Origin of the sequence: Massilibacterium senegalense (genome assembly GCF_001375675.1) — a bacterium.
In the GTDB taxonomy this organism is placed as follows: Bacteria; Bacillota; Bacilli; order Bacillales; family Massilibacteriaceae; genus Massilibacterium; species Massilibacterium senegalense.
Genome location: NZ_LN831779.1, coordinates 57,672 through 110,845 on the forward strand (window position 1 = coordinate 57,672; position 53,174 = coordinate 110,845).

General features: G+C 39.0%; 65 protein-coding genes, 2 rRNA genes and 2 other annotated features. All 67 genes read right to left on the bottom strand.

Annotated features, from left to right (window positions below):
- Nucleotides 1-99 precede the first annotated feature (99 nt).
- On the bottom strand, nucleotides 100-837 hold the full coding sequence (truA, locus tag BN1372_RS00305; RefSeq protein WP_062196920.1) for a tRNA pseudouridine(38-40) synthase TruA: 738 nt from the start codon (nucleotides 835-837) through the stop codon (nucleotides 100-102).
- A gap of 13 nt (nucleotides 838-850) precedes the next feature.
- Nucleotides 851-1,642: an energy-coupling factor transporter transmembrane component T family protein gene (locus BN1372_RS00310; RefSeq protein ID WP_062196921.1), complete on the bottom strand. Its 792-nt coding sequence runs from the start codon at nucleotides 1,640-1,642 to the stop codon at nucleotides 851-853.
- On the bottom strand, nucleotides 1,627-2,511 hold the full coding sequence (locus BN1372_RS00315) for an energy-coupling factor ABC transporter ATP-binding protein (RefSeq protein WP_062196922.1): 885 nt from the start codon (nucleotides 2,509-2,511) through the stop codon (nucleotides 1,627-1,629). Before BN1372_RS00315 ends, BN1372_RS00310 begins: the two co-directional genes overlap by 16 nt.
- A complete protein-coding gene (locus BN1372_RS00320; RefSeq protein ID WP_062196984.1) occupies nucleotides 2,487-3,326 on the bottom strand; it encodes an energy-coupling factor ABC transporter ATP-binding protein in 840 nt (279 codons plus the stop codon). Before BN1372_RS00320 ends, BN1372_RS00315 begins: the two co-directional genes overlap by 25 nt.
- 285 nt (nucleotides 3,327-3,611) lie before the next feature.
- Nucleotides 3,612-3,983 (bottom strand): 50S ribosomal protein L17, encoded by a 372-nt coding sequence (gene rplQ / locus BN1372_RS00325; protein WP_062196923.1) that lies wholly within the window; start codon nucleotides 3,981-3,983, stop codon nucleotides 3,612-3,614.
- 20 nt (nucleotides 3,984-4,003) lie between these two features.
- The gene (locus tag BN1372_RS00330) at nucleotides 4,004-4,948 is read right to left on the bottom strand and encodes a DNA-directed RNA polymerase subunit alpha (protein ID WP_062196924.1); all 945 of its coding nucleotides are present in this window, start codon (nucleotides 4,946-4,948) and stop codon (nucleotides 4,004-4,006) included.
- 166 nt (nucleotides 4,949-5,114) lie between these two features.
- Nucleotides 5,115-5,507, bottom strand: a complete 393-nt coding sequence (gene rpsK, locus BN1372_RS00335) for a 30S ribosomal protein S11 (protein ID WP_062196925.1) — start codon at nucleotides 5,505-5,507, stop codon at nucleotides 5,115-5,117.
- A gap of 24 nt (nucleotides 5,508-5,531) precedes the next feature.
- Entirely contained in the window at nucleotides 5,532-5,897 is a 366-nt protein-coding gene (gene rpsM, locus BN1372_RS00340; RefSeq protein ID WP_062196926.1) for a 30S ribosomal protein S13, read from the bottom strand.
- Between the two features lie 22 nt (nucleotides 5,898-5,919).
- Nucleotides 5,920-6,033 carry a 50S ribosomal protein L36 gene (rpmJ, locus tag BN1372_RS00345; protein WP_062196927.1) on the bottom strand — a complete coding sequence of 38 codons (114 nt, stop codon included), beginning with the start codon at nucleotides 6,031-6,033 and terminating at the stop codon, nucleotides 5,920-5,922.
- Nucleotides 6,034-6,069: 36 nt separating this feature from the next.
- On the bottom strand, nucleotides 6,070-6,288 hold the full coding sequence (gene infA, locus BN1372_RS00350; protein WP_062196928.1) for a translation initiation factor IF-1: 219 nt from the start codon (nucleotides 6,286-6,288) through the stop codon (nucleotides 6,070-6,072).
- A gap of 360 nt (nucleotides 6,289-6,648) precedes the next feature.
- Nucleotides 6,649-7,293: an adenylate kinase gene (locus tag BN1372_RS00355; RefSeq protein WP_062196929.1), complete on the bottom strand. Its 645-nt coding sequence runs from the start codon at nucleotides 7,291-7,293 to the stop codon at nucleotides 6,649-6,651.
- An 84-nt stretch (nucleotides 7,294-7,377) separates the two neighbouring features.
- Nucleotides 7,378-8,667 carry a preprotein translocase subunit SecY gene (secY, locus tag BN1372_RS00360; protein ID WP_062196930.1) on the bottom strand — a complete coding sequence of 430 codons (1,290 nt, stop codon included), beginning with the start codon at nucleotides 8,665-8,667 and terminating at the stop codon, nucleotides 7,378-7,380.
- Nucleotides 8,667-9,107 (bottom strand): 50S ribosomal protein L15, encoded by a 441-nt coding sequence (rplO, locus tag BN1372_RS00365; RefSeq protein ID WP_062196931.1) that lies wholly within the window; start codon nucleotides 9,105-9,107, stop codon nucleotides 8,667-8,669. Before rplO ends, secY begins: the two co-directional genes overlap by 1 nt.
- 32 nt (nucleotides 9,108-9,139) lie before the next feature.
- A complete protein-coding gene (gene rpmD, locus BN1372_RS00370; protein WP_062196932.1) occupies nucleotides 9,140-9,328 on the bottom strand; it encodes a 50S ribosomal protein L30 in 189 nt (62 codons plus the stop codon).
- 13 nt (nucleotides 9,329-9,341) lie between these two features.
- Nucleotides 9,342-9,842, bottom strand: coding sequence for a 30S ribosomal protein S5 (gene rpsE, locus BN1372_RS00375; protein WP_062196933.1), 501 nt, complete (start codon nucleotides 9,840-9,842; stop codon nucleotides 9,342-9,344).
- A gap of 21 nt (nucleotides 9,843-9,863) precedes the next feature.
- Nucleotides 9,864-10,226 carry a 50S ribosomal protein L18 gene (gene rplR / locus BN1372_RS00380; protein ID WP_062196934.1) on the bottom strand — a complete coding sequence of 121 codons (363 nt, stop codon included), beginning with the start codon at nucleotides 10,224-10,226 and terminating at the stop codon, nucleotides 9,864-9,866.
- Between the two features lie 32 nt (nucleotides 10,227-10,258).
- The gene (gene rplF / locus BN1372_RS00385) at nucleotides 10,259-10,795 is read right to left on the bottom strand and encodes a 50S ribosomal protein L6 (protein ID WP_062196935.1); all 537 of its coding nucleotides are present in this window, start codon (nucleotides 10,793-10,795) and stop codon (nucleotides 10,259-10,261) included.
- A 31-nt stretch (nucleotides 10,796-10,826) separates the two neighbouring features.
- Nucleotides 10,827-11,225 carry a 30S ribosomal protein S8 gene (gene rpsH, locus BN1372_RS00390; RefSeq protein WP_062196936.1) on the bottom strand — a complete coding sequence of 133 codons (399 nt, stop codon included), beginning with the start codon at nucleotides 11,223-11,225 and terminating at the stop codon, nucleotides 10,827-10,829.
- Nucleotides 11,226-11,257: 32 nt separating this feature from the next.
- Complete coding sequence (rpsN, locus tag BN1372_RS00395; RefSeq protein WP_062196937.1) at nucleotides 11,258-11,443, bottom strand: 30S ribosomal protein S14; 186 nt, start codon at nucleotides 11,441-11,443, stop codon at nucleotides 11,258-11,260.
- A gap of 30 nt (nucleotides 11,444-11,473) precedes the next feature.
- On the bottom strand, nucleotides 11,474-12,013 hold the full coding sequence (gene rplE / locus BN1372_RS00400; protein ID WP_062196938.1) for a 50S ribosomal protein L5: 540 nt from the start codon (nucleotides 12,011-12,013) through the stop codon (nucleotides 11,474-11,476).
- Between the two features lie 28 nt (nucleotides 12,014-12,041).
- Nucleotides 12,042-12,353: a 50S ribosomal protein L24 gene (rplX, locus tag BN1372_RS00405; protein ID WP_062196939.1), complete on the bottom strand. Its 312-nt coding sequence runs from the start codon at nucleotides 12,351-12,353 to the stop codon at nucleotides 12,042-12,044.
- Between the two features lie 43 nt (nucleotides 12,354-12,396).
- On the bottom strand, nucleotides 12,397-12,765 hold the full coding sequence (rplN, locus tag BN1372_RS00410) for a 50S ribosomal protein L14 (RefSeq protein WP_062196940.1): 369 nt from the start codon (nucleotides 12,763-12,765) through the stop codon (nucleotides 12,397-12,399).
- A 45-nt stretch (nucleotides 12,766-12,810) separates the two neighbouring features.
- Complete coding sequence (gene rpsQ, locus BN1372_RS00415; RefSeq protein WP_062196941.1) at nucleotides 12,811-13,074, bottom strand: 30S ribosomal protein S17; 264 nt, start codon at nucleotides 13,072-13,074, stop codon at nucleotides 12,811-12,813.
- A 22-nt stretch (nucleotides 13,075-13,096) separates the two neighbouring features.
- Nucleotides 13,097-13,297 carry a 50S ribosomal protein L29 gene (rpmC, locus tag BN1372_RS00420; protein ID WP_062196942.1) on the bottom strand — a complete coding sequence of 67 codons (201 nt, stop codon included), beginning with the start codon at nucleotides 13,295-13,297 and terminating at the stop codon, nucleotides 13,097-13,099.
- Complete coding sequence (gene rplP / locus BN1372_RS00425) at nucleotides 13,287-13,721, bottom strand: 50S ribosomal protein L16 (RefSeq protein WP_062196943.1); 435 nt, start codon at nucleotides 13,719-13,721, stop codon at nucleotides 13,287-13,289. The genes rpmC and rplP overlap by 11 nt, the downstream gene beginning before the upstream one ends.
- 2 nt (nucleotides 13,722-13,723) lie before the next feature.
- Nucleotides 13,724-14,383 (bottom strand): 30S ribosomal protein S3, encoded by a 660-nt coding sequence (gene rpsC / locus BN1372_RS00430; protein WP_062196944.1) that lies wholly within the window; start codon nucleotides 14,381-14,383, stop codon nucleotides 13,724-13,726.
- 3 nt (nucleotides 14,384-14,386) lie between these two features.
- Nucleotides 14,387-14,728: a 50S ribosomal protein L22 gene (rplV, locus tag BN1372_RS00435; protein WP_062196945.1), complete on the bottom strand. Its 342-nt coding sequence runs from the start codon at nucleotides 14,726-14,728 to the stop codon at nucleotides 14,387-14,389.
- 19 nt (nucleotides 14,729-14,747) lie between these two features.
- The gene (gene rpsS / locus BN1372_RS00440) at nucleotides 14,748-15,026 is read right to left on the bottom strand and encodes a 30S ribosomal protein S19 (protein WP_062196946.1); all 279 of its coding nucleotides are present in this window, start codon (nucleotides 15,024-15,026) and stop codon (nucleotides 14,748-14,750) included.
- Nucleotides 15,027-15,083: 57 nt separating this feature from the next.
- A complete protein-coding gene (gene rplB, locus BN1372_RS00445) occupies nucleotides 15,084-15,914 on the bottom strand; it encodes a 50S ribosomal protein L2 (protein WP_062196947.1) in 831 nt (276 codons plus the stop codon).
- A gap of 25 nt (nucleotides 15,915-15,939) precedes the next feature.
- Nucleotides 15,940-16,227: a 50S ribosomal protein L23 gene (gene rplW / locus BN1372_RS00450; RefSeq protein ID WP_062196948.1), complete on the bottom strand. Its 288-nt coding sequence runs from the start codon at nucleotides 16,225-16,227 to the stop codon at nucleotides 15,940-15,942.
- Nucleotides 16,227-16,850 carry a 50S ribosomal protein L4 gene (rplD, locus tag BN1372_RS00455; protein WP_062196949.1) on the bottom strand — a complete coding sequence of 208 codons (624 nt, stop codon included), beginning with the start codon at nucleotides 16,848-16,850 and terminating at the stop codon, nucleotides 16,227-16,229. Before rplD ends, rplW begins: the two co-directional genes overlap by 1 nt.
- Before the next feature lie 26 nt (nucleotides 16,851-16,876).
- On the bottom strand, nucleotides 16,877-17,506 hold the full coding sequence (gene rplC, locus BN1372_RS00460) for a 50S ribosomal protein L3 (protein WP_062196950.1): 630 nt from the start codon (nucleotides 17,504-17,506) through the stop codon (nucleotides 16,877-16,879).
- Between the two features lie 32 nt (nucleotides 17,507-17,538).
- Entirely contained in the window at nucleotides 17,539-17,847 is a 309-nt protein-coding gene (rpsJ, locus tag BN1372_RS00465) for a 30S ribosomal protein S10 (protein ID WP_062196951.1), read from the bottom strand.
- A gap of 383 nt (nucleotides 17,848-18,230) precedes the next feature.
- Nucleotides 18,231-18,800, bottom strand: a complete 570-nt coding sequence (locus BN1372_RS00470; RefSeq protein ID WP_062196952.1) for a DUF6434 domain-containing protein — start codon at nucleotides 18,798-18,800, stop codon at nucleotides 18,231-18,233.
- Between the two features lie 365 nt (nucleotides 18,801-19,165).
- Entirely contained in the window at nucleotides 19,166-20,353 is a 1,188-nt protein-coding gene (tuf, locus tag BN1372_RS00475; RefSeq protein WP_062196953.1) for an elongation factor Tu, read from the bottom strand.
- A gap of 131 nt (nucleotides 20,354-20,484) precedes the next feature.
- Nucleotides 20,485-22,563 (bottom strand): elongation factor G, encoded by a 2,079-nt coding sequence (fusA, locus tag BN1372_RS00480; protein WP_062196954.1) that lies wholly within the window; start codon nucleotides 22,561-22,563, stop codon nucleotides 20,485-20,487.
- Nucleotides 22,564-22,601: 38 nt separating this feature from the next.
- Nucleotides 22,602-23,072 (bottom strand): 30S ribosomal protein S7, encoded by a 471-nt coding sequence (gene rpsG / locus BN1372_RS00485; protein ID WP_062196955.1) that lies wholly within the window; start codon nucleotides 23,070-23,072, stop codon nucleotides 22,602-22,604.
- 41 nt (nucleotides 23,073-23,113) lie between these two features.
- Complete coding sequence (rpsL, locus tag BN1372_RS00490; protein ID WP_062196956.1) at nucleotides 23,114-23,524, bottom strand: 30S ribosomal protein S12; 411 nt, start codon at nucleotides 23,522-23,524, stop codon at nucleotides 23,114-23,116.
- A gap of 111 nt (nucleotides 23,525-23,635) precedes the next feature.
- On the bottom strand, nucleotides 23,636-23,893 hold the full coding sequence (locus BN1372_RS00495; protein WP_062196957.1) for a 50S ribosomal protein L7ae-like protein: 258 nt from the start codon (nucleotides 23,891-23,893) through the stop codon (nucleotides 23,636-23,638).
- A 122-nt stretch (nucleotides 23,894-24,015) separates the two neighbouring features.
- Nucleotides 24,016-27,624, bottom strand: a complete 3,609-nt coding sequence (rpoC, locus tag BN1372_RS00500) for a DNA-directed RNA polymerase subunit beta' (protein ID WP_062196958.1) — start codon at nucleotides 27,622-27,624, stop codon at nucleotides 24,016-24,018.
- Between the two features lie 38 nt (nucleotides 27,625-27,662).
- Nucleotides 27,663-31,208 (bottom strand): DNA-directed RNA polymerase subunit beta, encoded by a 3,546-nt coding sequence (gene rpoB / locus BN1372_RS00505; RefSeq protein WP_062196959.1) that lies wholly within the window; start codon nucleotides 31,206-31,208, stop codon nucleotides 27,663-27,665.
- A gap of 231 nt (nucleotides 31,209-31,439) precedes the next feature.
- A complete protein-coding gene (locus BN1372_RS00510; protein WP_062196960.1) occupies nucleotides 31,440-32,039 on the bottom strand; it encodes a class I SAM-dependent methyltransferase in 600 nt (199 codons plus the stop codon).
- Nucleotides 32,040-32,235: 196 nt separating this feature from the next.
- Nucleotides 32,236-32,601, bottom strand: coding sequence for a 50S ribosomal protein L7/L12 (rplL, locus tag BN1372_RS00515; protein WP_062196961.1), 366 nt, complete (start codon nucleotides 32,599-32,601; stop codon nucleotides 32,236-32,238).
- A 55-nt stretch (nucleotides 32,602-32,656) separates the two neighbouring features.
- Complete coding sequence (gene rplJ, locus BN1372_RS00520; protein ID WP_062196962.1) at nucleotides 32,657-33,157, bottom strand: 50S ribosomal protein L10; 501 nt, start codon at nucleotides 33,155-33,157, stop codon at nucleotides 32,657-32,659.
- A gap of 27 nt (nucleotides 33,158-33,184) precedes the next feature.
- Nucleotides 33,185-33,320: a sequence feature (ribosomal protein L10 leader region), on the bottom strand.
- Nucleotides 33,321-33,363: 43 nt separating this feature from the next.
- Nucleotides 33,364-34,110 carry a 50S ribosomal protein L1 gene (gene rplA / locus BN1372_RS00525; protein ID WP_325062673.1) on the bottom strand — a complete coding sequence of 249 codons (747 nt, stop codon included), beginning with the start codon at nucleotides 34,108-34,110 and terminating at the stop codon, nucleotides 33,364-33,366.
- A 59-nt stretch (nucleotides 34,111-34,169) separates the two neighbouring features.
- Nucleotides 34,170-34,595 carry a 50S ribosomal protein L11 gene (gene rplK, locus BN1372_RS00530; RefSeq protein WP_062196964.1) on the bottom strand — a complete coding sequence of 142 codons (426 nt, stop codon included), beginning with the start codon at nucleotides 34,593-34,595 and terminating at the stop codon, nucleotides 34,170-34,172.
- Between the two features lie 158 nt (nucleotides 34,596-34,753).
- Nucleotides 34,754-35,284 (bottom strand): transcription termination/antitermination protein NusG, encoded by a 531-nt coding sequence (nusG, locus tag BN1372_RS00535; protein ID WP_062196985.1) that lies wholly within the window; start codon nucleotides 35,282-35,284, stop codon nucleotides 34,754-34,756.
- A gap of 575 nt (nucleotides 35,285-35,859) precedes the next feature.
- Entirely contained in the window at nucleotides 35,860-36,051 is a 192-nt protein-coding gene (gene secE, locus BN1372_RS00540) for a preprotein translocase subunit SecE (RefSeq protein ID WP_062196965.1), read from the bottom strand.
- 24 nt (nucleotides 36,052-36,075) lie between these two features.
- Nucleotides 36,076-36,225, bottom strand: coding sequence for a 50S ribosomal protein L33 (gene rpmG / locus BN1372_RS14415; protein ID WP_074018089.1), 150 nt, complete (start codon nucleotides 36,223-36,225; stop codon nucleotides 36,076-36,078).
- 114 nt (nucleotides 36,226-36,339) lie between these two features.
- Entirely contained in the window at nucleotides 36,340-36,993 is a 654-nt protein-coding gene (gene sigH, locus BN1372_RS00545; RefSeq protein WP_062196966.1) for an RNA polymerase sporulation sigma factor SigH, read from the bottom strand.
- A gap of 25 nt (nucleotides 36,994-37,018) precedes the next feature.
- The gene (locus tag BN1372_RS00550; protein ID WP_062196967.1) at nucleotides 37,019-37,543 is read right to left on the bottom strand and encodes an NYN domain-containing protein; all 525 of its coding nucleotides are present in this window, start codon (nucleotides 37,541-37,543) and stop codon (nucleotides 37,019-37,021) included.
- A gap of 2 nt (nucleotides 37,544-37,545) precedes the next feature.
- Nucleotides 37,546-38,319 (bottom strand): 23S rRNA (guanosine(2251)-2'-O)-methyltransferase RlmB, encoded by a 774-nt coding sequence (rlmB, locus tag BN1372_RS00555; protein ID WP_062196968.1) that lies wholly within the window; start codon nucleotides 38,317-38,319, stop codon nucleotides 37,546-37,548.
- Nucleotides 38,300-38,719, bottom strand: a complete 420-nt coding sequence (locus tag BN1372_RS00560) for a Mini-ribonuclease 3 (RefSeq protein ID WP_062196969.1) — start codon at nucleotides 38,717-38,719, stop codon at nucleotides 38,300-38,302. Before BN1372_RS00560 ends, rlmB begins: the two co-directional genes overlap by 20 nt.
- On the bottom strand, nucleotides 38,719-40,119 hold the full coding sequence (gene cysS / locus BN1372_RS00565) for a cysteine--tRNA ligase (RefSeq protein WP_062196970.1): 1,401 nt from the start codon (nucleotides 40,117-40,119) through the stop codon (nucleotides 38,719-38,721). The genes BN1372_RS00560 and cysS overlap by 1 nt, the downstream gene beginning before the upstream one ends.
- Entirely contained in the window at nucleotides 40,100-40,768 is a 669-nt protein-coding gene (cysE, locus tag BN1372_RS00570; RefSeq protein WP_062196971.1) for a serine O-acetyltransferase, read from the bottom strand. The genes cysS and cysE overlap by 20 nt, the downstream gene beginning before the upstream one ends.
- A 428-nt stretch (nucleotides 40,769-41,196) precedes the next feature.
- Nucleotides 41,197-41,411: a binding site (T-box leader), on the bottom strand.
- A 66-nt stretch (nucleotides 41,412-41,477) separates the two neighbouring features.
- The gene (gltX, locus tag BN1372_RS00575) at nucleotides 41,478-42,938 is read right to left on the bottom strand and encodes a glutamate--tRNA ligase (RefSeq protein ID WP_062196972.1); all 1,461 of its coding nucleotides are present in this window, start codon (nucleotides 42,936-42,938) and stop codon (nucleotides 41,478-41,480) included.
- An 87-nt stretch (nucleotides 42,939-43,025) separates the two neighbouring features.
- Nucleotides 43,026-43,511: a 2-C-methyl-D-erythritol 2,4-cyclodiphosphate synthase gene (gene ispF, locus BN1372_RS00580; protein ID WP_062196973.1), complete on the bottom strand. Its 486-nt coding sequence runs from the start codon at nucleotides 43,509-43,511 to the stop codon at nucleotides 43,026-43,028.
- Nucleotides 43,512-44,210, bottom strand: a complete 699-nt coding sequence (ispD, locus tag BN1372_RS00585) for a 2-C-methyl-D-erythritol 4-phosphate cytidylyltransferase (protein ID WP_062196974.1) — start codon at nucleotides 44,208-44,210, stop codon at nucleotides 43,512-43,514.
- Between the two features lie 15 nt (nucleotides 44,211-44,225).
- Nucleotides 44,226-45,314 (bottom strand): PIN/TRAM domain-containing protein, encoded by a 1,089-nt coding sequence (locus tag BN1372_RS00590; protein WP_062196986.1) that lies wholly within the window; start codon nucleotides 45,312-45,314, stop codon nucleotides 44,226-44,228.
- Between the two features lie 153 nt (nucleotides 45,315-45,467).
- Nucleotides 45,468-46,541, bottom strand: coding sequence for a DNA integrity scanning diadenylate cyclase DisA (gene disA / locus BN1372_RS00595; RefSeq protein ID WP_062196975.1), 1,074 nt, complete (start codon nucleotides 46,539-46,541; stop codon nucleotides 45,468-45,470).
- A 3-nt stretch (nucleotides 46,542-46,544) separates the two neighbouring features.
- A complete protein-coding gene (gene radA / locus BN1372_RS00600) occupies nucleotides 46,545-47,921 on the bottom strand; it encodes a DNA repair protein RadA (protein ID WP_062196976.1) in 1,377 nt (458 codons plus the stop codon).
- A gap of 100 nt (nucleotides 47,922-48,021) precedes the next feature.
- Complete coding sequence (clpC, locus tag BN1372_RS00605) at nucleotides 48,022-50,445, bottom strand: ATP-dependent protease ATP-binding subunit ClpC (protein WP_062196977.1); 2,424 nt, start codon at nucleotides 50,443-50,445, stop codon at nucleotides 48,022-48,024.
- A 16-nt stretch (nucleotides 50,446-50,461) separates the two neighbouring features.
- On the bottom strand, nucleotides 50,462-51,526 hold the full coding sequence (locus tag BN1372_RS00610; protein ID WP_062196978.1) for a protein-arginine kinase McsB: 1,065 nt from the start codon (nucleotides 51,524-51,526) through the stop codon (nucleotides 50,462-50,464).
- A complete protein-coding gene (locus BN1372_RS00615; protein WP_062196979.1) occupies nucleotides 51,523-52,059 on the bottom strand; it encodes a protein-arginine kinase activator protein McsA in 537 nt (178 codons plus the stop codon). The genes BN1372_RS00610 and BN1372_RS00615 overlap by 4 nt, the downstream gene beginning before the upstream one ends.
- Before the next feature lie 39 nt (nucleotides 52,060-52,098).
- Nucleotides 52,099-52,563 carry a CtsR family transcriptional regulator gene (locus tag BN1372_RS00620; RefSeq protein ID WP_062196980.1) on the bottom strand — a complete coding sequence of 155 codons (465 nt, stop codon included), beginning with the start codon at nucleotides 52,561-52,563 and terminating at the stop codon, nucleotides 52,099-52,101.
- A 309-nt stretch (nucleotides 52,564-52,872) separates the two neighbouring features.
- Nucleotides 52,873-52,988: ribosomal RNA gene (gene rrf / locus BN1372_RS00625) — 5S ribosomal RNA — on the bottom strand.
- 52 nt (nucleotides 52,989-53,040) lie between these two features.
- A 23S ribosomal RNA gene (locus tag BN1372_RS00630) occupies nucleotides 53,041-53,174 on the bottom strand; the annotation flags it as partial.

Sequence of the window (53,174 nt, forward strand, 5' to 3'; positions counted from 1 at the left end):
GGCTTAGTGGTTTAAAGAATACCACTACATATAATATAACAGTCAAAATCCAATGTCAAGAAAATGTTACACACGGTTGAGTTGTTTTACATTATTTTTTTACTTATACATTACTTCTTCTAAGTAAAGCCCGTGACTAGGGGATGTTACGCCTGCAAGGCGTCGATCACCTGATGAAAGAGCCTTCTCTACTTCTGCTAGTCCCCGTTTGTTTGCGCCTACTTCTAATAACGTTCCCACTAAAATACGAACCATATTATATAAAAATCCATTTCCAGTAAAGCGAAAGACGAGTTCATCCCGCTCTTCCATTATATCAATCGTATAAATCGTCCGTACTTTATCAGTGACTGTCGTATTGGCAGCACAAAAAGCAGAAAAGTCGTGTGTCCCGACTAATTGTTTTGCCGCTTCTTTCATCTGTTCTATCGCTAGTGGATACGGATAGTAATACGCATAATACCTGCGAAACACATCTGGATATGCTCGCATGATACGATATTGATACGCCTTTTTCACAACATCAAAACGCGCGTGAAAGTCGTTCGGCACTTGTTCTACTTGACGAATGTATATATCATCATCTGTTAACGCATTGAGTGCTTTTTGCCATTTTTCAGGTGCAATGGCTAAAGGGGAATCAAAATGAAACACTTGTCCGATAGCATGCACCCCTTGATCGGTTCTTCCAGAAGCGACGATGAGCGGCATCGATTGCTTGTGCATTTTATCGATGGCAGCTTGAATCACACCTTGTACAGTTCGTCCTTCAGGTTGTATTTGATATCCGTGAAAATACGTTCCGTCATAACTTACGATACACTTATATCGATTCATCTTCATCGCCTCACTACGACCGTACGAAGTAAAGAGCGACCGATAAAAGAAGAATGACGACGAGTGACATCGTTTCTTTCCCTTTCCACGATAATTCTCTTAACTTTGTCCGTCCTTCTCCACCACGATATCCTCTTGCTTCCATCGCAAACGCTAAATCTTCTGCACGTTTAAATGCATTGATGAATAACGGAATGAGCAATGGTACGATGGACTGTAATCGTTCTTTTATCGTTCCATTTGTAAATTTAGCTCCCCGGGCACTTTGCGCTTTAATAATTTTTTCTGTCTCTTGCATTAACGTTGGAATAAACCGTAATGAAATAGACATCATTAACGCAAGTTCATGAACTGGTAACGATAATTTTTTTAATGGACCTAATAAACTTTCCATCCCGTCGGTAATTTCAATTGGTGTGGTCGTCAAGGTTAACAACGTCGTAACGACAATTAAAAAGAAAAAGCGACAGGCGATAAAAATCCCTTGGGTTACCCCGCCTTTATGGATGTCTAACGGTCCAATAGAAACTAAAACAGGACCTGTTTTTGTCATAAAAATATGCAATAAAAACGTAAATAAAATAATCCATAATACCGGTTTTAAGCCACGATAAATAAAACTAAATGGCACTTTCGATAAAATAATTGTGAGCGCAGTAAACGCACCGAGAATCGTATATCCTATCCAGTTATTCGCTAAAAAAACGACCATGACAAATAAAAAAACAGCCATTAGTTTTGCACGTGAATCCAATCGATGAATGACGGAATTCCCTGGAACGTATTGACCTAATATGATTTGCATGAGGCACCTTGTCCTTTCTGCCAAATCGAATAAACAGCTTCAGTTAACTCTTCTAACGTCAACGGCCATTTTGTCACTGGAACGTTGTACTTTTCACACAATTGCTTAAAAATGCGAATCGTTGCTGGAACAGCGATACCTGCTTCTTGTAGCTTTTCACTTTGTTGAAAAATTTCTTTTGGTGTCCCTTCAATATGTACAGAACCTTGATGCATGACAATAATCCGTTCTGCATATCGAGCAGCATCTGCCATATTGTGCGTGACTAACACAGTCGTTAATCCACGTTCTTTATGAAGTTCATAAAACATGTCCATCATTTCTTGCTGTCCTTTCGGATCGAGCCCGGCAGTCGGTTCATCGAGCACAATGACATTTGGTTCCATTGCGAGCACCCCAGCAATGGCAACCCGGCGCATTTGCCCACCACTTAATTCAAATGGCGAACGCTGTAAAAAACTATTGTTTAACCCGACTTGTTTTAAAATAGTCGGAAGCTTTTCTTTTACTGCTTCTACTGACGCACCAAAATTGACTGGACCGTAACAAATATCTTTTTCAATCGTTTCTTCAAACAACTGATGTTCTGGATATTGAAAAACCATCCCGACGTTTTTCCGCACATCGTATAACTCTTTCGATTTCGTTTTAGCCGTAATTGTTTTTTCTCCCATTTGAATCGATCCAGACGTCGGTTTTAATAACCCATTGAGATGTTGGATTAACGTGGACTTTCCAGAGCCTGTATGCCCGATAATTGCGACATATTCTCCAGATGCAATCGACAAATTGACATTTTGCAATGCAACGCGTTCAAATGGTGAGTTCGGCTGATAAATATGATTTAATTGCTCGATTTTAATGTCCATATCGCGTTCACCAACTCTTCTTCTGTCACATATTTTTCAGGCAATGGCATGCCTTTTTCTTGTAGCTGTTCGCTTAACAACACCGAAAAAGGTAAAGCTAGTCCGATGGACGGTAAATTTAGTGGCCGTTCAAAAATTTCTCTCGGTGTTCCTTCTGCAAGTTTTTTTCCTTTATTCATCACAATCATCCGGTCCGCATGGATGACTTCTTCTAAGTCATGTGTGATCGAAATAACAGAAATGTTTTCTTGCTTTTGAAGGAGTCGAACGGTTTCCATTACTTCTTTCCGTCCGATAGGGTCTAACATCGATGTCGATTCATCTAAAATAATGACAGATGGTTTCATTGCTAAAATACCAGCAATCGCTACCCGTTGTTTTTGTCCCCCTGAGAGACGATGTGGCTCTTGATCTAAAAATGCGGACATTTTCACTTTTTCAAGACTATCTGCTATCCGTCGTTTCATTTCTTCTCGTTCGATGCCGATATTTTCTAAACCAAAAGCAACATCATCCCGCACCGTCGTTCCAACGAATTGGTTATCTGGATTTTGAAATACCATCCCGACACGTCGACGAATTTCCCAAATTTCTTCTTCTTTATTCGTTTCGAATCCTTCGACACGAATCACACCTGAGGAAGGCAACAATAACCCATTTAATAATTTCGCCAGTGTTGATTTCCCGGAACCATTATGCCCGACAATAGCTAGCCATTCTCCTTTTTTGACAGAAAAGTTCACATCTTGTAATGCATACGGTCCCTCTTCCCCATATCGAAACGATACGCGTTCTACTTGGATGATTTTTTTCATTTCCCATCCCCCTCGCCTTTGTTCTTCTATGATTGCGCAACCATTCATTCCATTCGCACGCTGTTTTCTTTGAAGTAAAGCATTATTTTGTTGAAAAAGCGAGAGGTACGACTCCATCTCACCACTATCTATTTCTCTTTCTCGACAGTTTATTTCCAAGGAAATAAAAGATTGTCGAATTGCCAATCCGTCTGCTAGTTGCTCAGATTGATTTTGTAGAAAATAAAAAAAGGGCACAGAACTGCATCCTAAATGCTGTCCCGCCCCTTTTACGTTGCTTGAAGATTATACTAATTCAATGATTACCATAGGTGCACCATCACCGCGGCGAGGACCTAATTTTAGAATACGAGTATATCCGCCTTGACGCTCGTCATAACGAGGTGCAATGTCACTGAATAGTTTTTGGATTGCATCTTGTGTTTTACCTTCGTCGTTAACATTAGCTACTTCTTTACGAACAAAAGAAGCCACTTGACGGCGAGCATGTAAATCACCACGTTTACCTAAAGTGATCATTTTATCCATTACACGACGTAATTCCTTCGCTTTCGCTTCGGTTGTTTCGATACGTTCGTTAATGATTAAATCTGTCACAAGGTCACGTAGTAACGCTTTACGTTGTGAACTTGTTCTGCCTAATTTTGCGTATGCCATAAGGATTCCCTCCTTTTGTATTAGTCTTCTTCACGTAATCCTAGACCAAGTTCATTTAATTTAAAACGAACTTCATCCATTGATTTTTTCCCTAGATTACGCACTTTCATCATATCGTCTTCCGACTTTTGGGTTAATTCTTGAACAGTATTAATCCCAGCACGTTTTAAACAGTTGTAAGAACGAACAGAAAGATCAAGTTCTTCAATTGTCATTTCAAGAACTTTTTCTTTTTGGTCTTCTTCTTTTTCAACCATGATGGTTGTTGTTTTCGCTTCTTCAGTTAAGTTAACGAAAATGTTAAGGTGTTCTGTTAGAATTTTAGCTGCTAGTGAAACTGCTTCATCTGGACGAATGCTACCATTAGTCCAAACATCAAGCGTTAACTTATCAAAGTTTGTGTTTTGACCAACACGTGTGTTTTCCACTTGGTATGTCACACGAGAAATAGGTGTGTAAATAGAGTCAATTGGAATTACACCAATTGGTTGCTCATCACTTTTATTTCCTTCTGCTGGTACATAACCGCGCCCACGTTTAGCAGTCAATTTCATGTGCAGGTGAGCACCTTTTGCTAACGTTGCAATATGAAGATCTGGGTTTAAAATTTCAACATCGCTATCATGTGTAATATCCGCTGCTGTTACTACCCCTTCATCAGACACATCAATCTCTAATGTTTTTTCTTCATCTGAGTAGATTTTCATTGCTAACTTTTTCAAGTTTAAAATGATCATCGTTACATCTTCTACAACGCCTTCAATTGTAGAAAATTCGTGCAATACACCATCAATGTGCACTGATGTCACTGCAGCACCTGGGAGAGATGATAGAAGGATACGACGTAAGGAGTTCCCTAGTGTAGTACCATATCCCCGTTCCAGTGGTTCTACAACAAACTTCCCATAAGTGGCATCATTACTTAACTCAACCGTTTCAATTCTTGGTTTTTCGATCTCAATCATTAAAATTAAACCCTCCTTCAAAACGTCGAAACCCCGGTTAGGCTTCTTTGGAAGTCTAACCGAAATTCCCGATAAGACAGTTGTCGGGCCATGCCTGCTTTATAGAAAAGCAGTGTTACTTTTCCATTATAGACAGAAACCTTATTAGTATACAGTCAAACCGTAATTATACACGACGACGTTTTGGTGGACGGCAACCGTTATGTGGAACAGGAGTTACGTCACGAATCGCTGTTACTTCAAGACCAGTTGCTTGAAGTGCACGAATCGCAGCCTCACGACCTCCACCAGGACCTTTAACTGTTACTTCTACAGTTTTCATTCCGTTTTCCATTGCTGTTTTTGCAGTTGTTTCTGCAGCCATTTGTGCAGCGAATGGAGTAGCTTTACGAGAACCTTTGAAGCCTAGTGCACCAGCACTTGACCAAGAAATAACGTTACCATGTACGTCTGAAATTGTTACAATCGTGTTGTTAAATGTTGAACGAATATGGGCAATACCAGATTCGATATTTTTTTTCACGCGACGTTTACGTGAAACTGTTTTACGCTTTGCCATAGTTTAAAGAACCTCCTTCTTTCATTATTTTTTCTTGTTCGCAATAGTACGACGAGGACCTTTACGTGTGCGAGCATTGTTTTTCGTATTTTGACCACGAACTGGTAAACCACGACGGTGGCGGATACCACGGTAACTTCCAATTTCCATTAAACGTTTGACGTTTAAAGAAATTTCACGACGTAAGTCACCTTCTACTTTGTATGCGTCAATAATTTCACGAATTTTGTTTAATTCTTCTTCTGTTAAGTCACGAACGCGAGTGTCCTCAGAAACGCCAGCTTTCGCTAAAATTTCTTGTGAAGTCGGACGTCCGATTCCATAAATGTATGTTAAAGAAATCACTACACGTTTATCACGTGGAATGTCTACACCTGCAATACGAGCCATAAGTAGTGCACCTCCTTATTTCTTAGCCTTGTCTTTGTTTATGCTTAGGATTTTCGCAAATGATCATTACTTTTCCTTTACGACGAATTACTTTACATTTTTCACAAATCGGTTTAACCGATGGTTTAACCTTCATTTTTCCTAACCTCCTTAAAATGTACGGAGTATTGTTTTATTTATAGCGATACGTAATACGACCGCGTGATAAGTCATACGGAGACAATTCTACAGTTACTTTATCGCCAGGTAAAATGCGAATAAAGTGCATGCGAATTTTACCTGATACATGAGCTAAAACGACGTGGCCATTTTCTAGCTCTACTTTAAACATTGCATTTGGTAAAGTGTCAATGACGGTGCCCTCTAGTTCAATTACATCTTCTTTCGCCAAAGATTTGCTCTCCCTTCTTACATTCATTTAAAATCTGACGCTTATCATTACCCTATTACAGCCGCTTGTAACCACCCGAAGGTGAGTTTTATGCAACGCGAGCTGGGAGCTGTATTCCTAAAACATCTGATAACCCGATCATGAATTAGGGACACTAACATATAAGCGCCATTTCCTGCAAATCGTTACTGCCTTTGTTCTACATTGTAGCCGAATTTTCCTTGACAAAAACACGATTGTTCTCAAAAAAACATTATATCTTTTTCGGCATAAAATTACACCTTTTTTCTTTTGTTTTTTTGGGCAGGTCATTTGCTTTGAATGGATTTTGTCATTCTTTTCATTCAAAAACCAACTTGATTATTCGCCAAGTAGACGATAAACATCTTCTGTTACAGTTTGAATGTCTTGGTTCCCATTAATGGCACGAAGGTATCCTTTTTCTTGATAAAAATCAAGTAAAGGTTGTTGTTGAGAAGCATTCACTTCTAACCGTTTCGCTACTGTTTCAGGTTTATCATCATCACGTTGGATCAGCGCTGCTTGGTCTTTATCACAGACGCCTTCTTCTTTTGGTGGATTAAACATAACATGGTATGTTGCACCGCAAACTGGACATACACGACGACCTGTTAAACGTTCCATTAAATCGTTCGTATCAACATCGATATTAATCACATGATTAATTGTACGATTTAAATCATTCATAATGGTTTCTAACGCTTCTGCTTGAGCAACTGTACGAGGAAACCCATCCAATAAAAAGCCATTTTGACAATCATCTTTAGCTAATCGCTCGCGTACAATACCGATTGTTACTTCATCGGGAACAAGTTCACCAGCATCCATAAATGATTTTGCTTTTTCACCAAGTGGTGTACCTTCTTTCATTGCTGCTCGAAACATATCGCCAGTTGAAATATGAGGGATGCCATATTTTTCAACAATTTTTTCGGCTTGTGTACCTTTACCGGCACCAGGAAGCCCCATTAATACTAGATTCATCGAATCCCCCCTGAATTCATAAACAGATTGGAAAAAAGAACGGTGGAAAGGAAACATCCAACCCACTTTTCTCTTTTCTACTACTTACTTAATAAAACCACGATAATGACGTTTTACAAGTTGGCTTTCAATTGTTTTCATCGTTTCAAGTGCTACGCCGATGACAATTAGCAAACTCGTACCACCAATTTGAATGGAGGTAGGAAGCTTTGCAATCGCTGAAAAGAAGACAGGTATAATCGCAACTACGGCTAAGAAGATTGAGCCCACAGGCGTTAACCGAAGTAATACTTTTGTTACATAATTTTGTGTCTCTTTACCTGGACGATATCCCGGTATATAGCCACCTTGTTTTTTCAAGTTATCTGCCATTTGCTCTGGATTCACTTGAACAAACGTATAGAAATATGTGAACAAAATAATTAACGTCACATAAATCACCATTCCGACTGGTTTTGTATAATCAAATGTTTCAATAATCCATGTTGTTACATTGTTCTGTCCAAAAAACTGAGCAATCGTTGGTGGAGTTACTAAGAAACTAATTGCAAAGATTACTGGAATAACCCCTGCAGCGTTTACTTTTAACGGTAAGAATGTTGATTGTCCACCGTATGTTTTTTCACCGACAACGCGCTTTGCATATTGAACTGGAATTTTCCGTAATCCTTGTTGGATAAAAATAACCCCAACAATGATCGCTAAAATAGCTAAGAAAATTAATAACACGGTAACAATTTGAACAAAAAGCTGATCGTGATTTCCATCAAAGTACTTAGCGTATATTTGAACAAGACCATTTGGAATTGCAGCTACAATCCCTGCAAAAATGATAATCGAAATACCGTTTCCGACACCATGTGCAGTAATTTGTTCTCCAAGCCACATTAAAAACGCTGTACCTGCCGTTAAGATTAATCCAATGTATAGATAGGTCATAACAGAGTCATTTTCAATTAGACCTGGATACATATTGTTGAAGCCAAAGCTCATTCCAATTGCTTGAATAAATCCTAAAATAATTGTGAAGTAGCGTGTTGTCTGATTTAATTTTCGACGCCCTACTTCCCCTTGTTTTGCCCATTCACTAAACTTAGGCACTACATCCATTTGCAATAATTGCATGATAATGGATGCGGTGATGTAAGGCATAATGCCCATTGCAAAAATCGAGAAGTTCGCTAGTGCACCCCCACCAAATGTATTGAGGACTCCAAAAACTCCGAGTTCATCCTGAATTTTTAAAAGATCTCGATTTACATTTGGTACAGGAATATGAACTCCAATTCGAAAGACAATGAGCATTAATAGTGTAAAGAGCACTTTCCGGCGAATATCACTTGCGCGCATGATATTGGAGATGGTTTGAAACATTAGATCACCTCAGCTGTTCCGCCAGCTGCTTCGATAGCTTCTTTTGCAGACGCTGAAAACTTATTTGCTTTCACCGCTAATTTTACTTCTAATTTTCCGTTACCTAAGATTTTCACACCGTCTTTTTCGTTACTTACTACACCATTTTCAATTAATAAAGCAGGTGTAACTTCCGTACCTTCTGCGAAACAGTTTAATTGTTCCACATTAACAACGGCATATTCTTTACGGAATGGATTATAGAATCCACGTTTTGGTAAACGACGGTATAAAGGAGTTTGACCCCCTTCAAAACCTGGACGAACGCCACCGCCTGAACGCGATTTTTGACCTTTTTGTCCACGACCGCTTGTTTTACCGTTTCCAGTTGCGATTCCACGACCTACACGATTACGAGTATGACGAGCACCTTCTGTAGCTTTTAATTCGTGAAGTTTCATGTTGGCACCTCCCTGTTTATAAACTTTTTTGATTAAGCGTCAATTTCTTTAACTGTTACTAAGTGAGATACTTTATTCACCATTCCACGCATTGCTGCGTTGTCTTCTTTCACGACTGTTTGATGTAATTTACGTAACCCTAGTGCTTCAACAGTTTGACGTTGATCTCCCGGACGACCAATTAAACTGCGTGTGAGGGTAATTTCTAATTTTTTAGCCATTGTATGTCCCTCCTTATCCTAACAGTTCTTCTACAGTCTTACCGCGAAGTTTCGCAACCTCTTCGATTGTTTGTAATGATTGTAAACCAGTGAGAGTTGCACGGATCATGTTGATTGGTGTGTTAGAACCGTATGATTTAGATAAAATATCACCGATACCAGCAAGTTCTAATACCGCACGTACAGGACCACCAGCGATAACTCCAGTACCTTCGATAGCTGGTTTTAAAAGAACTTCTCCAGCTCCGAATTCACCAACGGTTTCATGAGGAATTGTAGTTCCTACCATTGGTACTTCAATTAAGTTTTTCTTCGCATCTTCAATTGCTTTACGAATAGCTTCTGGTACTTCTTGTGCTTTACCTGTACCGAAACCAACGTGACCGTTTTTATCACCGACAACAACTAATGCAGCAAAGCGGAAACGACGACCACCTTTTACTACTTTTGCTACGCGGTTAACCGTAACAACACGTTCTTCTAATTCTAACTTATTAGAATCAATACGACGCATTCAGTGTCCCTCCTTTTTTAATTAGAATTTTAAGCCAGCTTCACGAGCAGCTTCTGCTAATGCTTTTACACGGCCATGATATAAGTATCCACCGCGGTCAAATACTACTGATTCTACACCTTTTTCCATTGCACGTTTTGCAACTAATTCGCCAACTTTTGTAGCAGCTTCGATGTTTCCACCGTTTTGAAGTGCAAGATCTTTATCTAAAGTTGAAGCACTTGCTAACGTTACGCCGTTTTCATCATCAATGACTTGAACGGAAATATGTTGGTTTGAACGGAAAACGTTTAAACGTGGACGTTCAGCAGTACCAGATAATTTACCACGAACACGAGCATGTCTTTTCTTACGTACCACATTTTTATCTGGTTTCGTAATCATAACACGTCACTCCTTTCCTTTAACTACCGGCCTTATTTACCAGTTTTACCTTCTTTACGACGTACATATTCACCTTCATAACGAATACCTTTACCTTTGTAAGGCTCTGGTGGGCGAACGGCACGAATGTTTGCAGCAAGCGCACCTACACGCTCTTTGCTAATTCCTTTTACAATTACTTTTGTATTTTCAGGAACTTCGATTTCGATACCTTTTTCTGGTTCGAACTCAACTGGGTGAGAGTAACCAACGTTAAGTACTAATTTCGTACCTTGTTTTTGTGCACGGTAACCAACACCTGTGATTTCTAATGCTTTCGCAAATCCAGCAGAAACACCTTCTACCATGTTTGAGATTAAGCTACGTGTTGTTCCGTGTAATGAACGATGCTCTTTGCTGTCTGTTGGACGAGCAACAAGAATTTCTTTTTCATTAATTGTAATTTCCATATCGGGATGGAAAGAACGAGTTAATTCACCTTTAGGTCCTTTAACAGTGATTTCTGTACTGTTCTTTGTCACTGTTACACCGTTTGGGATTTCAATTGGTTTTAAACCGATACGAGACATTATTGTGCACCTCCGTTCTCTTTTAAATAAATTACCATACGTATGCTAAAATTTCGCCGCCAACTTGTTTTTGACGTGCTTCACGATCTGTCATGATACCTTGAGAAGTAGAAACGATCGCAATACCGATACCGTTTAACACGCGTGGAACTTCGTTTGCTTTTGCGTAAACACGAAGACCTGGTTTAGAAATACGTTTTAAACCTGTGATTACACGCTCGTTATTTTGACCATATTTTAAGAAGATTCGGATGATACCTTGCTTGTTATCTTCCACGAATTCTACATCGCGTACGAAACCTTCTTGTTTTAAAATGTTAGCAACCTCTTTTTTAATATTAGATGCAGGAACTTCTAATTTCTCATGGCGAACCATATTCGCGTTACGAATACGAGTAAGCATGTCTGCAATAGGGTCTGTCATCACCATAAGGGAATACCTCCTTCCTTAGTTGAACTGTATTACCAGCTTGCTTTTTTCACGCCAGGAATTTGTCCTTTGTAAGCAAGTTCACGGAAACAAATACGGCATAATTTAAATTTACGTATAACTGAATGTGGGCGTCCACAACGTTCGCAACGTGTATATTCCCGCACTTTAAACTTTTGGGTGCGTTGTTGTTTGGCGATCATCGATTTCTTTGCCACGACTGTCCCTCCTTTATGCCTTTATTCACATTATTTTTTAAATGGCATTCCGATTAACGTTAATAATTCACGAGCTTCTTCATCTGTGTTAGCAGTTGTAACTACAACGATATCCATACCACGAACTTTTGTTACTTTATCGTAATCAATTTCAGGGAAAATTAATTGTTCACGAATCCCTAAAGTGTAGTTTCCACGTCCGTCAAATGCCTTTTTAGAAACACCGCGGAAGTCACGTACACGTGGAAGAGATACAGAAATTAATTTATCTAAGAATTCATACATACGATCTGCACGAAGTGTTACTTTCGCACCGATAGGCATACCTTCACGTAATTTGAATCCTGCGATTGATTTTTTCGCACGAGTAATTAATGGTTTTTGACCAGTAATTAATGCAAGCTCTTCTACTGCTGCATCAAGTGCTTTAGAGTTTGTAACCGCGTCACCGATACCCATGTTGACAACGATTTTTTCGATTTTAGGTACTTCCATGATTGAGCTATAGTTGAATTTTTCCATGAGTGCTGGAATAATTTCTTTTTGATAACGATTTTTAAGACGATTCATCAGTGGACCTCCTTTCACCAAATACTAATTACTTATCTAACGTTTCGCCAGATTTCTTCGCTACACGAACTTTTTTATCGTCCACTACTTGGTAACCAACGCGTGTTGGCTCTCCAGTTTTCGGATCGATTGGCATAACATTCGAAACGTGAATTGCAGCTTCTGTTTCGATAATGCCACCTTGTGGGTTAACTTGAGAAGGTTTCGCGTGTTTTTTCACGATGTTTACACCTTCAACGACTACACGATCTTTTTTAGGAAATGCTTCTAGAATAATACCTTGTTTTCCTTTATCTTTCCCAGAAATAACCATGACTTTATCGCCTTTTTTTACATGCATCTGTCTTTGGCACCTCCTTGAAAAGGCTACTTTTTATTTTCTATTAAAGAACTTCAGGAGCTAATGAAATAATTTTCATGAAGTCTTTATCACGAAGCTCACGAGCAACAGGTCCGAAAATACGTGTACCACGTGGGCTTTTGTCATCACGAATGATTACAGCAGCGTTTTCATCGAATTTAATATAAGAACCGTCCGCACGACGTACTCCACTTTTAGTACGAACAACTACCGCTTTAACAACGTCACCTTTTTTGACAACGCCTCCTGGTGTTGCTTGTTTTACCGTACACACGATAATATCACCGATGTTCGCTGTTTTACGACCAGAACCGCCAAGCACTTTAATTGTTAATACTTCACGAGCTCCAGAGTTGTCAGCAACTTTTAAACGAGTTTCTTGTTGGATCATTGAAAGAAACCTCCTTTCAAATTCACATCAAAATGACGTATTTGGTTAAATGATAACTGCTTCTTCAACAATTTCCACTAAACGGAAACGTTTGTCTTTTGAAAGCGGGCGAGTTTCCATAATACGAACGATATCGCCGATTTTCGCTTGATTTTGCTCATCATGAGCTTTATATTTTTTTGAAACCTTTACACGTTTACCGTATAAAGAATGTTTTTTGTAAGTCTCAACAACGACTGTAATGGTTTTATCCATTTTGTCTGAAACAACACGGCCAGTTAAAACTTTACGTTGGTTGCGTTCGCTCATTCGCACGAAACCTCCTTTTTAATTATTTCGAAACATTAATTTCTCTTTCACGTAAGATCGTTTTCATACGAGCAATACCTTTACGAACTTCACGAATTCGAGCTGGGTTTTCTAATTGACCAGTTGCCAATTGAAAACGAAGGTTAAATAACTCTTCTTTCAAAGATTTTACTTTTTGCTCGATTTCGCCAGTGGTTAAGTCACGAATTTCATTAGCCTTCATTTGATTCACCACCAACTTCTTCACGTTTTACGAACTTAGTTTTAATTGGAAGCTTGTGAGCTGCAAGACGTAACGCTTCGCGAGCTACCTCTTCTGGCACACCAGCAATTTCAAACATGATTTTACCAGGTTTTACTACAGCTACCCATCCTTCAGGAGCCCCTTTACCAGAACCCATGCGGACTTCTAGAGGTTTTGCTGTGTAAGGTTTATGTGGGAAAATTTTAATCCAAACTTTACCGCCACGTTTCATATAACGAGTCATTGCAATACGAGAAGCTTCGATTTGACGGCTTGTAATCCAAGAAGATTCTACTGCTTGTAGTCCGTATTCACCGAATGCAACTTCTGTGCCACCTTTCGCACGACCACGCATTTTTCCACGATGTTCACGACGGTATTTTACACGTTTAGGCATTAACATAATTATTTTCCTCCTTCCTTTTTGTTGTTACCTTTCGTTGGAAGGACTTCTCCACGGTAAATCCATACTTTTACGCCAATTTTACCATAAGTAGTATCAGCTTCAGCTGTACCGTAGTCGATGTCAGCGCGAAGTGTATGAAGTGGAACTGTTCCCTCACTATAAGATTCACTACGTGCGATATCAGCGCCACCTAAGCGACCAGAAACTTCCGTTTTAATACCTTGTGCTCCTGCGCGCATAGAACGTTGAATCACTTGTTTCATAGCACGACGGAAAGATACACGATTTTCTAATTGACGTGCAACGTTTTCCGCTACTAATTTAGCATCTAAATCAGGACGTTTGATTTCTAAAATGTTGATATGAACGCGTTTGCCTGTTAATTCATTAAGAGATTTACGAAGCGCTTCTACTTCAGAACCGCCTTTACCGATTACCATACCAGGCTTAGCTGTTGAAATTGTAATGTTAACACGATTTGAAGCACGTTCGATTTCAACTTTTGAAACTGATGCTGTTTTTAAACGTTTTTCAATATATTCACGAATTTTTAAATCTTCATGAAGAAGATCTGCATAATCTTTACCAGCGAACCATCTTGACTCCCAATCACGAATAAATCCGACACGAAGTCCAATTGGATTAACTTTTTGACCCACGCATTATCCCTCCTTTTTTTCAGTTACCACTAATGTTACGTGGCTTGTGCGTTTGTTAATTTGGCTTGCACGTCCTTGTGCACGTGGACGGAAACGTTTTAACGTTGGACCTTCATTTACGTATGCTTCAACAACTACTAAGTTGTTTACATCCATATCATAGTTGTGCTCTGCGTTTGCGATTGCAGAATTTAATACTTTTTCCACAACCGGTGAAGCAGACTTAGGGGTATGACGTAAAATTGCGATTGCTTCTCCTACTTGTTTACCGCGAATTAAATCAACGACAAGACGAACTTTACGAGGAGCAATGCGAACATTTTTTGCGACTGCTTTCGCTTGCATAGAAAGTACCTCCTCTCAATTAGCGTTTTGTTTTCTTATCATCACCAGCATGGCTTTTGTACGTACGAGTTGGTGCGAATTCACCAAATTTATGGCCTACCATATCTTCCGTAACATATACTGGCACATGTTTACGACCATCATAAACAGCGATTGTGTGTCCGATGAATTCTGGGAAAATTGTTGAACGACGAGACCAAGTTTTGATCACACGTTTTTCATTCTTTTCATTTAATACTTCCACTTTCTTGATTAAATGATCATCAACAAAAGGTCCTTTTTTTAAGCTGCGACCCATGTAGAAACCTCCCTTCGTGACTCTACTACGGTTCCTGTGAACCGTAGTACAATCCCGTTATTTTTTACGACGACGAATGATGTATTTATCCGTATCTTTGTTTTTCTTACGTGTTTTGTAACCAAGTGTTGGTTTACCCCAAGGTGTTAATGGAGACTTACGTCCGATTGGAGCACGACCTTCACCACCACCGTGTGGATGGTCATTAGGGTTCATAACAGATCCACGAACTGTAGGACGAACGCCTAACCAACGAGAACGACCTGCTTTACCAACATTGATAAGTTCATGTTCGATGTTACCTACTTGACCGATAGATGCGCGGCATGCAGATAATACCATGCGAACTTCACCAGAAGCTAAACGTACGATAACGTATTTACCTTCTTTACCAAGAAGTTGTGCTTCTGTTCCTGCAGAACGAACTAATTGTCCGCCTTTACCAGGTTTTAATTCGACGTTGTGGATAACTGTACCCACTGGAATATTTGCTAGTGGTAATGCATTACCTAATTTGATATCTGCATTTTCACCTGACATAACTTCCATACCAACTTTTAAACCTTTTGGCGCTAAGATGTAACGTTTTTCACCATCGGCATAGTTGATTAAAGCGATATTTGCAGAACGGTTTGGATCATATTCAATTGTAGCAACGCGTCCTGGTATTCCATCTTTGTTACGTTTAAAATCGATTACACGATATTGACGTTTGTGTCCACCACCTTGGTGACGAACAGTAATACGGCCTTGGTTGTTACGACCAGCTTTTTTGCTTAATGGTTGTAACAATGTTTTTTCTGGTTTGTCCGTTGTAATTTCAGCGAAATCTAACGTTGACATATTACGACGACCATTTGTTGTAGCTTTATACTTTTTAATCGCCACGATGTTTCCCTCCTTTGCTTATAAATTAAGCTTCAAATAGTTCGATTTCTTTGCTGTCAGCAGTTAAAGTCACGATAGCTTTTTTACGTTTTGGTGTATAACCAGTATGACGACCAACACGTTTTAATTTACCATCATAGTTTTGGATGTTTACTTTTTCTACTTTCACTTCAAAGATTTCTTCTACTGCTTTTTTTACTTCTGTACGATTTGCACGAGTATCAACTTCGAAAGTGTACTTTTTATCAGCCACTAAATCCATTGTACGCTCAGTAATAACGGGGCGCTTAATAATATCGCGAGGATCTTTCATTATCCAAGCACCTCCTCTACTTTTGCAACCGCTTCTTTCGTAAATACTACTTTATCGTGTTTTAACAAGTCTAGTACGTTAACTTCTGTTGCTTCAATAACAGAAACGCCTGAAATGTTACGAGCTGATAATATTACGTTATCACTCTCACCTGTAGTTACGATTAATGCTTTACGATCACAAGAAAGATTTTGTAAGATACCCACCATTTCTTTCGTTTTTGGAGCATCAAATTGTAAGTTTTCTAATACTACTAATTCGCTAGCGTTTACCTTGCTAGAAAGCGCAGATTTAATTGCTAAACGACGTGCTTTTTTCGGTAATTTATACGCATAAGAACGTGGTGTAGGACCAAATACCGTTCCACCACCTACCCATTGTGGAGAACGAATAGAACCTTGGCGAGCACGACCCGTACCTTTTTGACGCCATGGTTTACGTCCACCGCCTCGCACTTCTGAGCGTGTTTTTGTATTATGTGTCCCTTGACGTAATGAAGCTTGTTGCATTAACACTGCTTCGTGTAATACATGTTCGTTTGGTTCAATACCAAATACAGAATCAAGAAGTTCGATTTCTCCTACAGTAGAACCACTTTGATTATAAAGAGCCACTTTTGGCATGCGTTTTCCTCCTTTCCGATAAATCTTTAGTTAGCTTTCACAGCTGCTTGAATTTTTACGAAACCTTTTTTAGCACCCGGTACGTTACCTTTTACTAATAGTAGATTGCGTTCTACGTCAACTTTTACAACTTCAAGGTTTTGAATTGTAATTATTTCTCCACCCATACGACCTGGTAAAGCTTTAGCTTTAAACACACGGTTTGGTGCTACTGGACCCATTGAACCAGGACCACGATGGTAGTGAGATCCGTGTCCCATTGGACCACGCGCTTGATTATGACGTTTGATTGCGCCTTGGAAACCTTTCCCTTTAGATGTACCAGTTACGTCAATCACGTCACCATCTTTAAAGATATCCACTTTCACCTCTTGACCTACTTCGTACTCATCGATATTCATACCAGTAAATTCTTTTACGAAGCGCTTAGGCGCAGTGTTTGCTTTCGTAGCATGACCTTGCTCTGCTTTGTTTTGACGAGATGCTTTTTTATCATCAAAACCTAATTGAACTGCTTCATAACCGTCTGCTTCGATTGTTTTCTTTTGAAGAACAACGTTTGGAGCAGCTTCGATTACTGTTACAGGAATTACATCACCATTTTCAGCGAAAATTTGAGTCATTCCAATTTTCTTACCTAAGATTCCTTTTGCCATTATTTCCACCTCCTACATATTTGGGATTATGATTATAATTTAATTTCGATATCTACACCTGATGGAAGATCAAGACGCATTAATGAATCAACTGTTTGTGGAGTTGGATTCACGATATCAATTAAACGCTTATGTGTACGCATTTCGAACTGTTCGCGAGAATCTTTATATTTGTGTACCGCACGAAGAACTGTATAAACTGATTTTTCAGTTGGAAGCGGAATTGGACCAGATACACCAGCACCAGAACGCTTTGCAGTTTCTACAATTTTTTCAGCTGATTGATCAAGAATTCTGTGATCATAAGCTTTTAAACGAATACGAATTTTCTCTTTTGCCATTATTTCCCCTCCTTTTTCGCCCATTTTATGAAATAGACATTCTCCGCAGAAATTTCCTAACCTACCCGCCATGGCAAAGGGGCCGGGTGTGTCAGCAACCTTCCGCATCATCGCAGTCACAGACCAACATTGTCTATTATATAGAAATAATAAACCACATGCAAGTTTTTTTTGAATAAAAACAGTGACTTTGATATTATATCTTTTTTTAAACCAAAACGCAATAGAATTATTCAAAAAGTGAAGGGCGCTCGGTCAGGGGCGACAAGCATAAGACGGCTTGCGTAATGAGGTGATTTTTCCTCATGGAGCAAGATGGCTTATGACTCGAGCCCCTAGCGCACGGAACTGGATTACGCAAAAAGTGGAGGACGCTTGCTTAATTATTTACTAGATATATATTTATTGCTTCCAGGAAGTTTTTTGACTTCGTTCCAGGCTTCGATTGCTTTTTCACGACTTTTCCTTTTATTTTTCGGGTCAGCAAAAAAGTCGCGAATGAATTGATTGTATTCAAACTGAGGTGCAATGTTTTTCTTGTATGAAGGGTCTTTCTTTCGTTCTTCTTCTTCATACCAAGCATTTACTACATCACGATATGTTTTTCCAACATTATTTTTAAAATAGTTTTGGATATACGTGGAGAAATGGAACTTGGGAATTACCGTTTTAAAAAATATTCTTACATTTTGACTACAACGATGATTTTCTGTAATAACTGTATCAAGACTTAAATCTACCTGTGGTTCAGCCTTCTTATTAATCCTTGATTTTTTGATAGGCTTCATTATCGCACCCGTACGGAGAAATGTTTCAATCCTGTTGGAAATCCCTATTTTAGAGCCAGAAGCACTTATTCCATTTTCCTTACAAAAAGATTGTAACTCTGTTTTTAACCAATAGAAATCCTTAAAACTTTCTACACTTATATCTCTTGTTAGATTTGGTCTCATACATTACACCCCTACCTTTACTCATTTCACACTATAGATCATTTGTTCTAATTTAACATAGCAGATGTAACCAAAAACACAAGATAAAGAAGATCTTTTTAGGCACATTCCATTATTTCCAATAAAATTGTCATCCCATAGTAAGTTCCAACAGGCGATTTAAAATTTGTTTCTACTATGTATAGAAGAAACTATTCTTCATTTCGTTTTTTTGAAGAGATTAGATATAACTTTTTTGTATATCTCCGTTCTATTCCTATTTAATAATCCACCCATCTATTGATGTTACACTTTTTAATAGAATTCGTTGAACTCAAAAAAACCTCTTAGTATGAAAACTAAGAGGTTTTTATAAAATGTTTTAATTACTCAATGATAGTAGCTACAACGCCTGCGCCTACAGTACGTCCACCTTCACGAATTGAGAATTTAGTACCTTCTTCAATCGCGATTGGAGCAATTAATTCTACTTGCATTTCGATGTTGTCACCAGGCATTACCATTTCTACGCCTTCAGGAAGACCGATTGTACCAGTAACGTCTGTTGTACGGAAGTAGAATTGTGGGCGGTAGTTAGCGAAGAATGGAGTATGACGTCCACCTTCTTCTTTAGAAAGAACGTAAACTTCCGCTTTGAATTTTGTGTGTGCTTTAACTGTACCGGGTTTAGCTAGTACTTGACCACGTTGGATGTCCTCACGAGCTACACCACGAAGTAATGCACCGATGTTGTCACCAGCTTCAGCTTGATCAAGAAGTTTACGGAACATTTCTACACCAGTTACAGTTGTTTTAGTAGGTTCGTCAGTTAAACCTAAGATTTCAACTTCGTCACCAACTTTAACTACACCACGTTCTACACGTCCTGTAGCAACTGTACCACGACCAGTGATTGAGAAAACGTCCTCAACTGGCATCATGAATGGTTTGTCAGTGTCACGTTCTGGAGTTGGGATGTACTCGTCAACTGCAGCCATAAGTTCAAGGATTTTTTCTTCCCATTCTGCTTCACCTTCAAGAGCTTTAAGAGCAGAACCTTTGATTACAGGTACATCGTCACCTGGGAAGTCGTATTCAGAAAGAAGTTCACGAACTTCCATTTCAACTAATTCTAATAATTCTTCGTCGTCTACCATGTCACATTTGTTTAAGAATACAACAATGTAAGGTACACCTACTTGACGAGATAAAAGAATGTGCTCACGAGTTTGTGGCATTGGACCATCAGCAGCAGATACTACTAGGATACCACCGTCCATTTGAGCAGCACCAGTGATCATGTTTTTAACGTAGTCAGCATGCCCTGGGCAGTCAACGTGTGCATAGTGACGGTTTTCAGTTTCATACTCAACGTGTGAAGTAGAAATTGTGATACCGCGTTCGCGTTCTTCAGGAGCACCGTCGATTTGATCGTAAGCGCGTGCTTCCCCACCACCGCGTTTAGCAAGTACAGTAGTGATTGCAGCTGTTAAAGTTGTTTTACCATGGTCAACGTGACCGATTGTCCCGATGTTAACATGGGGTTTCGTGCGTTCGTATTTTTCTTTAGCCATTATGAAAATCCTCCCTTAATAACTTGGTTCTATTGTGACTAAGAAAGAGGCATTTGCTAGCAAAGTCACTCTTTCTTTAGCTTACAATAAAAGCAATTATTTAACAATATAATTGATGTGACAAATTTAAATTATTCGCCACCGTTTGCTTTTTTAATGATTTCTTCAGAAATACTTTTCGGTACTTCTTCATAGTGGTCGAAAGTCATGGTGTATGTTCCACGACCTTGTGTTTTTGAACGAAGAGTTGTTGCGTATCCAAACATTTCTGAAAGTGGAACGAAAGCTTTTACAACTTGCGCGTTACCACGAGCTTCCATACCTTCTACGCGTCCACGACGAGAAGTTACATCACCCATGATGTCACCCATATACTCTTCTGGAATAACAACTTCTACTTTCACAATTGGTTCTAAGATAACTGGTTTACATTTTGTTTTTGCTTGTTTTAACGCCATAGAAGCAGCAATTTTGAAGGCCATTTCATTTGAGTCAACGTCATGGTAAGATCCATCAAATAATTTTGCTTTTACGTCGATTACAGGGTAACCTGCAAGCAATCCATTTTGTAACGCATCTTCTAAACCATGTTGTACAGATGGAATGTATTCACGAGGAACAACACCACCAACGATTGCGTTTTCGAATTCAAAGCCAGCGCCTTCTTCGTTTGGAGCAAATTCAATCCAAACGTGACCGTATTGACCACGACCACCAGATTGGCGTACGAATTTACCTTCACATTCAGCTGCTTGACGAAGTGTTTCACGGTATGCAACTTGAGGTGCACCTACATTCGCTTCTACTTTGAATTCACGACGTAAACGGTCAACGATGATATCAAGGTGCAGTTCACCCATACCAGCGATAATTGTTTGACCAGTTTCTTCGTTTGTTTCTGTACGGAATGTTGGATCTTCTTCTGCAAGTTTCGCAAGAGCAACACCCATTTTATCTTGGTCTGCTTTTGTTTTTGGTTCAATTGCAACCGAGATAACTGGTTCTGGGAATTCCATTGATTCAAGAATAACTTCTTCTTTTTCAGCACAAAGTGTATCCCCTGTTCCAGTATCTTTTAATCCAACTGCTGCTGCGATGTCACCAGCGTATACTTCGCTGATTTCTTCACGAGAGTTAGCATGCATTTGTAAGATACGTCCTAAACGTTCACGTTTCCCTTTTGTTGAGTTAAGAACGTACGTACCTGCACTAGCAACACCAGAATATACGCGGAAGAATGTTAATTTACCAACGAATGGGTCTGTCATAACTTTAAACGCAAGAGCTGAAAATGGCTCGCTGTCGTCTGCATGACGTTCTACTTCTGTACCATCAGGTAACGTACCTTTAATAGATTCGATATCTGTTGGTGCTGGTAAATAATCAAGTACTGCATCAAGAACTAATTGAACCCCTTTGTTTTTGAAAGCAGAACCACAAAGTACTGGATAGAATTCAACAGCTAATGTCGCTTTACGGATAGCCGCTTTAAGCTCTTCAACTGTAATTTCTTCTCCTTCTAAGTACTTCATCATTAATTCTTCATCAAAGTCTGCAACAGCTTCGATTAAAGAAGCACGAAGTTCTTCTGCTTTATCTGCAAATTCTGCAGGGATTTCTGCTTCTTCGATGTCTGTACCTAAATCGTTTTTATATAAATATGCTTTTTGCTCTACTAAATCAATAATTCCGTTAAATTGGTCTTCTGCACCAATTGGGAATTGAATTGGATGAGCATTAGCTTGTAGACGATCGTGTAATGTACCTACAGAGTATAAGAAGTCCGCACCTGTTTTATCCATTTTGTTAACGAATACGATACGTGGAACTTTATACGTTGTTGCTTGACGCCAAACTGTTTCAGTTTGAGGTTCTACACCTGATTGCGCATCAAGTACTGCCACCGCACCATCAAGTACACGTAAAGAGCGTTCAACTTCTACTGTGAAGTCTACGTGTCCTGGTGTATCGATTACGTTTAAACGGTGACCTTTCCATTGAGCAGTTGTCGCAGCTGATGTGATCGTAATACCACGTTCTTGCTCTTGTTCCATCCAGTCCATTTGAGAAGCACCTTCATGTGTTTCACCAATTTTATGGATTTTACCAGTATAATAAAGGATACGCTCAGTTGTTGTTGTTTTACCAGCGTCAATGTGAGCCATAATACCGATATTACGAGTATTTTCTAAGGAGAACTCTCTTGGCATTCGTCTTTCTCCTCCCATTTATTTTAGTTAATATTATTTTACCAACGATAATGAGCAAATGCTTTGTTCGCTTCTGCCATTTTGTGTGTTTCTTCGCGTTTCTTCACTGATGCACCAGTGTTGTTAGCTGCATCCATGATTTCGTTCGCTAAACGCTCTTCCATTGTTTTTTCACCACGAAGACGCGCATAGTTTACTAACCAACGAAGACCTAAAGTTTGACGACGTTCAGGGCGAACTTCTACCGGTACTTGGTAGTTGGCACCCCCTACACGACGTGCTTTAACTTCTAATACTGGCATGATGTTTTTAAGTGCTTGTTCAAACACTTCCATCGGTTCGTTACCAGTACGTTCTTTAATTAATGCAAATGAATTGTAAAGGATGTTTTGTGCCACACCACGTTTTCCATCAACCATGATACGGTTGATTAAACGTGTTACTAATTTAGAGTTATAAATTGGATCTGGCATTACATCGCGTTTTTCAACTGGACCTTTACGAGGCATATTGTCCCCTCCTTCCGATAATTTCTATCTTATTTATTCCCTTATTTAGGGCGTTTTGTTCCGTATTTAGAACGACCTTGTTTACGTCCATCAACACCTGCAGTATCTAATGCACCACGAACGATGTGATAACGTACCCCCGGTAAGTCTTTTACACGTCCACCGCGAATAAGTACAACACTGTGTTCTTGTAAGTTATGACCAATACCTGGGATGTAAGCTGTTACTTCAATACCGTTTGTTAAACGAACACGAGCATATTTACGTAAAGCTGAGTTCGGTTTTTTCGGTGTCATTGTACCAACACGAGTACATACGCCCCGTTTTTGTGGTGAAGAAACGTCAGTTTGTGCTTTTTTAAAGCTGTTATACCCTTTGTTAAGTGCTGGTGAGTCAGATTTTTGCATTTTATCATGACGACCTTTACGCACTAATTGGTTAATTGTAGGCATCCTTTTTCCTCCCTTCCTACTTTCATTTAAGACCACTCATCCAGGTGGTTCATCTTAGGACAAAAATAAGTTTTTGCCCATAAAGAGTAGACTCTTTACGAGCAAAAACAGTTATCCCTTTACCATAGCAACCGTTGCTGCACCGACTTCAATTCCACATGCCTTTCCGAGTTTTTTCATCGAATCGACATATTGCACCGGCACCTGTAACGTTTGTGCTAAATCTAACACTTTATTCGTTACATTGCAATTTGCATCTTTTGCAATAATAACTACTTCGATGTTGCCATTTTTTAAGGCTTTCATCGTTTGTTTCGTGCCGATAATACAACAACTTTTATCAGTTGATGCTACTTTATCATAAGACATTTTCATATCCTCCAAAGCAACATGGATTTATGATTTCCTCATACATCACGTCATGTTCATAAGGTATTATTTAAGCACTTTGCTATCATATCACCTTTTGAAGTAAGTTGTCAACTCTCTTTTTAATCTTGTGCGATAGTAGATTCTTCGTCGATTACTTCTTCTTTTTCGACTGGTTCTACTTGTGTATTACGGTATCGTAACATCCCTGTACCAGCTGGGATTAATTTACCGATAATAACATTCTCTTTTAATCCTAGTAATTCATCGCGTTTACCTTTGATTGCAGCATCTGTTAAGACGCGTGTTGTTTCTTGGAACGAAGCTGCTGATAAAAATGAATCTGTTTCAAGCGATGCTTTCGTAATACCAAGAAGTTCTGGACGACCAAGTGCAGGCTGTTTTCCTTCTAACAACACTTGCTCATTGGCATCTTTGAATTGATGGATTTCCACAAGAGAACCTGGAAGAATATCTGTTGCACCAGATTCCACCACACGAATTTTACGAAGCATTTGGCGAACCATTACTTCTACGTGTTTGTCTCCGATTTCTACCCCTTGCATACGGTATACTTTTTGAACTTCGCGTAAAACATATTCTTGAACACCTTGAATACCTTTAATTTTAAGAAGTTCTTTCGGATCAATAGAACCTTCTGTAATTTCATCTCCAGCTTGTACTTTATCACCAAGAGTCACTTTTAATCTTGCTCCATACGGAATTTGGTACGTGCGTGTTTCGATTGCACATTCTACAGAAACTTCCACACGTTCTTTGGAATCGTTAATGTCTGAAACTGTACCAGTAATTTCCGTAATAACCGCTTTCCCTTTCGGATTACGCGCTTCGAATAACTCTTGAATACGCGGTAAACCTTGGGTGATGTCGTCTCCTGCTACCCCACCGGTATGGAACGTACGCATCGTCAACTGTGTACCTGGTTCCCCGATAGATTGTGCAGCGATAATACCTACCGCTTCCCCAACTTCCACGTCAGCTCCTGTAGCAAGGTTACGTCCGTAACATTTTTTACATACACCGTGACGAGTATCACAAGTGAAGACAGAGCGAATCACTACTTCTTCAATACCGCTATCTTCAATTTCTTTTGCAGTATCTTCTGTAATTAATTCATTTTTATGCACAATGATATCGCCTGTTTCCGGATGACGAACGGTTTGGAATGCTGTACGACCTACAAGGCGATCGTAAAGTGATTCAATCAATTCATTGCCTTCTTTAATTGCAGATACATGAAGACCGCGATCGGTTCCACAATCATCTTCCCGAACGATAACGTCTTGGGCTACGTCAACGAGACGACGTGTTAAGTAACCTGAGTCAGCCGTTTTAAGCGCTGTATCCGCAAGACCTTTACGCGCACCATGTGTAGAAATGAAGTACTCCAATACGGTTAATCCTTCACGGAAGCTTGATTTAATCGGTAATTCGATAATTCGACCAGCTGGGTTGGCCATTAGACCACGCATCCCTGCAAGTTGCGTAAAGTTTGATGCGTTACCACGGGCACCAGAGTCACTCATCATGAAGATTGGGTTCGTTGAGTCGAGTGATTTCATTAAACGTGATTGAATCACTTCTTTCGCCTCACCCCAAATAGAAATAACTCGTTCATACCGTTCATCTTCGGTAATTAAACCACGACGGAATTGTTTTAAAACACGTGCTACTTTATCTTCTGCTTCTTGTAAGATTTCTTGTTTTTCAGGAAGAACGACGATATCAGAAACACCAATTGTAATCCCTGCTTTTGTAGAGTATTTAAAGCCTAAGTCTTTCATGCGGTCAAGCATTTTAGACGTTTCTGTTGTTTGATAACGTTTAAAAACTTCTGCAATTATTTTTCCTAAGAAACCTTTTTTAAATGGTGAAACAAGTTCACGTTTTTCAAACTCCTCTTTAATATTTGTACCGAATGGCACAAAATATTTGTCGGGTGTTTGTTGTTCTAAGTTATAGATTGTCGGCTCATTCATATAAGGGAATGAATCCGGTAAAATTTCGTTAAAGATTAATTTACCAACTGTTGTTAATAACAATTGATTTTTTTGTTGTTCAGGGAACTCACAGTTTATAAATGATGCTGCTGGTAACGCAATTCGTGTATGCAAATGAACGTAGCCATTTTGGTATGCTAATATCGCCTCATTCACATCTTTGAAAATAGTACCTTCTCCGTATGCACCTTTTCGTTCTAGTGTTAAATAATAATTTCCTAATACCATATCTTGAGACGGTGTAACGACCGGTTTTCCATCTTTTGGATTTAGAATATTTTGTGCTGCAAGCATTAATAAACGAGCTTCTGCTTGTGCTTCTGCTGAAAGCGGTACGTGAACCGCCATTTGGTCACCATCAAAATCCGCATTATACGCTGTACAAACGAGTGGATGAAGTTTAATCGCACGACCTTCTACTAGCGTTGGTTCGAATGCTTGAATACCTAAACGGTGAAGGGTCGGTGCACGGTTTAATAAGACCGGATGTTCTTTAATAACTTCTTCAAGGACATCCCAAACTTCTGCATGCACACGTTCAATTTTACGTTTTGCACTTTTAATGTTATGTGCTAAACCTCTTTCTACTAATTCTTTCATCACAAAAGGTTTGAATAGTTCAAGCGCCATTTCTTTCGGTAAACCACATTGGTACATTTTAAGGTTTGGACCAACTACAATTACCGAACGACCTGAGTAATCAACACGTTTACCAAGTAAGTTTTGACGGAAACGACCTTGTTTCCCTTTCAACATATGAGAAAGAGATTTTAACGGACGATTTCCTGGACCAGTTACCGGACGGCCACGACGACCGTTATCGATTAACGCATCAACTGCTTCTTGAAGCATCCGTTTTTCATTTTGTACGATAATGTTTGGTGCACCTAAATCTAATAAACGTTTTAAACGGTTATTACGGTTAATCACACGACGATAAAGATCGTTTAAGTCACTTGTCGCAAAACGCCCACCGTCTAGTTGAACCATCGGGCGAAGTTCTGGCGGAATAACAGGCAGTACATCTAATACCATCCATGATGGATTGTTACCAGATGAACGGAACGCTTCAATTACTTCTAAACGTTTAATTGCACGCGTACGGCGTTGTCCTTGTGCTGTATTTAATTCCTCACGAAGCGCTTCAACTTCTTTATCTAAATCAATATCGTACAGTAATTTACGAATCGCTTCTGCTCCCATTTGAGCTTGGAAAGAATGACCGTACTTTTCTACGTAAGTACGATATTCTTTTTCCGATAATAGTTGTTTCTTTTCAAGCGGTGTATCGCCTGGTTCTGTTACAACGTAAGAAGCGAAGTAAATAACTTCTTCTAGCGCGCGGGGACTCATATCGAGTACAAGTCCCATGCGGCTTGGAATACCTTTAAAATACCAAATATGGCTGACAGGCGCAGCTAATTCAATATGACCCATACGTTCACGACGTACTTTTGCACGTGTCACTTCTACGCCACAGCGATCACAAACGACACCTTTATAACGAACACGTTTATATTTTCCACAATGACATTCCCAGTCTTTTGTAGGACCAAAAATGCGTTCACAGAACAAACCATCTTTTTCCGGTTTTAACGTACGATAATTAATCGTTTCCGGTTTTTTTACTTCACCATAAGACCATGAACGGATTTTATCCGGTGAAGCTAGACCAATTTTCATATATTCAAAGTTATTAACATCTAACAAGGAGCCTACCTCCCTTTTCGCATCCAGGTTTTTCCTTATTAAGCTTCTGTGTCCACATCAGCATCGACATTTAAATTTAATTTTTCTGCTGATGGTGTATCTTCATCATCAAGGTCACGCATTTCAATTTCTTCTTCATCGCCCGATAGAATTTTTACATCCATACCGAGACTTTGCAATTCTTTAATAAGTACTTTGAATGATTCCGGAACACCTGGTTCAGGAACATTGTCACCTTTGACAATTGCTTCGTATGTTTTCACACGACCAACTACATCATCTGATTTTACGGTTAAGATTTCTTGTAGTGTATATGCTGCTCCATATGCTTCAAGTGCCCAAACTTCCATCTCACCGAAACGTTGTCCACCGAATTGTGCTTTCCCTCCGAGTGGTTGTTGCGTTACAAGTGAGTAAGGACCTGTAGAACGAGCATGTAATTTATCATCAACCATGTGAGCAAGTTTGATCATATACATAACCCCGACAGAAACACGGTTGTCTAACGGTTCACCTGTACGTCCATCATAAAGGACTGTTTTTCCGTCGCGTGGTAATCCAGCTTCTTCTAATGTTGACCAAACATCTTCTTCGTTTGCTCCGTCAAATACAGGAGTTGCTACGTGAATACCTAACTCACGAGCAGCCATTCCTAAATGAAGCTCTAATACTTGACCTATGTTCATCCGAGAAGGTACCCCAAGTGGATTTAACATAATATCAATTGGTGTCCCGTCTGGTAAGAACGGCATTTCTTCTTCCGGTAAAATACGAGAGATAACCCCTTTGTTACCGTGACGACCGGCCATTTTATCCCCTTGGTGAATTTTACGTTTTTGTACGATAAACACACGTACTAATTGGTTAACACCTGGTGGTAATTCATCTCCATCTTCTCGATTAAATACTTTCACATCTAGGACAATTCCGCCCCCACCATGCGGTACACGTAAAGATGTATCACGTACTTCCCGTGCTTTTTCACCAAAGATAGCATGTAATAGACGTTCTTCTGCTGTTAATTCTGTTACACCTTTTGGCGTTACTTTACCAACTAAAATATCTCCGTCTACTACTTCTGCACCGATACGAATAATTCCACGGTCATCTAAATTACGAAGTGCATCTTCCCCAACGTTTGGAATGTCGCGTGTAATTTCTTCAGGACCTAATTTTGTATCACGTGCTTCTGATTCATATTCTTCAATGTGAATCGATGTATATACATCATCTTTCACAAGACGTTCACTCATAATAATCGCATCTTCATAGTTGTAACCTTCCCATGTCATAAAGCCAACAAGAACGTTACGTCCTAATGCTAATTCGCCATTATCCATCGATGGACCATCGGCTAAAATTTCACCTTTTTTCACACGATCGCCAGCTTTTACGATTGGGCGTTGGTTGTAGCAAGTTCCTTGGTTAGAACGAACAAATTTTAATAATGGATAAGAAACAAAATCACCTTGTACTTCATTTCCATCTACTACTTCTACGCGACGAATTTTAATTTCATCTGCTTCTACGTATTCCACAATTCCTTCATGTTTCGATACAATTGCGGCACCTGAGTCTTTCCCTGACACATACTCCATCCCTGTACCGACAATTGGTGCTTCTGGACGCATTAATGGAACAGCTTGACGTTGCATGTTCGCACCCATTAGCGCACGGTTCGAGTCATCATTTTCTAAGAAAGGAATACAAGCCGTCGCAGCGGACACTACTTGTTTTGGTGATACATCCATGTAGTCGATGTTTTCTCGTTTTGTAATAATGTTTTCCCCGCGGAAACGAGCGATAACATCTTCATCTAAAAATTCACCCTGTTCACCTAAACGAGCGTTCGCTTGGGCTACTACGTAATTATCTTCTTCGTCTGCTGTTAAGTAATGGATAACATCTGTCACACGACCTGTTTCTGGGTCAACACGACGATATGGCGTTTCGATAAATCCATATGCATTTACTTTCGCAAAAGAAGATAACGAGTTAATTAACCCGATATTCGGTCCCTCTGGCGTTTCAATTGGACACATACGACCATAGTGAGAATAGTGAACGTCACGCACTTCGAATCCTGCGCGTTCACGTGTTAACCCACCAGGACCTAATGCTGATAAACGACGTTTATGTGTTAATTCAGCTAATGGGTTTGTTTGGTCCATAAATTGCGACAATTGCGAACTACCAAAGAACTCTTTAATAGATGCAATAACCGGACGAATGTTAATTAACGCTTGAGGTGTAATAGAGTTTGTATCTTGAATCGACATTCTTTCACGTACTACACGTTCCATACGAGATAACCCGATTCGGAATTGGTTTTGTAAAAGTTCCCCTACAGAGCGCAAACGACGGTTACCTAGATGATCAATATCATCTGTGAATCCAACACCATGTAGTAGATTGAAGAAGTAGCTAATAGAAGCGATGATATCAGCTGCTGTAATGTGTTTCACTTCTTTTTCCACATTGTTATTGCCGATAACCGTAATAGTTTGTTCTACATCTGCACCTTGGCTAACAGAGATTTCAAATGCCTGTAAAAAGACTTCTTCGTCTTCTAATACTCCACCGTTTGGTTTTACCGAATACACTGCAAGATTTTCTTCTAATGCTGGTAGAATACGATCTAATTTACGACGATCTAAAATTTCGCCTGCTTCCATTAAAATTTCACCTGTTTCAGGATCGACCACTGGTTTCGCAAGCTTTTGGTTAAACAAACGGTTTTTAATATGAAGTTTTTTATTAATTTTATAGCGTCCAACATTCGCTAAATCGTATCGTTTCGGATCAAAGAAACGTGAAACTAATAGACTTTTAGCATTTTCCACTGTTGGAGGTTCTCCAGGACGAAGACGTTCATAAATTTCTAATAACGCTTTTTCTACGCTATCTGTATTGTCTTTTTCAAGTGTATTGCGTAAATACTCATTATCTCCGATTAAATCGATGATTTCTTGATCAGACCCAAACCCAAGTGCACGTAAAAGGACCGTTACTGGCAGTTTACGCGTCCGGTCAATACGAACATATACAACATCTTTTGCATCTGTTTCGTATTCTAACCATGCCCCACGGTTTGGAATAACGGTAGCAGTAAACCCTTTTTTACCGTTTTTATCGATTTTTTCACTATAGTAAACACTCGGTGAACGTACGAGCTGAGATACAATGACCCGTTCTGCACCATTGATAATGAAGGTACCTGTTTCGGTCATCAACGGGAAATCACCCATAAATACTTCTTGCTCTTTTACTTCACCTGTTTCTTTATTGATGAGACGTACTTTTACGCGAAGAGGCGCCGAATATGTAACATCACGGTTTTTCGACTCTTCTACCGAATATTTCGGTTCTCCTAAACTGTAATCAATAAATTCTAAAACTAAATTTCCTGTAAAATCCTCGATTGGGGAGATATCGTGAAACATCTCTTTTAATCCCTCATCAAGAAACCATTGGTATGAAGCTGTTTGAATTTCAATTAAATTAGGTAATTCTAACACTTCTGAAATTCGTGCATAGCTTCTACGTTGGCGGTGGCGTCCGTACTGAACTAGTTGATCTGTCAACTGATTCACCCCTCTAATCCAGCTTTTTATCAACTGTATTCGATCTAGTGTTTTGACTAGACAAAAAAGAAAATGGTTTCACAATCGAAAACCATATTCTTACACACTGATGATGGTAAAGTTTTTCCCATTTTATTTTCTTTTATACATAGTAATAAGAAAAAGATAGAAAAACCATCTATTTATGAATACATTGGCATTTTACAATGCTATCATAAACATGTCAATGAGTCAAGATTTTTTTGCTTGAATAATAAAATATCCTTTTTTCTTCGTCACAACTTCTACATCCGCAAAAATAGATGCTAATTTATCTAATGCAGATGGTGCTCCTTGCTTCTTTTGAATCACAATCCACAATTCTCCGCCTGGCGCTAAATGCGCATAAGCATCTTCAAATAACTGATGCACAACCGCTTTCCCTGCACGAATCGGCGGATTTGAAATAATAGTAGAAAAATCTTTTTTTTCTACTTGTTCAAACAAATAACTTTTCTTTATATGAACGTTTTGCACATTATTTTGCGCCGCATTTTCTTCCGCTAACGACAAGGCACGTTCGTTCACGTCAATCATCCATACTTGTTTTTCTGGATATGTTTTTGCCACGTACAATCCGATTGGCCCGTATCCACAGCCTACATCCAAAACGGAATCACCATCGGAAATATCGAGCGCTTCTACTAACACACGCGTGCCAAAATCTAAATCATTTTTCGAAAACACTCCTGCATCCGTTGTAAAACGAAACATTTCTCCACTAATCGTCGTTGTATACGTCGTCCGATTACTTTCTGAAGTAGGTTTGTCTGTATAGTAATGATCAGCCATGGTCTCACTCTTTTCTACTCATGTTTTCGCTACCTTCATAGTTAAAACTACTTTTTCGCTGTTCTCTCCTAATATTGGTTCGCCAAAAGCAAATAAATTCCTTTCTAGCAACCCGCTTTCGTTCTCTAACTATTTACTTTAAAAACCAACGAAAAAAAGCTCGCTATAGTAGCGAGCTTTTTATTTGTGAAAACAATTATTTTACAGTTACTTTAGCGCCTACCTCTTCAAGTTTCGCTTTGATTTCTTCAGCTTCTTCTTTCGCAACGCCTTCTTTAATTGGTTTTGGAGCTCCGTCAACTAATTCTTTAGCGTCTTTTAAGCCTAAGCCAGTGATTTCGCGAACTACTTTAATTACTTTGATTTTACCTGCGCCTGCTTCTTCTAAAACAACGTCAAATTCAGTTTGTTCAGCGTCGCCACCTGCTTCAGCACCGCCACCAACTACTGCTACAGGAGCAGCTGCAGTTACACCAAATTCTTCTTCAATTGCTTTAACTAAGTCGTTTAATTCTAAAACAGTCATCTCTTTAATCGCTTCAATGATTTGTTCTTTCGTCATGTTATTTTTCCTCCTTAACATTCGTTATAATTTTTATACTAACCGTAATCTAAACTTACGCACCTTGTTCTTCTTTTTGTTCTGCAACTGCTTTCGTTGCAAGAGCAAAGTTACGCATTGGTGCTTGAAGCACGCTAAGAAGCATAGAAAGTAATCCTTCGCGAGATGGAAGTTCAGCGATTGCTTTCACTTCATCTACTGGAGTAATATTACCTTCGATAATACCAGCCTTAATTTCTAATGCTTCGTGTGTTTTTGCGAAATCATTTAAAACTTTAGCTGAAGCCACTGCATCTTCACTATTGAAAGCAATAGCTGTTGGTCCAACTAAAAATTCATTGATTTCTCCAAAACCAGTTTCTTCTGCTGCACGGCGAGATAATGTATTTTTATATACTTTAAACTCACAACCAGCTTCACGAAGTTGTTTACGAAGTTCTGTTACTTCTGCAACATTTAAACCACGGTAATCAACTAAAACTGTTGATTTACTATCTTTTAATTTCGCTGTAATTTCAGCAACTTGTGCTGCTTTTCTTTCGATTGCTGCGTTCATGATTACACCTCCTATAGAAAAGTACCATACCGCAAACAAAAAGCACCTCCAAAGACATGGAGGTGCTTAGAATAAACGTATATACGATCTATTCGTTCACACACCTCGGTAGGAAATTAAGCTAAAAAGCACCTACTGTCTACGGTATGAAATCTATTAACTTTTCAACCACCGATAATTATACCGGGAGCTATCATCATTGTCAATTATTTTTTTACGATATCTTGTGTATTCACACGGATACCAGGACCCATTGTAGAAGCGATTGTTACGCTTTTCATGTACGTACCTTTCGCCGCTGCTGGTTTTGCTTTCACAATTGCGTCTACCATTGCAAGGATGTTTTCTTGTAGTTTTTCGTTATCAAACGATTTTTTACCAACTGGAACTTGAACGTTACCAGCTTTATCTATACGGTATTCTACTTTACCAGCTTTAATATCGTTGATTGCTTTTGTTACATCAAATGTTACTGTACCTGTTTTAGGATTTGGCATTAAACCTTTAGGACCTAATACACGACCTAATTTACCAACTTCAGCCATCATGTCTGGAGTTGCTACAACAACGTCAAAATCAAACCAACCTTGATTAATTTTGTTGATGTATTCTACATCGCCAACATAATCTGCACCTGCAGCTTCTGCTTCTTTTAGTTTTTCACCTTTTGCGAAAACTAAAACTTTTTGAGTTTTACCTGTACCATTTGGTAATACTACCGCACCACGAATTTGTTGATCCGCTTTTTTAGGGTCCACTCCTAAACGAAATGCTAATTCAATTGTTTCATCGAAATTTGCAACTGCAGTTTCTTTTACTAATCCAACTGCTTCTGTTAAATCATAAGATTTTTGACGGTCAATTTTTTTTGCCGCCTCTACATATTTTTTTCCGCGTTTTGCCATTTTAAAAATGTCCTCCTCTTTTGTGGTTTTAACGGATAGACCTCCCACGAATAAAGGCTGCAAACAAGGGAACTCCCACGCTTACAACCTTTCATTACAAGAGAGAATTAGTCTTCAATCACAATTCCCATACTACGTGCTGTACCTTCAACCATACGCATAGCAGCTTCCACATCAGCCGCATTTAAATCCGGCATTTTTGTTTCTGCGATTTCGCGAACTTTATCGCGTTTTACTGTTGCTACTTTTTTACGGTTTGGTTCACCTGAAGCAGTATCGATACCAGCTGCCTTTTTAAGAAGAACGGCTGCCGGTGGAGTTTTTGTGATGAATGTAAATGAACGGTCCTCAAATACCGTAATTTCAACTGGAATAATTAAACCAGCTTGATCAGCAGTACGAGCGTTGAACTCTTTACAGAATCCCATAATGTTAACACCAGCTTGACCTAATGCTGGACCTACCGGTGGAGCTGGATTCGCTTTACCTGCAGGGATTTGTAATTTTACCATTTTGATTACTTTTTTAGCCACGAGACACACCTCCTTAAGTCCGTGATGTGGTACATGGACATATAGTCCTCCCACTCATATAAACATATTGATTATATATCATAATCAATTTTTGTCTCAAAGACAATAAAGAACATTAAAATCTTATCATTTGTCCGAAAAAAATTCAAGAAAAATAATTAGATTTTTTCAATTTGCGAAAAATCTAATTCCACTGGCGTTTCACGACCGAACATATCGACTTGAACAGTAACACGTTTTTTATCCATATCAATTTCGATAATTGGCCCCATTTGATTAGCAAATGGACCTTCTTTTACTTTAACTGTTTCTTCTAATTCGAAGTCAAAGTCTGATGGGAAATCCATCCCCATTTGTTTTAAAATTCGATCTGCTTCTTCTTCTAATAATGGTGTAGGTCTACTTCCTGCACCTGCTGAACCAACGAACCCAGTAACTCCTGGTGTGTTACGAACAACATACCAAGAATCGTCTGTCATAATCATTTCTACAATGACATACCCTGGGAAGATTCGTTTTTTCGTAATTTTTTCTTTTCCATTTTTTATTTCGCGTTCCTCTTCTTCTGGAACGACTACACGAAAAATTTTATCTTGCATACCCATTGATTCTACACGTTTTTCAAGGTTCGTTTTCACTCGATTTTCATACCCTGAATACGTGTGTAATACATACCATCTTTTTTCCATAAACATTAGGACTAAACGTCCTTCCCTCCTTAATTAGGACAAGTCTTTAATCAAAAAGCGGAGGGCGCTCGTTCAGGGGCGACAAGCATAAGATGGATTGCGGAATGAGATGTTCTTTCCTCATGGAGCAATACAGCTTATGACTCAAGCCCCTAGCGCCCGCAGCTAGATTAATCAAAAAGCGGAGGGAGGCTTGCTTAGCGACAGAGTAATAAGGCGCACGATGGAAGAGGCGTCTCTTTGCCTCTGGAATCGGGTGACTTATTACGGCAGTCGCTAGCCTCCCGGAGCTAGATTAATCAAAAAGCGGAGATGGGCTCGTTTAACGACGGAGCTATAAGGCAAAGAGCGAAAGAGGCGGGCTTTGCCTCTGTAGCACTTTTCCTTATAGCAGAAGTTGTTAGCCCATCGCAGCTAGATGATCAAAAAGCGGAAGACGCTTGCTCAGGGACGACAAGCAATACAGCTTATGCCTTGAATCCCTAGCGTCGCATTATTTTCCCGCTTTTCATCATTTGTTTTCCTATACAATGACCAACTTACGTAACACGTGTTTCACTCGCGATAACGATTACTTACTTTGTAATCCAACCAACGAGCGAAGATAATCCAAAATCAACAAGTGCAAAAAAAGCAGCAAAAAATATAACTGTTAACAATACAGTTACAGTATAACGAGTTAATTCTTCTCGTTTTGGCCAAGATACTTTTTTTGTCTCGCTTTTTACTTCACCCAAAAATCGAACTGGTTTTTTGAAGTCTGCCATGATTGTACCTCCAAGGTCATTCTATTACTTCGCTTCTTTGTGCAACGTGTGTGCATTACAACGACTACAAAATTTCTTTATCTCTAAACGCATCTGACTCGCTTCTGTACTTTTAACCGTTGAATAATTACGGGTGCCACAATTAATGCAAGCTAATGACACTTTCTTTTTCATGTAAATCCCCCAAAACATACTTTTTGGAATTTTTCCCTCTATCGAATTTATCATAGTAACGGAAAGCATGTCAACAAAGCATATAGTAGATAATAAGAAGGAAAAGAAGTAGGTTTATCTACCTACTTCCCCTGCTTCTAACGAACGTTCTAATTTTCGTTTTACTCGTTGCAATGCATTGTCAATCGATTTTACATGTCGGTTTAAATCTTCTGAAATTTCTTGGTACGACCGTCCATCTAAATAAAGCATTAATACTTGTTTTTCTAATTCACTTAATACTTCGGACATTTTCTCTTCAATGGCCATCAGTTCTTCTTGATTAATAATTAACTGTGCCGGATCCATTACTTTTGAACCCGTAATAACGTCTAATAAAGTGCGATCAGATTCATCATCAAAAATTGGTTTATCTAATGAAACATACGAATTTAAGGGAATATGTTTTTGTCGTGTAGCTGTTTTAATTGCTGTAATGATTTGTCTCGTTACACATAATTCTGCAAATGCTTTAAAGGAGGAAGGTTTATCTTCCTTGAAATCTCGAATCGCTTTATATAATCCAATCATTCCTTCTTGGAAAATATCTTCTCGATCGGCTCCGATTAAAAAGTACGATCTCGTTTTTGCTCTGACAAAATGTTTATATTTATGAATGATAAACTCTAATGCTTGCGCATCCCCATTTCTCCCCATTGTGACTAATTCTGCATCTGTTAAATCACGATATTCCACCAATACTTGATTCTTTTTTAAGCTCATGCCCATTCCTCCGATCGCTATCCTTTATTTTTTAAGGTGCATTTCCTCTCCGTAGCTGTTCTAATTTTTCCGTTACTTCTTTTGGAAAAACATCTGAAACGGTTACTTTTTGTTGATTGCGAGGTGCTTGCATTTCACCAATATCGACCTCAATATCCTTGCGCATTTTTTCAATCTCCCTCAATAATTCCCTTGCAGAAATACGTAAAGCCCCTTGCCCAAAAATTTGCCATTGTTCTGTATAGTCACTCGTTGCGACTGTAATTTGTGTTTTGGCGTTATTTAATTGTATAGCCAACTTTTCAATTTTTTTATCTGCAATTTCTTTTTCTTGCGTATAAATCACTTCCACACCAGCATAGGTAGATGTTTTTTCCACACCTTTTTGTAGGTGGGCGTCAAACACAACGATGACACGAAGTCCTTTATATGCCTTATATTCCGCCATCATTTCCACTAGTTGATCCCGCGCTTTAGCAAAGTCTTCTTCTTTTAATTTTTGCAAATCATACGAAGCGCCGATAACGTTATAACCGTCTACAAGTAAAATCTCCATCGCTATTCTCCGGTTACCGCTCGTTTTCGAAAGACTTCATACATCAATAAACTGCCTGCGACACTAGCATTTAACGATGTAACTTGTCCTTTCATCGGCAATGAATAGACGAAGTCACAGTGCTTTAATACGAGTCGACTAATGCCTTTTCCTTCGCTCCCGATGACGATTGCAAGTGGCATATCTCCATCTAATGAGCGAAAATCATCTTTCGCAGAAGCATCGGTACCGACAATCCATACACCGCGTTGTTTTAACTCTTCTATCGTTTGCGCTAAGTTTGTGACACGACAAACCGGTACATATTCGATCGCTCCCGCTGATGTTTTTGCTACAACGGCCGTTAATTGCGCCGAACGTCGATTCGGAATAATAATGCCATGTGCACCAACAGCATCTGCTGTTCGCATAATCGAACCAAGATTATGGGGATCTTCTATTTCATCTAAAATAAGAAAGAATGGTTGCTCCTTTTTTTCTTCTGCTGCTTGAAATAAATCATCTAATGACGCATAAGAATAAGGGGCAACCGATGCAACAACCCCTTGGTGTTGCATCGCGCCATGAACGGGACCAATAAGCCCGTCAATTTTTTGTTTTGGTACGTGTTGAACAACGATTTTCTTTTGTTTAGCTAATTCTTTCACTTTTTGTACTTGCCCTTTTTGAGTGCCTTCTGCAATCAAAATTTTATTAATCGGCCGGTTCGCTTTTAATGCTTCGATGACTGGGTTTTTCCCAACGATCCATTCTTCATTATGAACTTGTTCCACCATTTTCTGTCCCTTCTTCTACAACCTTTATCGTGAAATCAATGATTTCATGGAGTCGGTCTGTTGATTGTTGTAAATATAAATATCCAAGTAAAGCTTCCATACCGGTTGAAAGACGATACGTTTTCATATCTGTATTTTTTGGTGATGCGTGTGATTTCGCATTTCTTCCTCGCTTAATAATTTGCACTTCTTCATCTGTTAGCATTTCTGCTTCTAAAAGTGCATATGCGACTCTTGCTTGCGCTTTTGCTGATACGTAATGCGTCGCTGCTTGATGCAATTTATTCGGTCGTACCTTTCCTTGCTCAATTAAGTATCGACGAATATACGTTTCTAAAATGGCATCTCCCATATACGCCAGCGCAAGACCATTTAATTGTCTTACCTCTTGTTTTTCCATTATCCTCTTCTCCAACGAATTCCTTGTGGTGTATCTTCTAAGATGATTCCTTGTTCTTTTAATTGATCACGAATTTGATCTGCTAACTGAAAATGCCTCTCTTTTCTTGCTTTGTTACGTTTTTGAATCAGCTCTTCTATTTCTTCGTCTAATAGCGCCTCTTTTGTTTCCATATTAATGCCTAATACCGTTAAAATTTCGTTAAATATTTGTAAAAATTCCATTAATACTTTTTCTGTCGTATTCGTTTCTTGTAAATATTTATTTGCTTCTTTTGCTAATTCAAATAAAATCGATACGGCATTCGCTGTATTAAAATCATCATCCATTTCTTCGATGAATCGGTCGCGGTATTGTCCGATAGTCGCTAACCATTCATCGTCTTTTTCCCCTAAATTCACCGTTTTTTCGAGTCGATGCTTCACATTTTGAAGAACCGTTTGAATTCGTTCAAATCCATTTTGTGCACTTTGAATCAATTCCTCGTTGAAGTTGATTGGGTGTCTGTAATGGACCGATAACATGAAAAAGCGAATGACTTGCGGAGAATATTGTTGAATGATGTCATGAACTAAAATAAAGTTTCCAAGTGACTTCGACATTTTCTCATTGTTGATATTAATATATCCATTATGCATCCAATAGTTAGCAAATGGTTTTCCTGTCATCGCTTCTGATTGGGCGATTTCATTTTCATGATGCGGGAATGTTAAATCGTGTCCACCTGCATGGATGTCAATTGTTTCCCCTAAATATTTATGAATCATTGCAGAACATTCAATATGCCATCCTGGACGACCTTTGCCCCACGGACTATCCCAAGAAATTTCGCCTTCTTTTTCTGCTTTCCATAACGCAAAGTCTAATGGGTCTTCTTTTTTATCCCCAACAGTAATTCTTGCTCCCGCTTGCAATTCATCCACCGGTTGTTGCGAAAGCTTTCCGTATCCTTCAAACTCGCGCGTTCTAAAATACACATCGCCATCTACTTCATAGGCAAATCCTTTTTCGACTAACGTTTCAATAAAGGAAATGATTTCTGGAATACATTCCGTTACCCGCGGATGAACGTCTGCTTGTTTCACTCCAAGCGCACTTACATCTTCAAAATAAGCTTGGATAAAACGCTCTGCAATCGTCGTCACGTCTGTATTTAATTCTTTTGCTGCTTTAATTAATTTATCATCTACATCGGTAAAGTTTGATACATATTGCACGTCATATCCACGATATTCAAAATAACGACGAACGGTATCAAATACAATCGCCGGTCTCGCATTTCCGATATGAATATAGTTGTATACCGTAGGTCCGCACACGTACATTTTTACTTTCCCTTGCTCCAACGGTTCAAACGGCTCTTTTTTTCTTGTTAATGTATTATAAATTTGAATTGCCATTTTCCTTTTCACTCCTTATGTTTTGTTCCAATTGTTGTTTTAGTTGTTGAATTTCTTCTTCTAATCGTTGCATCCGGTCCGCTACTGGATCTGGTAATTCGTGATGATTTAATTGATGCGTTACTCGTTTTCCATCTTGCACAACGACACGTCCAGGAATGCCAACGACTGTTGAATTAGGCGGTACATTTTTTAAAACGACAGAACCCCCGCCTACTTTTGAGTTTTTTCCAATCGTAATCGAACCTAACACTTTCGCACCCGTTGCAATTAACACATTATCCTCAATCGTCGGATGCCGTTTCCCTTTTTCTTTCCCTGTTCCACCTAAAGTAACACCTTGATAAATCGTCACATTATCTCCAATTTCGCACGTTTCGCCAATCACTACCCCCATCCCATGGTCGATAAAAAAGCGCCTGCCTATTTTAGCACCAGGATGAATTTCAATGCCGGTTAAAAACCGGCTAAATTGAGACAGCACTCGTGCCAAATATTTAAATTTATACTTCCATAATCCATGGGCTATCCGGTGCATCCAAATCGCGTGTAACCCCGAATAGGTTGTAATTACTTCAAAATAATTTCTCGCTGCTGGGTCTTGATCAAATACAACATCTACATCTTCTTTTAATAATTTAAAAAACATCGTACATCCCTCCAACTATCGTGTATAAAAAAAGCGCAGGGGGGCTTACTTTGCGACAGAGTAATAAGGCACACGATGGAAGAGGCGCCTCTTTGCCTCTGGAATCGGGGGACTTATTACGGCAGTCGCTAACCTCCCAGAGCTGGATGATAAAAAAAGCGCAGGGCGTTCGTTCAGGGACGACAAGCATAAGACAGCTTGCGCAATGAGGTGATTTTTCCTCATGGAGCAAGATGGCTTATGACTCGAGCCCCTAGCGCCCGGAGCTGGATGATAAAAAAAGCGGAGATGGGCTCGCTTAACGACGGAGCTATAAGGCGAAGGGCGGAAAAGGCGGTCTTTGCCTCTGGAGCACTTTGACTTATAGCGGAAAGCGTTAGCCTATCGCAGCTGGATGATAAAAAAAAGCGCCCCTGTGTCCATAAAAACACAGAGACGCTGTTTGCGCGGTCCCACTCTGTTTAGGTTTCCCCTCACTTTGCACTTTCTAACGGGCGTGACCCGCTTTTATCTACTCAACATTTTTTCGATAAAAGACTCCGAGGTGCATGTTCAAAAGTGTCGTTATAAACTGCTTTCAGCCAGTGACAGTTCTCTCTATCATAACGGGAAACTTTTTACTTTTCCTCATCAACGTTTTCATTTTCTTCATCGCTTTTCTTGATATTATCATATTATAAACTACAAGAAAAGTGAATAAAATAGCTTTTTACGCCTCAAGCCATTTTTTTAAGCGATTTATTACAACGTCTTTTCCTAATAGATGGAGGGCATTAGGAAGTTCCGGTCCGTGTGTAGCACCTGTTGTCACAACACGAATTGGCATAAATAATTTTTTCCCTTTATGTCCAGTTGCTTTTTGTGTTGCTTTAATGGCTTTTTTAATCGATTCTGGTGAAAAATCTTCCGCAGCATCTAATTGTTCCAATAACCCAGCAAATACTTCTTTTACTTGTTCTTCTTCTAATATTGTACGTGCTTCTTCGTCATAATCGATATGTTCACGGAAGAAAATATCTGTTAATTCGACAATCTCCGCACCATAGCTCATTTGTTCTTGGTACAAGCTCACTAATTCTCGTGCCCATTGTTCTTGTTCTGGTGTTAACGTTTCTGGCAAACATCCTGCTTTTTGTAAGTGTGGCACACTTAATTTTACAACGTCCTCTAACTCTTTTTGTTTCATGTATTGGTTATTCATCCATGCTAATTTTTTCGTATCAAAAACAGCTGGTGATTTAGACACGCGCTCTAATGAAAATTGTTCGATTAATTGATCTAAAGTAAAGATCTCTTCTTCCCCAATAGGAGACCAACCGAGAAGTGCAATAAAGTTTACAATTGCTTCTGGTAAATAACCGAGCTCTGCATATTGTTCAACAAATTGAATAATCGATTCATCGCGTTTACTCATTTTTTGACGATCTTCATTTAAAATTAACGATGCGTGTGCAAATGTAGGGACTTCCCAACCAAGTGCTTGATAGATTAATACTTGTCGTGGTGTGTTAGATAAATGTTCTTCCGCACGAATAACATGGGTAATTTTCATTAAATAATCGTCCACTGTTACCGCAAAGTTATACGTCGGAATGCCACCAGTACGAGCAATGATGAAGTCACCGATACCGTCTGATTCAAATTCTACATGTCCACGTACTGCATCGTCAAATGCAATTACTTGGCCTTCTGGTACACGGAAACGAACAACTGGTGTACGTCCTTCTTTTTCAAATGCTTCGCGTTGTTCTGCTGTTAAATTGCGATGAGCACCGCTATATTTTGGCATTTCTCCGCGTGCAAGCTGCTCTTCCCGTTCTTTTTCAAGCTCTTCTTTTGTCATGTAACAATAATAAGCTTTTCCTTCTGCGAGCAGTTGATCTACATATTTTTTATAAATATCTAACCGATCCATGCTTCGGTACGGGCCAAAGTCTCCGCCTACATCAATACTTTCATCCCATTCTAAACCGAGCCATTTTAAACTACTGAAAATTTTTTCTTCCCCATTTTCAATGTTACGCTCTTGGTCTGTATCTTCAATTCGAACGATAAATTTCCCATTGTTATGACGCGCAAATAAATAGTTAAATAAAGCTGTACGTGCACCGCCGATATGTAAATGACCTGTTGGTGACGGAGCGAAGCGCACTCTTATTTCTTCTGACATGCTTATACACCTTCCATTCCATTCTTTTAAACAATCTTTATTGTAACACCAAATCTAATGCTCGTTAAGTAGCAGCACACAAGCCACTTAAACAGTTTCCCGTTTTTGTAACATCACAACAGAAAGCGCTGCGATCCCTTCCTCCCGACCGACGAATCCAAGTTGTTCCGTTGTTGTTGCTTTTACATTCACTTGTTCTACCGATGCTTCTAGCAACGTAGCGATTTGTTCTTTCATCGCTTGAATGTGCGGTGCCATTTTTGGCTTTTGCGCCATAATCGTACAATCAATATTGACGAGTTCATACCCTTTTTCTTTTACTAATTGAAAGGCATCTGCTAACAATTTTTTAGAATCTGCATCTTTATACTTCCTATCGGTATCTGGGAAATGACGACCGATATCCCCTTCGCCACTTGCACCTAAACATGCGTCCGTTACAGCATGAAGTAACACGTCTGCATCGGAATGCCCAAGCAATCCTTTTTCATAAGGAATCGTAATACCGCCAATAATGAGCGGGCGACCTTCTACTAATTTATGTACATCAAAACCTTGTCCCACACGAAACATCTAGTTGCCTCCTTGTGCTTTCCGTTTTTCTAAAATCGCTTTTGCGAAATATAAGTCTTCTTGTGTTGTTATTTTAATATTATCGTAATCCCCTGGAACAATCGAGACAAAACCTCCCGCATATTCTACAAGGCTAGCATCATCTGTTCCTAGCATACCCTCTGCTAACGCTTTATCATGCGCTGCTTGAATCGTGGACAAGCGAAAAGCTTGTGGCGTTTGAACCGCCCACAAGCTTTTTCGATCCACTGTTTCGGTTACGATTTCATTTTCTACTTTTTTAATCGTATCTTTTACCGGTACGGCTACAATTGCTGCACCGTACACTGACACTTTCTCTACTAAGCGGTGGATTGCGTCTATCATAATAAAAGGGCGCGCACCGTCGTGGATTAACACAATTGCTTCTTCCGAAGAAACATTTTTTAACCCTTCGTACACACTATGTTGCCGTTCTTTCCCACCCGGTGTAATACAATCTACTTTCGCTAACCCATATTCGTTTACAAGCGATGCTAAAATATCTAATTCGAGCGGGGCACCGACTAAAATAATACGTTCACACCAATTATCTTTTTCAAACACCAATAACGTATGAACAATCATCGGAATCTGATTGATTTCAATAAGTTGCTTATTTTTCGATGCACCCATTCGTTTTCCTTGTCCAGCTGCTAATACAATTACTTCATATGTCATGTCATTCACCTATTTTTACAATGCTTTTTCAAGCGGTTTTGGCTTTGCAAAAATCATTCGCCCCGCTGATGTTTGAAGAACACTCGTTACAATCACTTCGATTGTTTGACCGATATAATTACGTCCTTCTTCTACTACAATCATTGTACCATCATCTAAATATGCTACGCCTTGATTGTGCTCTTTTCCGTCTTTAATGACTTGCACGTGTAATTCTTCCCCTGGTAACACAACTGGTTTTACTGCATTCGCTAAATCATTAATATTTAATACTGCTACTTTTTGTAATTCACATACTTTATTTAAATTAAAATCATTCGTTACGACAACGCCTGACGTGATTTTTGCTAATTTAACTAACTTGCTATCTACTTCTTGAATATCTTCAAAGTCGCCTTCATAAATTTCAACCGGAATATCTAATTCCTTTTGAATTTTATTTAAAATATCTAATCCTCGTCGACCGCGGTTTCGTTTTAATGCATCAGAAGAATCTGCAATATGTTGTAATTCTTCTAACACGAACTGCGGGATTACGAGTACACCTTCTAAAAAGCCCGTTTGACAAATATCTGCAATCCGTCCGTCAATAATGACGCTCGTATCTAAAATTTTCAAATGACGTCCTTCTTCATACTCTCGTTTCAACTGTTTTTCCTTTTGTTGCATACGGCCTTGGAAAGAAAAGACCCCCATTAACTCATCGCGTTTTCGGAATCCAACTTGAAAACCTAAATAGCCTAAAAAAATCGTAATCAACGGAATTAAAATCATATTAATTAACTCAATATTTAACGCGCTTAACGGTAGTTGCGAGAAAAAAGCAACAATTAATCCGATAATTAACCCTAGTGTCCCGAATAACAAATCCGCCACAGGCGCTTTCACAATACGTTCTTCTACTAATTTAAAAAATTCCACGATAAGATCTGCTAGCCAAAGCGAGAAAACAAAAAATATAAGTCCACCTAAAATCGCACCGGAGAACGGATGGTATATCCAAGTTGGAAAAATATCCGTTACACTAAAGAAGTTCGGACCATAAAAGTAACCAAGCACACTCCCGATAAACGTTAATAAAATTTGAATAATTCGTTTAATAATCATAACAGCGTCACCTCCTTATCCATTATGTGGTGAAATCTTTATTTTAAACCTGCTATTATTAAAAGCTTTCGTCAATTAACTTCTTGTTATGTCTTACATTCCCTTTTTCCAAGAAGTAAATAGTACATTTTTATTACAGACACAAAAGAATCAAACATGTCGTTCAAAGAATAATTGGTCTTCGATTCGTTTTAACCCTTCCTTTACTTTACGGGCACGCACTTCTCCAATTCCATCCACATCATCTAACTCTTCAATAGTCGCTTTCATCACATTGTTAATCACTTTAAAACGTTCGACAATATTATCGATAACGCTAGAAGGTAAATGTGGAATTTTATGCAAAATACGATATCCTTTTGGTGCCACAATTTCATCTCGTAAATTCGAAAAATTAGAATACCCTAACAATTTCATAATCGTCTGATCTTCTAGCAATTCGTCCCGCATCGATTTTTTCAATGTGTCTAACAACTTATTCACACTAACATTCGTGTCTTTTGCATAGTCTTTAATAAGCAACTTTGCTTCTTTATCGATATTTGAAACGAGTTCATCCATTTGCATTTGAATGAGACGACCTTCTGTTCCGAGTTCGTCCACATAACTTAAAATTTCATTTTTAATCCGCAACACAATTTCAATTTGATGAATCACTTGTACGACATCATGAAACGTTACCAATTCCTCTAACTCTAACGCACCTAAATTCGTAATACTTTGTTCATATACGTTTTTATATTTTTCTAACGTTTGCAATGCTTGATTCGCTTTTGTTAAAATCATCCCCATGTCTTGTAACGAATATTTAAAATCACCTTGATACAGGGTAATGACATTACGGCGTTGTGAAATCGCAATCACGAGATGTCCCGTCTGTTTTGCAACCCGTTCTGCCGTACGATGACGCATTCCTGTTTCGCTCGTTTCAATGTTTGGATCCGGTGTTAATTGTGTATTGGCATATAAAATTTTGGATACATCATTGCTTAATATAATCGCTCCGTCCATTTTGGATAATTCATATAAAAAAGATGGAGAATACGAACAGTGTAATTGGAACCCACCATCGACAATTTTCTTCATTTTGTCACTATAACCGAGGACAATTAACCCACCTGTATTCGCACGTAATACATTATCCATCCCGTCTCGGAGCGGTGATCCTGGTGCAACGATGTGTAAAATATCTTTTAGCGATAACTCTTTCTTTTGTTGTTCCATCCTTTATCCCCCTAGTGCATAATACAAAGCATCCGAAACGGTTTCGACCCCAATCACTTCTACCCTTTTTGGAGTCGTCCAGTTACCTAAGTTTTTTGCTGGAATAATCATTCGTTGAAAACCTAATTTAGCCGCTTCTGCCACGCGCTGCTCGATACGCGACACACGTCTCACTTCTCCTGTTAACCCAACTTCTCCAATAAATACATCGGTTGGACGAGTAGGTTCATCGCGGAAACTTGACGCAATACTGACGACAATGGCTAAATCAATTGCGGGCTCATCAATTTTCACACCACCCGCTACTTTAATATATGCATCTTGTGTTTGTAATAACATTCCAACTCGTTTTTCAAGCACAGCCATTAATAGTGAAATTCGGTTATGGTCTACTCCTGTTGCCATCCGCCTCGGATTACCAAAGCTGGTCGGTGATACGAGTGCTTGAATCTCCACAAGCATCGGCCGCGTCCCCTCCATCGAAGCGACAACTGTAGAACCAGCCACCCCATTTGTCCGTTCTTCAAGAAAAATTTCTGAAGGATTTAATACTTCTGCTAACCCTTCCTCTTTCATTTCAAAAATGCCCATTTCATTCGTAGAACCAAATCGGTTTTTAACCGCCCGTAAAATCCGGTACGTATGATGACGTTCCCCTTCAAAATAAAGAACCGTATCAACCATATGCTCAAGCATTCTCGGTCCTGCAATCGCTCCGTCTTTCGTCACATGTCCCACGATAAAAATCGCAATATTTAACGTTTTAGCAAGACGCATAATATGCCCTGTACATTCCCGTACTTGCGACACACTTCCAGGAGCGCTCGTAATGTCTTCCCGGTAAATTGTTTGAATGGAGTCAATGACGACAAATCGTGGTTGCATTTCTTTAATCATATGTTCAATCAATTCTAAATTGGTTTCAGACAATAGAAATAATTTTTCGGTCGCGATATGAAGTCGATCTGCTCGAATCTTCGTTTGTTTCATCGATTCTTCCCCAGAAATGTATAAAACAGGGTGGTTTAACGAAGCTAATTGCGCGGACATTTGTAGTAACAGTGTCGATTTCCCAATCCCAGGGTCACCACCAATCAAAATTAACGAACCAGGAACCACACCGCCACCTAACACGCGATTAAACTCTTTCATTTTCGTTTGTATCCGAATTTCATCGGTTCGCTCTACGTTGGTAATCGGAGTTGCTTTTAAACTTCTTCGATCACTTGATGTACCAAATGGTTGATGGCGACTTTTTTCCGTTACCACGACTTCTTCCACCATCGTATTCCACGTCCCACACCCTGGACATTTCCCCATCCATTTCGGTGATTCGTAGCCACATTCTGTACAAACAAATTTTGTTTTCTGTTTCGCCATGTTCTCCCCCCTTTATTACTATTTAAACGTATTCTTCATTACTTTTATTGTAACGTAAAAAAAAGCTGGAAGAAACGTTATTTCTCTTCCAGCTTCTTTCTTACAACGATTTTACAATAAATTGATCATCTGCATAATCTACTTGTACGCTTTGTCCTTTTTTAATCGTTCCTTTTAAAAGCTCTTCCGATAATAAATCTTCCACTTTTCTTTGTAAAGCTCGACGTAACGGACGAGCTCCGTATTCTGGATCAAATCCTTCTTCGGTAATTTTCTTAATCGCAGCATCCGTTAACGATAATTCCATGTCTTGCTCTTTCATACGTACTTGCAACTCTTTGACCATCAATTTCACGATTTCTTCAATATGAGGTTTTTCAAGAGGATGGAATACAATCGTTTCATCAATCCGGTTTAAAAACTCTGGTCGGAAAGAACGTTTCAATTCCTCTAACACTATTGCCTTCATATCTTTATATGCTGAATCACTAGACTCAACCACAAATCCAAGATGTTTTTGTCGTTTTAATGTACTTGCACCGACATTCGACGTCATAATAATAACCGTATTTCTAAAATCAACGGTACGACCTTTCGAGTCCGTTAAACGACCATCTTCTAGTACTTGAAGTAAAATATTAAATACTTCTGGATGTGCTTTTTCAATTTCATCTAATAGCACGACAGAATATGGTTTACGACGTACTTTTTCTGTTAATTGTCCACCTTCTTCATATCCAACATAACCAGGCGGAGAACCAACAAGACGACTTGTCGCGTGTTTTTCCATGTATTCACTCATGTCAATTCGGATAATCGCATCTTCATCACCAAACAGTGATTCTGCTACCGCACGGGCTAATTCTGTTTTCCCGACACCTGTTGGACCGAGGAAAATAAAGGAGCCGATTGGACGTTTCGGATCTTTTAATCCAGCATGCGCACGACGAACCGCTTTCGAAATAGCTTTAATGGCTTCTTCTTGACCAATGACACGTTTATGAAGAATGTTTTCCATATTCAATAAACGTTCTGTCTCTTCTTGTTCTAACTTTGTGACGGGAACTCCTGTCCAGCTCGTCACAACCATAGCAATGTCCTGTGCGGTTACTTCGCTATTTTCCTGGCCTTGTTTCGCTTTCCATTGTTGTTTTGTCTCTTCTAGTTCTTCACTTAAACGTTGTTCAGAATCGCGTAATGATGCTGCCTTTTCAAACTCTTGGCTTTGTACCGCTGCTTCTTTTTCTTTCCGCACTTCTTCTAATTTATTTTCGAGTTCTTTTAAATTAGGTGGAATTGTATACGAACGTAAACGAACTTTTGATGCTGCTTCATCAATTAAGTCAATCGCTTTATCAGGTAAAAAACGGTCCGAAATGTAGCGATCTGATAATTTTACAGCAGCTTCTATTGCTTCATCTGTAATTGTTACGCGGTGATGCGCTTCGTAACGATCGCGTAACCCTTTTAAAATTTGAATAGATTCGTCGTTCGTTGGCTCATCAACTTGAATTGGTTGGAAACGACGTTCTAACGCTGCATCTTTTTCAATATATTTTCGGTATTCATCCAGTGTTGTCGCACCAATACATTGCAATTCCCCACGAGCTAGTGCAGGTTTTAAAATGTTGGAAGCATCAATAGCACCTTCCGCGCCACCTGCACCAATTAACGTGTGTAACTCATCAATGAAGAGAATAACGTTGCCTGCTTGACGAATTTCGTCCATTACTTTTTTCAGACGATCTTCGAATTCTCCGCGGTATTTCGTACCTGCAACAACAGTACCCATATCTAATGTCATCACACGTTTATCGCGAAGCGTTTCTGGCACCTCGTTATTAATAATTTGTTGTGCTAACCCTTCTGCAATAGCCGTTTTCCCGACACCCGGTTCCCCGATTAATACCGGATTGTTTTTTGTTCTGCGGCTTAATACTTCGATCACACGTTGAATTTCTTTGCTACGCCCAATAACAGGATCTAATGTCCCTTCTTTTGCCACCGCAGTTAAATCGCGAGCTAAACTATCTAGCGTAGGGGTATTTGCATTCATTTGTGGTTGTTGCCCGTTATTTCCGTTCGGTTCTGTACTTCCTAAAAGTTGTAGCACTTGCTGGCGCGCTTTATTTAAACTTACACCTAAGTTATTTAACACACGAGCAGCTACGCCTTCTCCTTCACGAATTAATCCAAGTAAAATATGTTCTGTTCCAACGTACGTATGACCTAATTTACGTGCTTCATCCATCGATAATTCAATGACTTTTTTCGCACGCGGTGTATAATGAAGTGGTTGTTGTCCTTCTTCTCCACGACCGATTAACGTTTCTACTTCTTCTTGAATTTTTTCTGGATTTAGGTTTAATGCTAATAAAGCTTTGGCAGCAATTCCTTCTCCTTCACGGACTAACCCGAGTAAAATATGTTCTGTTCCAATATTGTTATGCCCTAAACGCACTGCTTCTTCTTGTGCAAGAGCTAATACTTTCTGTGCACGTTCTGTAAATCTACCAAACATCATAGACACATACGCCTCCTTATGATTCTACTTGTAATCGTTCTCGAATAAGTGTTGCCCTTCGAATATCTCGTTCTAGAGCAGTTAGTGGTTTACCTGCATATTTTTGTAAAAATCCTGGTTGTGTCAGAATGATTAGTTCACTTAAAATATTTCGTGATATTCCTTTAATAATACCCAAATCTATTCCTAAACGAACATCAGACAAACATTTTGCTGCTTCTTTTGATTCGATAATGCGACTGTTCGCTAACAGTCCATAGGAGCGAAAGACTTTATCTTCTAGTTGAATCCTCGATGCATGAAACAACTGTTCCCGAGCCCGACGTTCATGTTGAATAAGCTGTAACGTTATTCCTTCTAAATCATGAATCATATCCTTCTCTGTTTTTCCTAGCGTCATTTGATTCGAAACTTGAAATAGATTTCCTCTCGCTTCACTACCTTCTCCGTAAATACCACGAACGACAAAACCAACTTGATTAATTGCTGGGATAATTCGATTTATTTGTCCGGTCAACGTTAAAACAGGTAAATGCATCATAACGGATGCTCGCAATCCAGTTCCGACGTTCGTTGGACAACTAGTTAAATATCCGTATTTTTCATCAAATGCATAATCTAAACGTTTTTCTAAAAAATCATCGACTTTATTTGCCAATTGCAATGCTTCTTCTAATTGAAAACCCGGATATAAACATTGGATACGAATATGATCTTCTTCATTCACCATGACACTGACGGATTCTTGACGATTCAAAAAAACAGCTCCATGCAAAGATTCGCTTGCTAAACTTGGACTAATCAAATGCTTTTCGACTAATGCTAACTTTTCAATCGGTTCAATTTCATCCATCAATATCCATTCAAATTGATCAAATGATTGTAAATCTTCTATCCTAATCTTTTCTTGAAGATGACAAATGAGTGTTGCATTCTTTTCTTCATCCGCAATGGTGGAAAAAGGGAAGTTTTTTAAATTTCTTGCTAAGCGAACTCGACTGCTTAACACGATATCCGCTTCAGGTCCTTCTTGTTTCATCCAAGGGCTCATCGCTTCATTAAAAAATGGATGTAAACTCATGATGACTCACCCCGACTATCCGTTAACTGCTTTTCTAAACGCTTAATTTGATCACGAATCGTAGCAGCTTCTTCAAATGCCTCTTTTTCCACACATTGTTGTAACTGTCGTTTCAACTCTTCTATTTGTTTTTTCATATGAAGATCTACCCCAGCTCGTTTTGGGACTTTCCCTCGATGTTCCGTATTGCCACCGTGTACACGTTTTAAAATGGGATCTATTCGATTCTTAAACGTGTGATAACAATCCGTACAACCAAATCTTCCACGTTTGACGACTTGTTCAAATGTCATGTTACAAGTCGGACAATGTTCTTCTTGTACATATGAAACAGACTGTTTTTGTTGAAATGGTTGCTCAAAACTAAGTAATCCACTTAATAAATCATGAATTGAAAAACTATTAGAACCAGGAATATGTTTCCCTTTTTCTCTTGCACACTGTTCACACACATGCACTTCTTCTACTTGCCCATTCACAATTTTCGTAAAGTGCAATGTAGCTTCTCGTTGTTGACATTGTTGACAAAGCATACGAATAAATGCCCCCCCTTTTTCAGAATGGCTTTAAAATTACCGTATTCGATATCGTAATGTATAAATCATCGTTTTTAAAATCGTAGCCCTTAATTCATCTATATTTTGTACATGGTCATAGAGTGATTGATCCATTACACTCATCATCATATTTGCTTCTCGCTTCGTAATCACATCTTCTTCTAATAAACGAAGGATTACATCTTCTGCTGAATGTTGTGAAATTTGATGTCCAATAAGATGGAGTAGTTGATCAATTAAATGAACATGATTATCTAATTCAACCTTAATAATTCGAATATATCCTCCACCACCTCGTTTACTTTCCACAACATATCCTTTTTCCATCGTAAAGCGAGTATTGATAACATAATTAATTTGTGAGGGCACGCATTGAAATTGTTCAGCTATCTCATTACGCTTTATCTCTATCACTTTTTCTTCACTGATATTCAAGATTCGTTTTAAATACGCCTCAATAACATCTGAAATATTTCGCACCGTCCCTCCCCCTTCTCTGACTTTGACTATCTTTGACCTTAATCACATTATAAAATGGTTTTTTTATTGTTGCAACTAATTTACCTTTCCCTTTCTTTGCTCGCTACCATTGTTGCAAGATATCTCCACTAAACTATTGTGTGACTCGACATTTTTTCTCTTTTTGGCTGAATCAATTTCTTCTATCATTCTGTTAAGTTCCTTACTTATATCATTACCTTTTTTAGTTTATAATATTCCTATTTTTCTCTTGCTTTCACCACGCAAAAAAAGAAGTTAGTGAATGTTCACTAACTTCTTTTCTCAGTTGCCTGGCAACGTCCTACTCTCACAAGGGGAAACCCCTCACTACCATCGGCGCAAAAGAGCTTAACTTCCGTGTTCGGCATGGGAACGGGTGTGACCTCTTTGCCATTATCACCAGACAAGTTATTCTTTCAAAACCAAATAACGAATATTGTACAACCAATTTAGTATTAGGATAAGCCCTCGACCGATTAGTATCTGTCAGCTACACGTGTCACCACGCTTCTACACCAGACCTATCAACCTCATCATCTATAAGGGGTCTTACTAGCTTACGCTATGGGAAATCTCATCTTGAGGGGGGC

What these genes read in the sequence shown, in the direction of transcription:
- rplN (WP_062196940.1), bottom strand. Translation starts at nt 12,765, where the DNA reads ATGATCCAACAAGAAACTCGTTTAAAAGTTGCTGACAACTCTGGAGCT.
- sigH (WP_062196966.1), bottom strand. Translation starts at nt 36,993, where the DNA reads ATGGGCATGAGCTTAAAAAAGAATCAAGTATTGGTGGAATATCGTGAT.
- BN1372_RS00355 (WP_062196929.1), bottom strand. Translation starts at nt 7,293, where the DNA reads ATGAATCTAGTATTAATGGGGCTTCCTGGTGCCGGTAAAGGTACACAA.
- rplV (WP_062196945.1), bottom strand. Translation starts at nt 14,728, where the DNA reads ATGCAAGCGAAAGCAGTCGCAAAAAATGTTCGCATTGCTCCTCGTAAA.
- rplQ (WP_062196923.1), bottom strand. Translation starts at nt 3,983, where the DNA reads ATGGCATACGCAAAATTAGGCAGAACAAGTTCACAACGTAAAGCGTTA.
- rpsK (WP_062196925.1), bottom strand. Translation starts at nt 5,507, where the DNA reads ATGGCAAAGCGTAAAACAGTTTCACGTAAACGTCGCGTGAAAAAAAAT.
- BN1372_RS00330 (WP_062196924.1), bottom strand. Translation starts at nt 4,948, where the DNA reads ATGATTGAGATCGAAAAACCAAGAATTGAAACGGTTGAGTTAAGTAAT.
- rplR (WP_062196934.1), bottom strand. Translation starts at nt 10,226, where the DNA reads ATGATTACGAAACCAGATAAAAATGTGGTACGTAAGAAAAGACATGCT.
- rpsJ (WP_062196951.1), bottom strand. Translation starts at nt 17,847, where the DNA reads ATGGCAAAAGAGAAAATTCGTATTCGTTTAAAAGCTTATGATCACAGA.
- truA (WP_062196920.1), bottom strand. Translation starts at nt 837, where the DNA reads ATGAATCGATATAAGTGTATCGTAAGTTATGACGGAACGTATTTTCAC.
- BN1372_RS00560 (WP_062196969.1), bottom strand. Translation starts at nt 38,719, where the DNA reads ATGGAAAAACAAGAGGTAAGACAATTAAATGGTCTTGCGCTGGCGTAT.
- rpmD (WP_062196932.1), bottom strand. Translation starts at nt 9,328, where the DNA reads ATGGCTAAAAAATTAGAAATTACCCTCACACGCAGTTTAATTGGTCGT.
- rpsH (WP_062196936.1), bottom strand. Translation starts at nt 11,225, where the DNA reads ATGGTGATGACAGACCCTATTGCAGACATGCTTACTCGTATTCGTAAC.
- BN1372_RS00315 (WP_062196922.1), bottom strand. Translation starts at nt 2,511, where the DNA reads ATGGACATTAAAATCGAGCAATTAAATCATATTTATCAGCCGAACTCA.
- secE (WP_062196965.1), bottom strand. Translation starts at nt 36,051, where the DNA reads ATGGCAGACTTCAAAAAACCAGTTCGATTTTTGGGTGAAGTAAAAAGC.
- rplO (WP_062196931.1), bottom strand. Translation starts at nt 9,107, where the DNA reads ATGAAACTTCACGAATTAAAAGCTACAGAAGGTGCTCGTCATACTCGT.
- rplD (WP_062196949.1), bottom strand. Translation starts at nt 16,850, where the DNA reads ATGCCAAAAGTGGCTCTTTATAATCAAAGTGGTTCTACTGTAGGAGAA.
- ispF (WP_062196973.1), bottom strand. Translation starts at nt 43,511, where the DNA reads ATGTTTCGTGTGGGACAAGGTTTTGATGTACATAAATTAGTAGAAGGT.
- BN1372_RS00550 (WP_062196967.1), bottom strand. Translation starts at nt 37,543, where the DNA reads ATGGAGATTTTACTTGTAGACGGTTATAACGTTATCGGCGCTTCGTAT.
- fusA (WP_062196954.1), bottom strand. Translation starts at nt 22,563, where the DNA reads ATGCCAAGAGAGTTCTCCTTAGAAAATACTCGTAATATCGGTATTATG.
- rpmC (WP_062196942.1), bottom strand. Translation starts at nt 13,297, where the DNA reads ATGAAGGCTAATGAAATTCGTGACTTAACCACTGGCGAAATCGAGCAA.
- ispD (WP_062196974.1), bottom strand. Translation starts at nt 44,210, where the DNA reads ATGACATATGAAGTAATTGTATTAGCAGCTGGACAAGGAAAACGAATG.
- rplE (WP_062196938.1), bottom strand. Translation starts at nt 12,013, where the DNA reads ATGAATCGTCTTAAAAATCGTTATCAAAAAGAAATTATTCCAGCACTC.
- rplP (WP_062196943.1), bottom strand. Translation starts at nt 13,721, where the DNA reads ATGTTAATGCCTAAACGTGTAAAATACCGTCGTGAACATCGTGGAAAA.
- rpmG (WP_074018089.1), bottom strand. Translation starts at nt 36,225, where the DNA reads ATGAAAAAGAAAGTGTCATTAGCTTGCATTAATTGTGGCACCCGTAAT.
- rpsM (WP_062196926.1), bottom strand. Translation starts at nt 5,897, where the DNA reads ATGGCTCGTATTGCAGGTGTAGACATTCCACGTGATAAACGTGTAGTG.
- rplC (WP_062196950.1), bottom strand. Translation starts at nt 17,506, where the DNA reads ATGGCAAAAGGAATCTTAGGTAAGAAAATTGGAATGACTCAAATTTTC.
- disA (WP_062196975.1), bottom strand. Translation starts at nt 46,541, where the DNA reads ATGGAACAACAAAAGAAAGAGTTATCGCTAAAAGATATTTTACACATC.
- radA (WP_062196976.1), bottom strand. Translation starts at nt 47,921, where the DNA reads ATGGCGAAACAGAAAACAAAATTTGTTTGTACAGAATGTGGCTACGAA.
- tuf (WP_062196953.1), bottom strand. Translation starts at nt 20,353, where the DNA reads ATGGCTAAAGAAAAATACGAACGCACGAAACCCCATGTTAACATCGGG.
- cysS (WP_062196970.1), bottom strand. Translation starts at nt 40,119, where the DNA reads ATGGCAATTCAAATTTATAATACATTAACAAGAAAAAAAGAGCCGTTT.
- rplL (WP_062196961.1), bottom strand. Translation starts at nt 32,601, where the DNA reads ATGACGAAAGAACAAATCATTGAAGCGATTAAAGAGATGACTGTTTTA.
- BN1372_RS00310 (WP_062196921.1), bottom strand. Translation starts at nt 1,642, where the DNA reads ATGCAAATCATATTAGGTCAATACGTTCCAGGGAATTCCGTCATTCAT.
- gltX (WP_062196972.1), bottom strand. Translation starts at nt 42,938, where the DNA reads ATGTCAGAAGAAATAAGAGTGCGCTTCGCTCCGTCACCAACAGGTCAT.
- rpmJ (WP_062196927.1), bottom strand. Translation starts at nt 6,033, where the DNA reads ATGAAGGTTAAACCATCGGTTAAACCGATTTGTGAAAAATGTAAAGTA.
- secY (WP_062196930.1), bottom strand. Translation starts at nt 8,667, where the DNA reads ATGTTTCAAACCATCTCCAATATCATGCGCGCAAGTGATATTCGCCGG.
- BN1372_RS00320 (WP_062196984.1), bottom strand. Translation starts at nt 3,326, where the DNA reads ATGAAAAAAATCATCCAAGTAGAACGCGTATCGTTTCGATATGGGGAA.
- BN1372_RS00615 (WP_062196979.1), bottom strand. Translation starts at nt 52,059, where the DNA reads ATGCTTTGTCAACAATGTCAACAACGAGAAGCTACATTGCACTTTACG.
- rplJ (WP_062196962.1), bottom strand. Translation starts at nt 33,157, where the DNA reads ATGAACGCAGCAATCGAAAGAAAAGCAGCACAAGTTGCTGAAATTACA.
- BN1372_RS00610 (WP_062196978.1), bottom strand. Translation starts at nt 51,526, where the DNA reads ATGAGTTTACATCCATTTTTTAATGAAGCGATGAGCCCTTGGATGAAA.
- nusG (WP_062196985.1), bottom strand. Translation starts at nt 35,284, where the DNA reads ATGGAAAAAAGATGGTATGTATTACACACGTATTCAGGGTATGAAAAT.
- BN1372_RS00510 (WP_062196960.1), bottom strand. Translation starts at nt 32,039, where the DNA reads ATGGCTGATCATTACTATACAGACAAACCTACTTCAGAAAGTAATCGG.
- BN1372_RS00495 (WP_062196957.1), bottom strand. Translation starts at nt 23,893, where the DNA reads ATGTCTTATGATAAAGTAGCATCAACTGATAAAAGTTGTTGTATTATC.
- rpsE (WP_062196933.1), bottom strand. Translation starts at nt 9,842, where the DNA reads ATGCGTCGTATTGATTCTAATAAGTTAGAATTAGAAGAACGTGTTGTT.
- rpsG (WP_062196955.1), bottom strand. Translation starts at nt 23,072, where the DNA reads ATGCCTCGTAAAGGTCCAGTTGAAAAACGCGATGTAATGCCAGATCCA.
- cysE (WP_062196971.1), bottom strand. Translation starts at nt 40,768, where the DNA reads ATGTTTTTTAAATTATTAAAAGAAGATGTAGATGTTGTATTTGATCAA.
- rplW (WP_062196948.1), bottom strand. Translation starts at nt 16,227, where the DNA reads ATGAAAGATCCTCGCGATATTATTAAGCGCCCCGTTATTACTGAGCGT.
- rpsQ (WP_062196941.1), bottom strand. Translation starts at nt 13,074, where the DNA reads ATGAGCGAACGCAACCAACGTAAAGTTTTAACTGGCCGTGTTGTTTCA.
- rpsS (WP_062196946.1), bottom strand. Translation starts at nt 15,026, where the DNA reads ATGGGTCGCAGCTTAAAAAAAGGACCTTTTGTTGATGATCATTTAATC.
- rlmB (WP_062196968.1), bottom strand. Translation starts at nt 38,319, where the DNA reads ATGGTGGAACAAGTTCATAATGAAGAATGGATCGTTGGGAAAAACCCA.
- rpsL (WP_062196956.1), bottom strand. Translation starts at nt 23,524, where the DNA reads ATGCCTACAATTAACCAATTAGTGCGTAAAGGTCGTCATGATAAAATG.
- clpC (WP_062196977.1), bottom strand. Translation starts at nt 50,445, where the DNA reads ATGATGTTTGGTAGATTTACAGAACGTGCACAGAAAGTATTAGCTCTT.
- rplF (WP_062196935.1), bottom strand. Translation starts at nt 10,795, where the DNA reads ATGTCTCGTATCGGTTTAAAACCAATTGAAATCCCAAACGGTGTAACA.
- BN1372_RS00470 (WP_062196952.1), bottom strand. Translation starts at nt 18,800, where the DNA reads ATGAGACCAAATCTAACAAGAGATATAAGTGTAGAAAGTTTTAAGGAT.
- rplX (WP_062196939.1), bottom strand. Translation starts at nt 12,353, where the DNA reads ATGCATGTAAAAAAAGGCGATAAAGTCATGGTTATTTCTGGGAAAGAT.